We start from the raw sequence: 57671 nt of genomic DNA, 5'->3' as shown, positions 1-57671 counted from the left end.
GCTGGATGAGCTGGAAGAATGGATTCGCCATATGGAGGACGAGTACTGTCTAGCAGAACCCTATGCGTAATGGAACATTCCATCTATGATGGTTACGAATTTGAGCCGCTGAGCATTCAGCGGCTTTTGTTTTTCTCTTAGAGGACTAGAAGGGGAATCGAGCGTTATGGAGAATGTCAGTGATAGAACGATACATCTTGTCATGTTCATCCGTAGCGGTTCATACACGTTATGAGAGTTCGTAACCTGGGTTACTGGGTTGGGGAGGGAGTTATGTGATGAGGAACAGGCGGGATACGTTTGTTCAAGAAATGGAGAGCGGACGTAACCTAAAGGTAATGACATTCAATATCTGGAGAGGCAGTACTTCGATTGTTCAGGTTGCGGAAGCCATTCGAACCGCAGAAGCGGATGTGATCGGCATACAAGAAGCAGATGGACAGCTTCCTGCGCTCGCTCGCAAGCTGAACTTTTACTATGATGAGGGGCACAGTATTTTGAGCCGGTATCCACTTCATCAATCGGCGCATAAGGAGTTCATTTGGGTAGAGGTTGCGCCGGACGAGGTGGCTGCCATGAGCAATGTTCACCTGTGCCACGAGCCGTATGGACCCTATGACATACGGGATGGGCTGAATGCTGCAGCTGCGGTGGCGAACGAGAACCGAATTCATATGCAGGAGATGAACAGTCGGTTCCATCTGCTCGGACAATTGGCAAGTCAAGGCGTTCCCGTGTTTCTCACAGGCGATTTCAATGCTCCATCCCATCTGGATTGGACAGATGAAGCGAAGAGCATGCACTTTGGCGTAGCTGTCGAATGGTCGGTATCCATACGATTGGAGCAGCTACAGTTTCGAGATTCCTATCGGGAAGTGCACTCGGATCCGCTCACGAAGCCGGCCGTGACTTGGACGCCAGGAGGGAATGGACATATTGAACCGGATGAAGTCCATGATCGAATTGATTTTGTCTATGCGGGAGGGCCGTCTGCTACGATTGACAGCTGTATTGTAGGCGAGAGAGGTCCCTATACTGATATTGCGATTACGCCATGGCCGTCTGATCATCGGGCAGTTGTCTCTACCTTCGAACTCATTCCTGCAAGGATTTCGATGGATCTTGGATCATCCATTCAAGTGAGCCATGAACGGATAGTCCAAGGTAAAGGGACAATTGAAGCGAGCCGGAATATTGAATAAGGAATAGGGGCATAGGGATACGGTACTCCGTGGGGTACCGTATTTTGCTGTTGATCAAGTGCAGGGGGAAGCGGAGGTTAGGCCATTATTTGACTGAGTGCAAATCTTTCATTCTAGTAAATCAAAATCATCCTGACCATTGTTGTGCAATGAAAGCGAGTTAGGAGGCTTGCCTTTGTCGGGCAACGAGCATGCTGCATAACATATAGTCAGGGTCTGCGAGTGCTTCGTCAATACTCTAGCAGAGGCATTGAAAGTGCTAGATACAGGCCAAAGTGTATACGACTGCAGAGGAGGGCAAGCATGGACCGATTCAATCTTCTACTCAAAACGGGTGCTGCAGCTGTTGGAGGGACGTTTTCGTTTGTATTTGGAGGATGGCCTGCGTTAGTTCAGGTTCTGTTAACGATGGTAATATTAGATTATGTGACAGGGATGTTAGCTTCCGCTGTTGAAGGGAAATTGTTGAGCCGGGTCGGTCTTATCGGGATAGCGCGCAAAGTATTCATTTTCTTCATTATTGCACTCGCTCATCAGATCGATATCGCGTTTGACAGCAAAGAGATGATTCGAGATGCGACAACCTATTTTTATATGGCTAATGAAGTGCTTTCGATTGTTGAGAATGGAGGCCGACTCGGTGTGCCAGTCCCAAATGTAATCAAAAAGGCGATTTTTGTATTGAAGGATAAAAGTAACGATCGAGACGACAGTCAGAAGGGGGATAAGCGAGACAATCAGCAGGAGAAAGATGACAACTTCCCTCAAATCTAAACCGTTGTTCAAAAAGGACGAGCCTTGAACGCGATTTCGCGGTGGAAGGAGTGGCCTCAGATAGCTAGTATATTTGATACTGGTCAATGAGCGGATGATGGTTATCAAGTTGCTTGTTTTCCAGCCGTATACTGCGGGACACGATGACGAAGGGCTGTTTCAGAGCGTTGTTAGTTGGCTCTTGGGCAGCCTTTTTTGCGGATTTAATTATGGAATGTACATATGCCCCAAGCAGGCTAAAAGGATATGAATATCATAGACATTATCAAAGCACGACATAAATTTATGTAAGGGGACAGGTGGGCATATGAACGGAGAACATGTGATTCGCATAACGACCAAACCTTGGAGTAATAAGCTGAAATTCGAATACGCCCAGGCGAGCAGGCTGGCGTCCGGAAGCATATGGCCACCCTCTGGGTGCGCGCTAATATTTCCTGCTCCGCCGGTACCGCCGACTCCACCGGAGACGGGCAAGGTGCTGAAGGTAGAAACGTTCCAATTCATTACAAGAGGCGACGGGGTAAAATTCACGTACACGAACGAGGATGCGTTGCCGCAATACGGAAGCTCGGACATACTGGATCCGGCAACTGTATCCTACACGAACTTGTTCATCAACGGCGTTCTTCAACCGCTTATTGTATACAAGGTGTCGGCTGGGGTATTAACAATTGATGAGGTACCAGTGGACGGCGTTCCTATAACGCTTCAGTTCATACGAATTTTTCATGCGGAAATGGGATGAATCGGATCAGGAAGCGAACAAACTTAAGAAAGCGGGGAACCAATCATGAGGGGCCTATTAGCAGCACGCTTCCTATACTCGAAACGTAATCTCGATCAGCAATCTTTCAGCAGGAGGTGAAAAAATAGGATACATATATTACCTTGAGTTAGTCTTTTGACTAAAGAAGGCACATTTCTCTTTCTTTCTCTAAGATTGCTGGAGGAGGGTGCTTTTTTCTGGCGTTTTCATTTAGTTCTATGGCATTCTGCTCATTATTGAAAAAGGATCCAATATTCAACCGACCTGAGCGTTCACCGTGTCATGTACACAATCAGTTCCGCTAGAATCAGCATTAAATAAGGTATCCCAAAAGAGGAGTGAAATAAATGGCAATTATTAAACCGTTTCTGGCAGGCAGGAAATTCAGTTCGACCATCGGAGCAGGCACGGGAACAGGTGCTGCGTTTACGATTGCGGTCACAGCATTTACAAATGATACTGGTGCTGCAGCAACTTCATTTCCAGCCTCATTTACCTACTATGACCTTTATATCAATGGGGTTCTCCAAATGGGAGATACGTCTACAGTCACCACAACAACAATAACAATCCCTGGCGGGGATGCGCTTGATCCTGCCACGCCGCTCGTGGTTGAGTTTATTGTGAATTAACCAAGATCGATTGTTTCATATGCTGATCATAGACTGTTCTGGTTATATTCCAGGACAGTTTTTTTTGTTGGGTTCTAAATGTGTTTTTTCTTCAAGACAACTGCAAGGTACAATACTTGTCCAACTTGCATCTAATATAGCATCCCTTAAGAAAAGGAGGAGAAAAGAATGCCTATTACTCAGCCATTTATAGCAAGTCGGAAATTTGCAGCTACGACTGGAGTCGGGACTGGCACAGGCGCCACATTCGCGGTTGCCGCAACAGCTTTTACGAATGACGCTGGTGCTGCAGCAACAGCATTCCCAGGTTTATTCTCTTATTATATTCTCTATATTAATGGCGTCATTCAGACAGCAGATACGTCGACAGTCACGACAACAACGATAACGATTCCTGGAGGAGATGCGCTTGACCCTGCTACCCCAATCCTCGTCGAATTTGTCGTAACGTAATGCCGATATATAAATAGTGTTTGTGTTTAAATATCAAGTTGATCCAAGGCAAGCCTTGGATCAACTTTTTTTCAAGACGCATCATAAGTTCCATACATAAGGGTTTCTGACAAATTAAAACGGGTGCCTATTGCTAGGACACCTTCATGGGAGATGTGGAAATGGATAAACGGTATTAAACGGTCATGATGGATAAACACTTATAGAATAAGGGAAGCGCACTGTTGGTAATGGACTAAAAAAGACGAAAAAATGTAATGATTAGTACAATTAGTCCCCAAATTTCAAGTTTAGTCCCCATCGCCACTGAATAATACATCATCAAAAATGGAAGTTGTCTTTCGATCCACTGATTCGAAAATATGCCCATAGACGTCCATGGTTGTTCCTATTTTAGAATGGCCCGATCGATTAGATATCGTTTTAGCATGAGCACCTTCTCCGATCGATGAATAAGAGTGGGAGCTGATCGGCAGCAGGCTGCAGGAATCTATGCAGGAGCAAACTGTTTTAACTATGGAGATCTACGACCCATTCGAGAGTTGTATGCTTACAGGTATTGTGTTAAGTGTAGACTCACTTGGTAAACGCGTTAGGTTGCTAACTCGATGGGGAAAGGCAATGGGTGAGTGTGGACGACATTTTAAATGTTCAATAACTTAGGTGAATCCCCAAGCTAGTCGAATTCCTTTCATGTAGGTTTTTCATTGGGTATACTGGATAAAAAGGAAGGTGGTCAAATGAAGGTGCTTGGGATTCCAGTAGATGGTGTAAAGACCGGCGAGAATGATCCTTATGTCGAACTCGATGTAAAAGATAATGATTGATCAAAGCTCTAGGTCATCTAGGGCTTTTTTTGTTGGTTCATAATGTCAATTAACATTACCATACTCTCAGATACTGTCTTATAATAGTCTTATATAACTATAAAAGGGTGGTGCAAAGTGAGTCAGTCTTTAACTTACATATTATTTAGTACCCTCGATGCTGCAGTTGTTAATGCTTTGATCCTAAAGATATATAAGCAGCCTTTATTAAGGTACAAGTATAAAATACTTGTTTTATCCGTAGCATTAGTAATATGTTCATTTTTAATGAGGACTGTAATTAATTTACCTGCTTTGGATTTGCCCTTGCAATATATCATATTTGTAATGTTTTACTATTCCGTGTTGGAATACAGGCTGCATTATGCAGCATTTATCATCGGATCAGGATTATCGGCATACATATCGATCCAAATGATTGTATACTACTGTTTGGCCACCATAGGGATAGCTGATAAATCAGTAATATTTGCATATACGGGGTTCTCTGTCAACGCTATTCAATTATGTTCTATTGTTGTTGGTGTGGCCATTGCCTTATTCCTATGGATGACGGGAAGAGGATTTTCATTCATCATCGTGCCGCCTCATGATACATTCAGAATTAAGTATTCGGAGTATAGTCATCGAATTGTTGTTATTTCGGGAATAATATCGGCAGTAACGATATTCCTGACTTTAATAATAATCCTATCTCAAAATTACATATTGCTCATGATACTTTCATTAGCAAGCTTTGGCATTGCTTACTATTACTCGGATCGGGGAGATTACGAAAGTGTTAGAAGCGATATCGAGAAACATTGCAATAAAATTGAAGAAGAACAACCCTGAGAGTGATGTTGATATAGAGGTTTTAGAATATGGAATTGCAATGAAATTAAATAAATATGGAGTAATCTTGATTACAGTTACTTTAGGGACTATCTTCGGATATCTATATGAATCTATACTAGCATTAGTGGCGTTAGCTGCTATTAGAAGGTTTTCTGGAGGGGCACATTTTTCTTCACTAACTGCGTGTATGATCATATCCTCATTATTTTGTGTGATAACGCCTATGATACTCCTATCGAAAACGACTGCTGTTGTTTTGACTTTGGTATCCGTTTGTATCTATTATTTTCGAGCCCCAAATTGGTTTGAGGAACTTACTGTCCAGAAAAATGATATACTGTATAAGTACATAGCAATGTTGATAGCAAGTGGTAACTTAATCCTGCAATCTAGTGTTATAGCGATTGTTCTCTTTGTACAAGCCTTAACATTATTACCGAAAGGAGGTGTCAAGGATGAAAAAGAACATTGAAATGTTTCTAATGAAACAATTAGAGAAAAGTGCCGAAAAGGAAGCGAAAAAAGCAAAGATCGTTTTCGGTGCTAAGAAACTCCCAACAGCTTTGAAGAACGTAAAGCATGAGAATTAAAATGGTACTCTGAAAAGTTCATCATATCCAGCAATATAATGCTTTAGCAGCCGTATACATCACTTCAGTGAAATTAGTGAGCGGTTAAGAGCATAGTTGGATATTGCTTGGACAGAGTATCCCGCTTTTGGCTAAGTCCCCATTAAGTCCTCACACCAAGATAATCTCGCTGAATAAATCAACATGTAAAGAACGTTTGAAATCTTAATGTAATAAGGGTTTGGAGTAAATTAAAACGGGTGCCCTATTGCTAGGACACCCTCATGGGAGAGGAGAAACCGGACGAAGAGCTTATGGGGAAACGTAAGTCTTCTCCGCGGTTGTCTACGACATTCGATGATGTCGATACTTTAATGATTGCCCGATTGGGCAGAAATATACATGTCGAAAAAAAATTGTAGGGCTCGATAAATGATGCCGCTTTCTCACATCCTATAACCAAAATGGACATGCCCGGCTGTATAAGCAGGGTTGATGGTCACATAGGTAGGAGGAGATCGAGTTGAGGCATCTGATTATATACGCACATCCCAATCCGAACAGCTTCAATCATGCCATTATGGAAATGGTACAAGCTGAATTGGAGGATCAGGGACATGCCGCATTGGTTCGCAACTTGTATGAAATGGAGTTCAATCCGGTGCTGTCGGCTAAAGACTTCGAATTGTTCGGACAGCATGAGCTGCCCCCTGATATTGAGGAGGAGCAGGGTCATATTACGTGGGCAGATCATATCATCATGATTTATCCAATCTGGTGGGCAAGTATGCCTGCCATTATGAAGGGGTACATCGACCGTGTGTTTTCGTATGGCTTCGCCTACAAATATGGTGCTGACGGCATAGAGAAGCTGCTGTTAGGGAAGTCGGCGCTGCTCTTGTCCACACATGGCAACACACATGAGCAATATGAGCAGAGCGGCATGTATGAGGCCATGCAGAAGACGACAGATAGCGGCATTTTTGAATTTGTCGGCATGAAAGTGCTTGTACATCGGTTCTTTGCCTCCGTGACGACAATTGACGATGAAGCGCGCAAGCAGATGCTTGTTAGTGTGAAGGAACTGCTGCAGAAGCTGCATCGCTAAGTTGACGTTGATAGATAAGGCTTCTTATCGGGAACCCTAATTTCCGGATAAGGAGCTTTTCTTTTTATAGAGGGATTGTGTGATGAAGAAGCTAACTCTGAATGAGGACACGTTTTCCTTTTTCAAATTAGGAGAAAATGTGATACGATAAACGTCGAAATACATGAAGTTTACCGTTACATACCATCATGATTATACGGATAAGCTGCGCTGAGGCGCATAAGAATGGGTGGAGTGAATTGAGAGTTATTTCAGGAACAGCAAGAGGTCGCTCGTTGAAGCCGGTACCCGGCATGGGGACGCGGCCGACGACAGATAAAGTCAAGGAAGCCTTGTTCAGCATGATCGGGCCGTATTTTGACGGCGGCTGTGTGCTGGATCTGTTCGCAGGAACAGGTGGACTTGGCATCGAGGCGCTAAGCCGTGGTGCGGAACAAGCGATATTCGTGGACAAGGATCCCAAGGCTGTCGAAGTTGTGAAGCACAACGTTCAGGCGGCAGGGGTCGCGGAGCAGAGTGAAGTATACCGCAATGATGCCAAGCGGGCGATTAAGGCATTAACGAAGCGTGATATTTCATTTGAACTTATTTTTCTTGATCCGCCATATCGATTGAAGGATGCGGACGAACTGCTGGAAGGCATGTGGAATGACGGGTTAATCTCGGAGGATGCGACGATTGTCGTTGAGCATGACTCGAAGCATGAATATCCCGAAGAGATCGGTCCTCTCTACGTATGGAAGAAAACAGAGTACGGAGAAATTGGAATTACGGTATATCGGGTCAAGGAACAGACAGAGAAGGAAGCTGAGCTTGAACAGAACGCATAAGCTTCTAACCATATGAGGAAATGAAACGCGCAGAAGAATTTAATCTGCTGTAGGGCATAAGGAGGATCCATTGTCATGACGGAACATACAGAGCAAGTGCATGAGCCGCGCATTGCGGTGTATCCGGGAAGCTTCGATCCGGTTACACTTGGGCATCTTGATATTATACAACGAGCGGCTAAGCAATTTGATAAGCTCATCGTAGCGGTGTTGAACAATTTGTCGAAGCAGCCAACGTTCAGTGTAGAGGAACGGAAGGAGCTTCTTGGGCAGATTACTCAGCATATCCCGAATGTGGAAATTGACAGTTTCCGTGATTTGCTGGTCAATTATATGGAGCAGAAGCAGGGCCATGTGATCGTGCGCGGAATTCGCTCTGTCACCGACTTCGAATATGAGCTGCAGATGGCTTCCACGAATCAGAAGCTTAACCCACGAGTGGAGACGATATTCATGATGACGAATCCGAAATATTCCTATCTGAGCTCAAGCATGGTCAAGGAAATTGCGAAATTCAATGGTGACGTCAGCGAATTGGTGGCACCTGAAGTAGAATTGGCACTGCGTGATAAATACAAAGATACGAAGTAAGCAGCAGGTCCATGTCGCCAGTATGAATCAACGGTCGATATGGACTTTTTTGTTTAGCCTCGGGTGAACAGCCGTCCAACGGTTTGTGCCAGTATGAATAAAGTGAATAGGAATAGACAGGCTACGGGAATGAGCATGGAAGCTTGAGCCCATATTGGCAAATGACTAATGAAAGTCAATAACGGAAGCAGGCTGCTTGATTCCGCGATCACAGGCGCATCATAGGCATTGGATGGGTTGGTTGCTAGCGTACATAATGCTGACATTGCTGAATCTGATGATTGGAGCAGGGAATGAAGTGGCGACCATAGCATATAAGTAAGCAGAAATGCACATAAGGCATGAAGCAGACGGGATAGTATAAAATGGCCGAAGCGTAGATCCGTCGTCTTCATAATGCTGTGAACTTGAAGAAGAGCACTGATGCCGCTCCAGGCAATAACGGAACTGAGCAGCGCTGCTTGAAATACAGGAGATGAGAACGCTGCTGAACCGAGCGTATATGCCGCTAAATTTACTTCAAGCAATCCGTTCAAGATATATTTGCCAAGCTCCTGCGGAATTGCGATGCGCAGCACTTGAATGATAACGGAGAATATCATCATATAGCCGCCGACCATCATTAAGGTTTGGACAGCTGAAGTAACGGACTCGCCCAGCATTCTGCCGAAGGGACGGCCATCCTGACGATGGGCGCCCTCCATCTGCCCAATGATCCGTTGGTAGAATTTCTGGTGAGATTTCGATAGTGAAGCAGATGTGCGTAATGGTTGCGACTCAGGGCGCATGCGGTGAATGAACCGCATTAGAAGTGTAGTTAGGATAGAGGAAGCCCAGTGAATAATGGCGATGATTAGCCCAAGCTCAGGCTTCTGCATAAACCCAACACCTACGACTGCTATAATAAAAAGGGGACTGCTCGTATGGGACAGACAGAGCAGCCGCTCAGCTTCCTGACGAGATAGAACCTGTTGATTGCGCAGTTGGGCAACAGCCTTGGCTCCTGCTGGATAGCCGGCCGTCCAGCCGACCGCCCACGCCCAGCCGCCAACTCCAGGCAGACGGAACAACAAACGCATAAGGGGGTCCAACAAGGAACCAAGTCCATGGACGAATCCATAAGCATAGAGCATTTCAGACAATACTAAGAACGGCAGCAATGCCGGGAATATAATGTTCCACCATATTTTCAAGCCTTGAAGTGATGCTTGGAATGCTTGATCCGGATACGATACAATGCAAATAACGAGAAGAACTGCCATACTTCCCATCAACAGCGTCGTTAACGGGTGTTGGGATAGCGGCGTTCGAAATGAAAACATGATGTTCACCTCTTGCAACAGTATTGGAAGTAGGGTACTTCCACATATGTACGTACCAAAGACAGGCTTTAGACCAGTTTGTACAACGAAGCAGGGGCGAGCGGAAGCAGCAGGAGGGAATGCAATAATGGAAGAAGAAGCAGTACGTGACAGCCAAGGCTCGAAGCGTTGGCGATTAGGCAGTTGGAAATGGTTCTTTGCAGCACTCTTGTTCTTGTATGTGATGGTGTATATGCCAACACCATATGTGATATATACGCCGGGCAGTGCCGAGCAGGTGAAGCCAATGGTAAGTGTCCAAGCTGGAGACGACACAGAAGAAGGGACATTTATGCTTACCACGGTGCGCCGCACATATGCGAACCTTGCATTGCTATTATGGAAATCATTTGACCCGCATGCCGAGTTTGGGAAGAAGGCGGATTCCCTACAAGGAAGAAGCGAACAGGAATATGTGACTGAGCAATTGTTCAACATGAGTGATTCCCAGCTAGGCGCGGTACTGGCTGCCTATAACCAGTTGAAGATCCCGTACCAATTGAAATCCGAAGGCGTGTATGTTATTTACAACTACCCGAACCTTGCGCACAATGAGTTCGAGACCAATGATCGGATCATCGAAGTCGATGGTAAGCCGGTTAATGATTTCGAAGCATTACAAGCAGTTATGAAGGGCCGCAAAGCTGGAGAAACGGTGCAGGTCAAGGTTGAGCGTGACAAGAAAGAGAAGCTTGTAAAGGCGACATTGGTGGAACTGACGGATCCAAATAAGAAAGAGGAGAAGCGAGTTGGCTTTGGTCTTCGGTACGGACAACGCAAGGAAGCTATACCTGAGGATAAAGGAAAAACCATAACCTTCAAAGACAGTGACATTGGCGGTCCATCCGCTGGGCTTATGTTTACCTTGGAGCTGATAAACCGCTTAACCCCAGGAGACTTAACTGAAGGCTATCGGATAGCAGGAACAGGAACGATTGAACCTGGCGGGAATGTAGGTGTGATTGGTGGCATTCAATTTAAGGTTGTGGCTGCTGATCGTGAGAAGACGGCGCTATTCCTTGCTCCAGAAGGCAATTATGCGGAAGCGAAGGCGAAGCTCGAAACGATGAATACGAAAATGAAGCTGGTATCGGTACGTACAGTGGGCGATGCACTGAACGCAATTCAGAAGTTTGGCGCCGAGCAGAAGACTGCTCAGTAAACGTATAGAGTAAAGCGAAGGGCTCGTGGAATAAGTAGCGGCGAGCTTTAATAGCATGAAGCAAAGCTTGTCTGATCATGGAGTGGGCAACTATCGTGATGCAGATATGAGGGAATACAGGCTGATATATCTTCTCAATATGAAATAAGGGCTAGATAGACAAAAGATCGAGGTGGGGGACGAATGCTCCCATGCTCGATCTTTTGTGCTTATTCTTCCCTCAGTTTGATTGATGTCGCCGAGGTGACTCGTAATAGTCCCGATAAGCATCACGAGCATTCCAACGCTCAAAGGCGTTCGCATACAGCGATGTTGCTCGGATATCAGCTTCCAGACCGCAATAACCTCCGAGATTGAAGTTATCGCGATTCACGCTTAACACAATCGGCAGTTCTGCGCTTTGCTTCATTCGCTTCAGCAGGGCGCGTCCTGTGTCCGTGAACCCAAGAACTCTAATGTACCAGGGCCCTTTCTTCAAGCCATCGGATCCAAAATGGAATTTGTCATGGTGAAGCAAAATATGCGCGAGCATCCGCTGCAGCTTCGTTCGGGTATAGCGCTTCGTCTTGAGCTGCTCAAGCAGGGATTCCACGCGTTGTGCTGTCATTTGGCCGAGTGCCTGTTTCACCCGATACTCGAGCCCTTCCGTAACCTCTAGATGACGCGCAATGGATTCAGGGGACAACTGATGTAGTCGATATATCAGCTCACGCGTATAACAATCCCAGCTCATTGGTGCTCTGCCGAAGCGATGCTCCTGCTCAAGAATACGCAGTGTGCTTGACGGCAAATATTGTGCGCATGTCTCGAGAGTGCCTTCTTCCGTCCATAATCGTCTAATGGCGGTTGCGCTCGCGATTGAGCCTTCTGGTGCTTCCGTATCATGGTAGCCGGCCTGAGTGCGAGCAATCGTGTGCGGTTTGATTGCGCTATTCAATCGGCGGAGCGCCATTACATAGTGCAGGCCAAGGGAATTGTTGGGCTGCGCCATCCAGTCTGCAGCCTCGGATGAAGAAGGGCTGGTGCGGCTTGCCGTCATTGCTTGTCCCGCTGCTGCGGCATAAGCAGCAGGGTAGGTTAAACCTGCCTTCAGATGCTCCTGCAGCTGATCTGTGAAGCCCGAAGGCTCGTTAACGAGGATATCTGCTGCACGTAAGAACGGTTCAACATCACCAAGCTCGCTGCCGAAGCAGAGAGCGTCAACTACGCCTGTCGCTTGCAGGGTGGCAACAGCGCCGTAGGCGAACCATTCCGCAGGCTGAACAGCGTAGGCCACAGGCAATTCGAGGACAAGGTCGACGCCATTTGCAAGTGCCATATCCGTTCGCGACCATTTATCGGTCAAGGCTGGTTCGCCACGCTGTAGGAAATGTCCGCTCATGACAGCGACCACTGCGTCGCAATTTGAAACTTTTTTCGATTGCTGGAGATGATATACATGACCGTTATGCATCGGATTGTATTCAACAACGATTCCGAGCGTTCTCATTCACGTCTCTTCCTTTCAGGCGCTGAATGCGGTAATATGGTATCTCAATAGTATCTATAGTAGATGCATTGAATGCTTATTGACGGATCTCTTTCCCAGACAATCCACGGGTATTGATAATCAAATCATACCATGATTGAATGGTTTTCCATAGGAAGGGGAATCGCGCTCCGGCTCTGGCAAACTGTCAAACGAATTTGGTTGACAAAGCATGACGTTAATCGCTATAATTAATTTTGTTTGTTTGGAGTGATAGTATGGAATTTCGATTTCGAGACATAGTTGCTGGTAGAGGGGAAACGCAGATTGATACGGCATTTCGTGCCGATGAGGTAGCGCGTGAGCGCTCTGATGTTGCCATTTCTGAACCGGTTCATGTCGAACTGTCGGTAAAGGCGGAAGGTGATGGGTTCGCTCGAGCTCATGGCAAGCTGACTGCTAAGATGGAACTGCAATGCTCGCGTTGTTTAACATCGTTTACCGAGACGTACGTTATTCCGTTTGATGAGCAGTTCAAGCTGAAGGACTCTACTGATCTTCCCGCTGAAGGAGATGAGGAGGACGTCATTACGGTGGCGGACGACCTTGTCGACTTGAAGCCTTACGTGGAAGAGGCGCTCTTAATGAACTTGCCGTATGCGCCGCTATGCGACGAGGCGTGCAAGGGTTTGTGCCCGACTTGCGGCACGAACCGCAACGAACATCCATGCGGATGCTCGACTGAGCGAATCGACCCGAGACTGGCGGGGTTACAAGATTTCTTTAAGAAATAGAAAGCTGACAGTAGAAATAACACGTAACTTGGGTAAGGAGGTGTAAACATGGCAGTACCTCAAAGAAGAACGTCGAAAACACGTCGTGACAAGCGCCGTACGCACTTCAAATTGTCCGTGCCGGGCATGGTAAAATGCGAACAATGCGGTGAGTTGAAATTGGCGCACCATGTATGCAAAGTGTGCGGAACATACAAAGCTAGAGAGATTATCAAACAATAATCGGATATCTATGCAGGAAAAGTAGTACTTCGTGATCTCACGGGTGCTACTTTTTTTGTTCTCTCACCCTGGATAATATTAGGAGGGAAAGAGGGGGTATAAAAACTGGTGCTTTCCTTTAGACCCATTTTTATATATACTACTCTTAGTACCAGGTTCTAAATACCTTTTTTCAAATCGATGAAAATGATCTATGATATACATAAGGGTTGGACAGTCAGCTTATGCGGCAAGCCAAGCCTTTAGCATATTGGGCAAAGAGCAAAGGTGGTGCGGGACATCGAGCGTTTACCTAAGAGACAGCGTCAGCAGCAGCTGGCCGCAATCATTGAAGAGAATCCATTCGTGACTGATCAGGAATTAACCCGCAAGTTGAAGGTGAGTATCCAGACGATTCGGCTTGACCGGATGGAGCTCGGGATTCCTGAATTAAGGGAACGATTGAAGCTAATGGCAGAGCAATCCTACGATCAAGTAAGATCCTTGCCGCTACATGAAGTTATTGGTGATATTGTTGACCTGCAGCTGGATCGCAGCGGGATATCGATATTTGAAATCCGTGATGAACACGTCTTCTCAAGAACACATATCGCACGCGGTCATCATCTGTTCGCGCAAGCGAACTCGCTTGCGGTTGCGGTCATTAATGACGAGATTGCATTAACGTCATCAGCGGATATTCGCTTTCTTCGTTCCGTGAAGCTGGGAGAGAAGTGTATCGCGAAAGCGTATGTACGCTCAATTTCAGGCGAACGAAGCAAGGCGAAGGTGGAAGTGTTTAGTTATGTGGGAGAAGAAATGGTGTTCCAAGGGAACTTTGTCATTTATCGTTCGGCAGGAACGGTGATTAGCAGCGAAGGAGGAGAACTGCATGAGAATCGCCATTGATGCGATGGGTGGAGATCATGCGCCGAAGAGCAATGTAGAAGGTGCATTGGCGGCAGCCAAGGAATGGTCGGATGTTGAACTGCTGCTTGTGGGAGACGAAGCAAAGCTCACTCCGTATATGACCACTTCCCCATCGAATGTGCGCATCATTCATGCGCCAGATACAATTGAAGCGGATGACGAACCGGTTAAGGCAGTTCGTCGCAAGAAGGAAGCCTCGATGGTTGTTGCGGGACGTATGGTTCGTGAAGGTGAAGCGGATTGCATGATATCGGCAGGCAATACGGGAGCGTTGATGACGACAGGCCTTCTCATTGTAGGCCGTATGAATGGTGTGGAGCGGCCTGCACTGGCTCCAATGATCCCGACGATGGATGGCAGAGGCGTGCTAGCGCTGGACTTGGGTGCGAACATGGATGCCAAGCCTGAGCATCTTGCGCAGTATTCCTTGATGGGCAGTATTTATCGCGAGAAGGTACATGGCATGGCGAAGCCGCGCGTCGGACTGCTGAACGTAGGTACAGAGGCGATGAAGGGCAATGAATTGACGAAGCAGGTCTATCCGCTGCTCGCGGAGCTGCCGATTCAATTCGTAGGCAATGTCGAAGCCAGAGACGTATTGGAGAGTACTTGTGACGTACTCGTGTGCGATGGATTTGCTGGCAATGTCATGTTGAAGTCGCTGGAAGGAACGGCAAGCTCATTATTTGGCGTGTTGAAGCGGGAGTTCACGCGTACATGGTATACGAAGCTTGCGGCAGCGATGTTGATGCCAGCACTTAAGGGCTTGCGCAAGACGATGGATTACAAGGAACATGGCGGAGCTCCGCTGTTAGGCTTGAACGGACTTGTAATTAAGGCGCACGGCTCTTCAGATGCGCGAGCCGTTCATAATGCAGTTCGGCAAGCACGTTTAGCGCTGCAAAATGATTTGATTGAGACGATTTCTATGGGAGTCGGCGGAACTAACAGTGGGAAGTGAGTGATGCGTGATGAGCTTACGGTCAGTAGGAATTATTGGGACAGGTAAGTACGTACCCGAACGTGTGTTGACAAATGCGGACATGGAGAAAATGGTCGATACAAACGATGAGTGGATTGTATCACGAACGGGAATTAAGGAGCGCCGGATCGCGGCAGAGCATGAGGCAACCTCTGACTTGGCTTTTTATGCAGCGGAGAAGGCACTGGAAGCGGCGGGCATCTCAGCAGAAGAATTGGACTTGATTGTCGTAGCTACTGTTACACCAGATATGTCATTCCCGTCCACCGCTTGTCTTGTTCAGAAGCGGCTTGGGGCGACGAAAGCGGCAGCATTCGATTTGTCAGCAGCATGCTCTGGATTTGTATATGGACTTGCTAATGCAAGCAACTTTATTGCAATGGGCACATACAAGTACGCACTTGTAATCGGTGCAGAATGCTTGTCGCGCATTACGGATTACACGGATCGCAATACTTGCATCCTGTTCGGAGATGGTGCGGGTGCAGCGGTGCTTGGTCCAGTACCGGAAGGCCGAGGATTCCAATCCTTCGTGCTTGGCGCAGACGGCAATGGCGGTGAACTTCTGAAAATTGAAGCCGGTGGTTCGCGTATGCCTGCGTCGGCGGAGACGGTTGAAAACAAGCGCCATTATCTTTATATGAACGGTCGCGAAGTATTCAAGTTCGCTGTTCGCATTATGGGAAATGCGGCAGAAGAAGCGCTTGAGAAGGCAGGGAAGAAAAAGGAAGATGTTAGCTTGATGGTTCCACACCAGGCGAATACGCGGATTATCCATGCAGCTCTGGAGCGGCTGAACCTGTCGGAGGACAAATGCGTTATTAATTTGCCTTACTATGCGAATACGTCGGCAGCTTCCATCCCGCTTGCACTTGCAGAGGCTGCAGAGCAAGGCCGCATTCAAGAGGGAGACACGATCCTGCTCGTTGGCTTCGGCGGCGGCTTGACATGGGGAGCTTCGGTTATCGTTTGGTAGAGGGATGTCCTTCTCCGTGATTAAGGAAAGCACAGTTCTGATTTATACTCATTCATGGATAAATTAAGGAGTGGACAATCTTGGGTAAAATTGCATTCGTTTTTCCTGGACAAGGTGCTCAAGCGGTTGGTATGGGCAAGGACGTCTATGAGGCCGTTCCTGCTGCACAGGAGGCTTTCGATACAGCAGAGCAGGTACTTGGATTCCCTCTGAAGGAGCTCGTATTCAATGGGCCAGAGGAAGACTTGAAGCAGACAGCAAACACGCAGCCAGCGCTTCTTGTTACGAGCTATGCACTGTATCGCGCGTTTGAAGCGTCTGGTGTTCGTCCAGACTTCGTCGCAGGACACAGCTTGGGTGAATATAGTGCGCTTGTTGTAGCGGGGGTTCTATCCTTCGAGGATGCAGTCGCAATTGTGCGGCAGCGCGGACAATTCATGGAGCAGGCTGTTCCGCATGGACAAGGTGCCATGGCGGCTGTATTAGGTGCAGAGCGCGAGCAGTTGGGAGCGCTGTGTGATGATATTAGCCGAACAACAGGTTCAGTAGAGATGGCGAACGTAAACTGTCCTGGCCAAATCGTTGTATCAGGTACAGCGGAGGGTGTAGCGGCGGTTGCCGAACGTGGGAAAGAGGCTGGCGCTAAACGTGTAAAACAACTGGAGGTTAGCGGGCCATTCCATTCACTGTTAATGAAGCCAGCAGCAGAACGACTGGGCGAAGTCTTGAAGACCGTTACCTTCCAAGATGCATCTGTACCGGTTGTGGCCAATGTATCTGCACGTCCAGAGGAAGCGGGCGAGCTACTTCGTGAGCTGCTCGTAGAGCAAGTGTTCTCGCCAGTATTGTGGGAAGACAGTGTGCGCTATATGATCGAGCAGGGCGTTGATACATTCATTGAGCTGGGTTCAGGCTCCGTTCTTGCTGGACTGATTAAGAAGATAGACCGTTCGGTGAAGATTGTATCGATCAATAGCCTAGCAGCCATAGAAGCGTATCTTGCAGAATAATAGCAATAGTTAGCAGTTATTCATACAATCGATATTCTATATCTATCTTATGTCTGCAATTATCATTCTAGTGATGCTGGGCGTAACCCGCTGCGGTATACGCCCGGGCAAGTATAAGGGAGGAACATGACCATGTCGAGCTTAGAAGGCAAAGTGGCGGTTGTCACAGGCGCTTCTCGCGGCATAGGACGAGCAATTGCGCTAAGTCTGGCTGAGGCTGGTGCAGATGTTGTTGTGAACTATGCAGGCAGCGAAGCGGCAGCTAAGGATACTGCAGCTGCGATCGAGGCAATGGGACGCAGAGCCATCACCGTTCAAGCAAATGTGGGCAAGACAGAAGAGGCGGATCTTCTTGTAAAGTCAGCGTTGGATCAATTTGGCCGTATTGACATATTGGTGAATAATGCCGGAATTACAAGAGATAATTTAATTATGCGGATGAAGGAAGAAGAGTTTGATCAAGTCATTGAGACGAATTTGAAGGGTGTATTCAATTGCGTAAAGGCAGTGACTCGCCCGATGATGAAACAGCGCTCTGGCCGCATTATTAATATCTCGTCCGTCGTAGGTGTAATTGGCAATCCGGGTCAAGCCAACTATGTAGCAGCTAAGGCTGGTGTAATCGGCCTTACTAAGGCGTCTGCGCGCGAGCTTGCATCCCGTGGCATTACCGTCAACTGTGTGGCGCCAGGCTTTATTGAGACAGATATGACAGATGCACTGTCTGAAGAGATGAAGGGGCAGCTGCTTAGTCAGATCCCGCTTAATCGTCTAGGTCAGCCAGAGCATATTGCGAAGGCAGTTCGCTTCTTGGCATCTGATGATGCGGAATATATGACAGGCCAGACGATCCATGTGGATGGCGGCATGTACATGTAGGAGGCTTCTCCGTTCATGGCAGCATGAACGTTAAGCGATATAATGGGTGGGTGTGCATAAGTGTTGAGCGATCAGCAATAATGCATCTTTTACCTAATAAGTGGAAACGACTGTGAGAGATCAGGTCGTTTCTACCAGCAAGCCGTTTTGATATGGCAATTTACAATGTTTTTTCGTATAATACCAAAGAGGAGGTGAACCGGATGTCAGCAGAAGTGTTGGAGCGTGTAAAGCGCATCATCGTTGAACGCCTTGGCGTTGATGAGGCAGAAGTAACGCTTGAAGCATCTTTCAAGGAGGATCTTGGCGCTGATTCCCTCGATGTTGTGGAATTGGTGATGGAATTGGAAGATGAGTTTGATATGGAAATCTCTGATGAAGACGCGGAGAAAATTACTTCGGTTGGAGAAGTAGTGAATTACATACAATCTCATACCTAAGTTACTGAGTCCCGTTCTTCGTTAACGGGACTTCTCCTCATTATTGCAATATCTGAATGCGGCGGTATGCCGCATTCTCCATCATATAGAAGCTTGAACTGCAGAAGTAGAGGTGATTCTGATTGAAGCACAGGGTTGTAGTGACCGGCATGGGTGTCGTGACCGCTCTCGGCTCGGATATTGAGACATTCTGGAATAACCTGTTGGAAGGGAAGTCTGGAGTATCTCACATAGAAGCATTTGATGTTACCGATTATCCGACGCAAATTGCCGCTTCCGTGAAGGATTTCAATCCAGAAGATTTCATGGATAAAAAAGAAACAAGGCGTATGGATCGATTTGTTCAATTCGCAGTAGCTGCAAGTAAGAACGCCTTGGAAGACGCGAAGCTGGACGTAAGAGAACAGACGAATCCAGATCGTGTTGGCGTTATCGTCGGATCCGGTATTGGTGGTCTTGGCACATGGGAAGATCAGCATACGATATTGATGGAGAAAGGCGTTAAGCGCGTTAGTCCATTCTTCATTCCGATGATGATTGCGAACATGGCATCTGGCCAAGTCTCCATCACTGTTGGAGCTCGCGGACCGAATACAGCAGCTGTATCCGCATGTGCGACGGGGACGCATTCCATTGGCGACGCATACAAGATTATTCAGCGCGGCGACGCGGATGTAATGATCTGTGGCGGAGCAGAAGCGACGATCCGTCCGATCGGTATGGCAGGCTTCTGCGCGATGCGTGCGATGTCGACTCGCAACGATGAGCCAGAGCGCGCTAGCCGCCCATTCGATGTAGACCGTGACGGTTTCGTTATGGGCGAAGGAGCAGGCGTACTTGTTCTGGAGTCGCTGGAGCATGCTCTAGCACGCGGCGCTCGTATCTATGGGGAAGTGGCTGGCTATGGGATGAGCGGTGACGCTCACCATATGACAGAGCCTGACCCGACAGGAGCAGCATTGTGCATGACTCGTGCGCTGGCGGATGGCGAATTGGCACCAGAGCAGATTGATTACATCAACGCACATGGTACCTCAACTCCAGTAGGAGATCGTTCGGAGACGAAAGCGATTAAGTCAGCGCTAGGCGACCATGCTTATAAGACAGCAGTGAGTTCAACGAAATCCATGACAGGGCATCTTCTCGGTGCAGCAGGCGGCGTAGAGGCAGTCATTTGCAGCTTGGTACTGCAGCATGGCATGATTCCACCGACGATCAACCTGGAAAATCAGGATCCGGAATGTGACCTCGATTACGTTCCGAACGTAGCTCGTAAAGCTGATGTACAAGTAGCGATGTCCAACTCATTTGGCTTCGGCGGACATAACGCTACAATTGTCTTGAAGAAATACGAAGCATAAGGAGTCAGACAGTTGAGTGTAGAATTGAAGCAGTTACAACAGAAACTGAACATTCATTTTCGGAACAGACAGCTGTTGAAACAAGCGTTCACCCATGCTTCCTATGTGAACGAACACCGCTTCGGCCAGCACCAAGACAACGAACGCCTTGAATTTTTGGGCGATGCTGTGTTGGAGCTGACGGTGTCAGAATTTTTGTATCACCGATGTCCGACACGGCCCGAAGGGGAGTTGACCAAGATGCGTGCTTCCATCGTCTGTGAGCCATCTCTTGTCAAATTTGCTAACCAGCTTGGTTTCGGCAAGTATGTTCTGTTAGGCAAGGGAGAGGAGCTGACGGGAGGACGTACGCGTCCCGCATTGTTGGCGGATGTTTTTGAATCGTTCATCGGCGCGCTCTATTTGGATCAAGGCTTAGAGGTGGTGCGGGATTTTCTGCGTGAGCATATCTTCCCGCAAATCACGCTTGACGGCAAGCTGCAGACGAATGATTACAAGACACAGCTGCAGGAATTGACGCAGCATCACAATTTGGGTTCGCTTGAATATCGAATTATCGAAGAGCGCGGCCCAGCACATGAACGTGAATTCGTATCTGAAGTATGTATGGGTGACGAATGTTTAGGTCGCGGAGTTGGCCGCTCGAAGAAAGAAGCGGAACAACAAGCCGCGGCACAGGCGCTCGAGCAATTAGTCATTCCGAAATCATAACGTACTGTAAGGCCGGCGCGTGCGTCGGCCAGTTTCGCAGAAAGAGCAAAGAACAGCGCGCGAAGCGAGCGGAATTGGAGCTGCTTACAGGCTGGTTTTTGCTCTTTCTTTGTCCGAAGCTACGTTACCGCGCGGAAATTTGACAGCATGTCCATGCGACGATTCGGATTCGCGATATGGTACAATAATCGTTGAGGTGATCGTAGAACGATGTTCTTAAAAAGGTTAGAACTGGCGGGCTTTAAATCGTTCGCGGATCGGACGGAATTAGAGTTCGTCCAGGGAATCACCGGCGTTGTCGGCCCAAACGGCAGCGGAAAGAGTAATATCTCTGACGCAATCCGTTGGGTGCTCGGGGAACAGAGCGCCAAGTCACTTCGCGGCGGCAAGATGGAAGACATTATCTTTGCAGGCAGTGATGCGCGCAAAGCAGTGAACTATGGAGAAGTGTCCTTAACGCTCGATAACAGCGATGAGACACTTCCGCTTGATTTCAATGAAGTGACGGTGACACGTCGTGTGCATCGAAGCGGCGACAGTGAATATTTTATTAATAAGCAAGCTTGTCGATTGAAGGATATCACCGAACTGTTCATGGACACAGGAATCGGGAAAGAAGCATATTCCATTATCGGACAAGGCCGAATTGAAGAAATCCTCAGTACTCGTTCAGAAGATCGTCGTGGGATATTCGAAGAGGCGTCTGGGATTGTGAAATACAAGTCTCGGAAGCGAGACGCGAAGAAGAAGCTGGATGAGACCGAGCAGAACTTGCTCCGCATTCACGATCTTGTGGTGGAATTAGAGGATCAGATCGGGCCGCTTAAGGAGCAGTCTGAGAAGGCTAGACACTATAAGCAGCTTCGTGAATGGTTGAAGAACAAAGAAATTGCAGTTTACGTTCATCAAATAGAGGAGCTTCACATCACTTGGCAACAGGCGAACGAGAAGCTAGGACAGTTGAAGGAACGTGAATTGTCCTTGTCAACGGTAGTAAGCGAGCATGATGCCAAGTTGGAAGTGCACCGCATTGAGCTTCGCAAGCTGGAAGAGGAGCTCGAGAAGCTCCAGGCAACGCTTCTTCATTACAGTGAGGAGTATGAGAAGTGCGAAGGACAAGGCGAGGTTCTGAGGGAGCGCAAGCGGAATCTGACGTCCAATGAGCAGCAGATGAAGACAACGCTGACGACGACTTCGGAACGAATGCGTGCGAAGCAGTTGGAAGTGCAATCTGTTCGCGAGAAGCTGTTGGCCTTGCAGACTGAACTGGCTGAAATTCGCGGACTTATTGTTGCCGAAGAGACACGGCTTGCTGGCGTAGCTGGCGGGACAAGCTCAGACGCGGAAGAGAGCTTGAAGGGTCAGCTGCTCGAAGTAATGAATCAAATGGCGCAGCAGCGCAATGATATTCGCTACTATGACCAGCAGAAGGAATCCCTGCAAAAGCGTCTTGATAAAATGAATACAGCACGCAACAAGCGCGAGCAGGAGCAGAAGGATCTTCAGAAGAAGGTCGAAGATGCCAAGCGCCGCAGTGAAACGCTAACAGGAGATTTGGCGTACATTCGTAATCGTTATCTTACAGAGAGTGAGCAGTTGAAGCAGGATGAGTCGCTTCTCTCCGAGACGGAGCAGGCTGTGCGCAAATGGCAGCAAAAAGCCGATGCAATGGTGTCTCGTCGTGATACGATGCAGGAGCTGCAAAATGACTTTGACGGCTTCATGCTCGGCGTACGGGAAGTGCTTAAGGCTGCACGTCGACCGAATGGATTGCAGGGCGTACATGGTGCGGTTGCGGAATTGATCCGTGTGCCAGAGCAATTGGAGACGGCGATTGAGACTGCACTTGGCGCAGCCTTACAGCATATCGTTATGGAGAATGAGTCGGTATCGCGGAATGCCATCATGTTCCTGAAGCAGCGTCAATTAGGACGTGCGACATTCTTGCCGCTGGATGTTATTCGACCACGCTCCTTACATGAGACAGATCGTCGTATTGTGAATGGTACGGAAGGCTTTGTAGGTGTAGCGGCGGATTTGGTAAAGTCGGACGACATGTATGCAAGTATTGTCGGCAGCTTGCTCGGCAATGTGGTCATTGCGAAATCGCTGGAAGATGCGAACCGAATTGCGGCGAAGCTGCAGTACCGTTATCGTGTCGTGACGCTTGAAGGCGATGTTGTCAATGCCGGCGGCTCAATGACAGGCGGAAGCTTGAATAAGAAGAGCGCGAACCTGCTCGGACGCCAGCGTCAATTGGAACAGCTGGAAGCAGATATTAAGGAAGCTGATAAGCAGCTTGCCAAGCTCACGGAGACGTATACGGAGCTGAAGCAGCGCACAACGACAGGACTGAAGCGGCTCGATGACCTTCGCGAGCAAGGCGAAACGAAGCGCATCAATGAACAGCAGCTGACGAGCGAGATTGCGCAGCTGGAGAAGGAAGAACGCCAGTTGGCAGAAGCGCTCGAGGTGGAGCAGCAGGAGCTTACACACGCTGCGGAGGAGATGTCCACGCTGGACGCTGGGCGTCGTACCGCGGAGGCTCGGCTTGACGAGCTGAAGATTGATGAGGATCGTCTGCATGTCTCGATAGAGACTGCTGAATCTGCACGCAAGGCGAACGAGTCAGAGAAGGAAGTGCTGCAATCGCAGCTTACGGACTTGAAGGTTCGTCAAGGGAAGCTCGATCAGGAATCTTTCTCGCTGCAGGAGCAGTTGACACGCTCTGAGCAGGAAGCCAAGGCGTACGAACATGAGTATACGCAGTTGACGCAAGGGTTGATTCAGGTACAGATTGATCTGGAGACCGCTGAGCGTGAGACGATGAAGCAGACTGAAGACTTGAACCATTTCCATGTGAAGAAACAAGAAACGGGCAAGCAGATTGAGTTCAAACGTGCGGATCGTGCGCAATGTGTGGCAAGACTGGAGCTTGCAGAAAGCGATACGAAGGAGCAGCGTACGGAGCTGAAGCAAGTGGAGGAGTCGATGCGTCAGACGGAGATTCAAGCGAATCGCCTTGACGTTGAACTGGATAACTTGCTGCGCAAGCTCAGTGAAGAGTACGAGATTAGCTTTGAACTGGCGAAGCATCGATACGTAGTACCTGAGAACATTGAGGAAGCGAAGCTGGAAGTGCGCGATCTGAAGAAACAGATTGCAGCACTTGGCGAAGTAAACCTTGGTGCGATCGATGAGTTTGAACGTGTGAATGAGCGCTATCAGTTCCTCAGTGAACAGAAAAATGATCTGATTGAAGCGAAGACGACGCTCTATCAAGTTATCCGCGAGATGGATGACGAGATGTCGAAGCGGTTCAAAGCAACATTCGATGCGATCCGCAAACAGTTCGTAGTCGTGTTCTCCAAGCTGTTCGGCGGTGGACGGGCTGATCTCGTTCTGATTGATCCGGAACATATACTGGAAACGGGGATTGACATTGTGGCGCAGCCACCAGGCAAGAAGCTGCAAAATTTACAGCTGTTGTCCGGCGGTGAGCGTGCCTTGACAGCAATGGCGCTGCTATTTGCTATTTTGCACGTGAAGCCAGTGCCGTTCTGCGTGCTTGATGAGGTTGAAGCGGCACTCGATGAAGCGAACGTTACACGCTTCGCCCAATATTTGCGTGAATTCTCCGAGCAGACTCAGTTTATCGTCGTCACGCATCGCAAAGGGACGATGGAAGAAGCTGATGTACTGTACGGTGTCACGATGGAAGAGGGCGGCGTATCGAAGCTCGTATCCGTGAAGTTGGAAGATGACGAAGCAATCATTGCATAAGGGGCGGGGAAGGACATGAGTTTTTTTAAGAAGCTGAAGGAAAGCATCGCGGCAAAGACCGAGTCCGTAACGAATATTTTCAAGGAAGGCTTGGAGAAAACTCGCAAAGGGCTCGTGGAGAAAGTAACAGAGCTTATTACGCGGCGCAAAAAGATTGATGAAGCTTTCTATGAAGAACTTGAAGAAATCTTAATCGGTGCCGATGTTGGCGTGACAACGGTTATGAACTTGATTGACGAACTTCGCGATGAGGTGAAGAAGCGTAAAATCGAGGAAGCAGCTGAGCTGCAGCCGGTATTGTCCGAGAAGCTTGTCGGGCTTCTGCGCGGCGATGATACAAGCAAGCTGAATATGAATCCGAATGGCATGACGGTTATTTTGTTCGTTGGTGTCAACGGTGTCGGCAAGACGACTACGATCGGAAAATTGGCACATCGGTTCAAGCAGGAAGGTAAATCTGTCCTTCTCGCTGCCGGAGACACATTCCGTGCCGGGGCAATTGAGCAATTGGAAGTATGGGGCCAGCGTGCAGGAGTCGATGTCATTAAGCAACAGGCAGGCTCTGATCCTGCTGCGGTGATGTTCGATGCGGTGCAGGCTGCGAAGCAGCGCAATGTTGATGTGCTGCTCTGCGATACGGCGGGTCGGTTGCAGAACAAGTCGAACCTGATGGAAGAGCTGAACAAGATCTTCCGTGTCATTCAGCGTGAAGTACCTGACGCTCCACATGAGGTGTTGATGGTGCTTGATGCAACCACAGGGCAGAATGCTCTCAATCAAGCGAAGCTGTTCGGCGAGAAGAGTGGGGTTACCGGTTTGGTGCTCACGAAGCTTGACGGTACAGCGAAGGGCGGTATCGTCATAGCAATCCGTCAAGAATTGAACTTGCCTGTGAAGCTGGTCGGACTCGGCGAGAAGATGGGGGATTTGCAGGAATTCGATTCCGAGCAGTTCGTCCATGCCTTGTTCGCAGGATTGATTGCAGAAGCAGAACAAGCAGAAGATGAGCAAGCGGATGATCAGCAAGCTTAAATCGAATCTGAATACGGATAGAAGGCGTCCCATTTTGGGACGCCTTTTTTTGCAAGATGATGCTGGTTGAGAAGAAGGAATGGTTTCTCTTACCTCTTGTTATCACAGGTATTTTGAAGCTTGTGTATAGCGATATCAAATTTGTAGAGTGCTGCGCTGCGAAAGCGGCTGATTTGACAGTTCAGGCAGAGTCTGAACATTTGATAATTGCCTGCATTCCCGAAAAGCAAAATGCGTACAGCCCTGACATTGAACGTTAACAATACGAGTCAGTGCATAATCTATGGCAATTCCAGTACGTTGGAAGAAATGTTCAGTCCCGATCATCGCTGCCAGACCCGTTTTGTTCATGATCCCTTCAGGTTGGGGAGCAATGCCGGTTATCAGCACGATTCCTCCATGCTGGCGGATGCGACTAACGAATGTAGATAGATGCGCAGCGGCTGTTGTATCCATATATGGCACGCGACCCATTCGCAAGATTAGTACACGAGGAGTTTCCTCGAATTGTGAGGACAGTGATTGCTCCAGTGTATGAGCAGCACCAAAAAACAGCGTTCCTTCGATGCTTACGATACTAATTTGCGGACATTTTCGTCCATCATTTACGACTCTTGCAGATACTTTGGCTTTTTGATCCTGCGGATCAGGAAGAACTTTATTCACCTTCACTTCTTCACTCATTCGTTTGATGAACAAAATAATGGACACCGCGAGACCTGCTTGAACGGCGACTGTCAGGTTCGTGAACACAGTGAGCAAAAAAGTAATACATAAAATAAGTGAATCTGCCGTTTTGGTACGTGCAATCTTCGCAAATATTTTACGCTCGCTCATGTTCCAGGCAACCATCATCAATATCGGTGCCATTGCAGCCAGTGGGATTGCCGAAGCATAAGGAGCAAGGAACAGCAGCACGAGCAGTACGACGATGGCATGCACCATCCCGGAAATCGGAGAAGCAGCCCCGCTGCGTATATTGGTTGCCGTACGAGCAATTGCACCGGTTGCAGGAATACCCCCGAACAATGGTGCGATCATATTCGCAATGCCTTGCCCGATCAGCTCGCGATTGCTGTTGTGTCTTTCACCTGTCATGCTGTCGGCAACAAGTGCGGATAGCAGAGATTCCACTCCGCCGAGCAGTGCAATGACGAATGCAGGCTGAAGCAGCAGAATGATACGATCCCAGCTTAGCGCTGGCCAGTGGAAAGCTGGAATGCCGCTAGGTATCGCCCCGAACGTCGTTCCAATCGTAGCAACCTGACCAGGGTACAACCAAGCTGCTGCCAAACTGGCTAAGAGGAGACCGACTAGAGAAGCCGGGATCTTTGGCATATACTTCGGCACGAGCAGGAGGGCAGCAAGACAAATACAGGATGTTAGAACACTGTAGATGTTGAACGCTGGGATATGAATGATCAGCTCGCGCATATTGGCGATGAAGCTGTCCTGCTTCTCTAAGTGAAGCCCTAAAAAATCGGCAATTTGACCTGTAAAAATAATGACGGCAATCCCTGAGGTAAAACCGATGGTTACAGGCCGCGGGATGAAGCGTATCACGGCTCCTAAGCGCAGCAATCCCATCAATACAAGCATAATACCTGCAAGGAAGCCAGCGATTAGCAGGTTCTCAAATCCATATTGCATGACAATGGCGAACAAAATCGGAATAAATGCGCCGGTAGGGCCTCCGATTTGAAACTTGGATCCACCAAGCAACGAGATAAAAAATCCGGCGATAATCGTCGTATATAAGCCATATTCAGGCTTGACGCCGGAGGCTATGGCAAATGCCATGCCTAATGGAATGGCAACCACACCGACGATTAAGCCTGCAATCATATCTTTCTTGAATGATTGGAAGCTATAGTTGGCATAGCGTCCGCACCACAACGGTTTCATGTATAATACCCACCATTTCTAAATATTTGATTATTTGAATATTTAAAATGATAAAGGTGTTTCGCATACCTGTCAAAGCGTATAGGAAGGGGTGTGGCATGCTTTTATACAAAAAAGAGAGGAAACAGGAGTCACGGACTCATATTCCTCTCTTTTTTAGGATGATTCTTGGTTTTTCATGTTTTTCAACATGGATATGGAATTGACTAAGTGATTGTTAAATATTTGCTTCGCGACTTCAAGTAAATCCTTGATCATTGGGTCACGCAAGGAATAAATGACAGAGGTTCCATCCTTAACGCCGTATACTACGTTTTTATTGCGCAGAACAGCCAACTGCTGCGATACAGAAGATCCCTCCGTGCCAAGTATGGCTTGTATCTCGTTAACCGTTTTATCCCCTTCACATAAGATCTCAAGTATCTTAATTCGAAGAGGATGCGCTAAAGCTTTGAAAAACTCCGCCTTAAAATGCTGAATATCCGGATACATGATGGCTTTCTCCCTTATTCTCAATAAAAGATTCAAAATAGGTTAGTGTTAGTTTACCACAAAACGAACGTTCACGAAAAAGGGAATGCAAAATCAAGTTCGAATGAAGGTGCATTGGAGACAGAAATATAAGCGAGATTTATACTACCATAAAATACTATAACTTATATTTTCAGATTATATTGACAGTTAGATCAAATCTCAATATGATGTACAAGTGATAATGATTCTCAGTAATAATGAGAAGTGTATTTAGCTTTATGTTGGACACCAGGGGGTAGTAACTTTTGAAAAAGAAATATCAAGCAATACTAGCGATTTTATTCACAGTACTTCTTATTGCGGGATGCGGCTCTCAAGCAAGTGAGGGCGGCCAAGCTGGCGGAAATCAACCAGCCGCTAAGGAAACAGAAGCCGTGCGAGAAATTAAGCATGAGCTTGGTACAACAGAAGTGAAAGGATCGCCCAAGCGGGTCGTTGTGCTCGAATATTCCTTTGTTGATGCACTTGCATCACTTAATTTGAAGCCTGTCGGCATTGCCGATGACGGAAATAAAGATCGAATTTTGAAGAGTCTGGCGGATAAGATTGGAGATTATACGTCAGTTGGGACTCGCAAGCAGCCAAGCCTGGAAGTAATAAGCTCGCTGCAGCCGGATTTGATTATCGCGGATTGGAAACGTCATAAAGCGATTTATGAAGATTTGAAGCAAATTGCTCCTACAATCGTGCTGAAGAGTCTAGAAGCAAGCTATGAAGACAATTTGGCTTCCTTCCAGACGATAGCGGATGCCTTGAACATGAGTGAGGAAGGGAAAAAGCGGTTGGAGCAGCATAAGGATAAAATCAATGCTTTGAAGGCTCAAGTGCCGCCATCAGACGAGAAGCAGACCGTCATGTCGGCTGCTTTGCGCAAAGAAAGCTTCAAGGCACATACATCTTCCTCCTATGACGGAGCCGTATTGGAAAAGGTCAGTCTGATGAATGCGATACAGGATCCGAAGGAACCCTATGCGGAGCTAACTTTGGAGCAGTTGCTGAATATCAATCCCGATATTTTGTTCCTGATGAAGACAGACGGAGAGCAAACGATCGTGGACGAGTGGTCCGTAAGTCCGTTGTGGCAGGAGCTCAAGGCCGTGAAGAACCAAAAGGTCATTGAAGTGGATCGCAATTTATGGACACGCTGGCGTGGCATCGTTGCTGGGGAATTAATGATGGAAGAAGCAATTTCGAAACTGTACGGCAGCGGGAAAGCGGAGAAATAATTTGTGCGACAGGAAGCGGGCGAGGTAGGCGTTACTTGTTAACGCCTATTTTTTGTCTGCCTAGGAACGAGAAAGAAGGAGGCATTGTAACGCATGACGGGATTACATCGCGGCGGAAGGCGCAAGGCGTTCGGACTGTCACTGCTGCTTGGCTTCGCATTATTATCGGCAGGGGTCATGATTAATGTGTCACTGGGCTCTTCCTCGATTTCATTTCCAACTTTGCTGAAGGCCTTGTTCTTCGCGGACAGAACGAAGGAGATGCTTATCGTGCAGGAGATCCGATTGCCCCGTGCGCTAATCGCGATTCTGATCGGTGCGAGTTTGGCAGTTGCGGGTACGATTATGCAGGCGATGACGCGCAACCCGCTTGCTAATCCACAGGTGTTCGGCGTCAATGCGGGCGCTTCGCTCGTAGTCGTAGCATCAACGGTATTCCTGCCGGAGCTGACGCAGCAGCAGCTTGTTTATTCCGCATTTGCGGGAGCGGCCTTAAGCGGCTTTATCGTGTATTTCATCAGCGCAGGTGGGGATTTGAAGCCGGCTCGGCTCGCCATTGTCGGAATGACCATCCATTTTTTTCTTTCGTCCATAACACAAGGATTGATCTTGTTCCATGAGAACACGACGGATAGCATTCTCTATTGGCTGGTCGGCGCGATAGGTAATCGGAATTGGCACCATGTCGGCGTGCTTCTTCCGTGGGCAAGCATCGGCTTGCTGGGCGCCTTGGCTCTGTCGAAGCCGTTAACGATGCTGAGTATGGGGGATGATGTGGCAAGGGGGCTCGGGGCAAGAATCGAGGCAACACGGTTAGTCGGCGGTCTGCTCGTCATTATTTTGGCGGGAGGCTCGGTGTCCGTTGCTGGCCCGATTGGCTTCGTAGGTCTACTGGTACCGCATATCGTCCGGCTGATGGTCGGTGTTGATCTGCGTTATGTACTGCCTTGCTCCGCCCTGTATGGATCAGTTCTGTTGGTGTATGCGGATATTGTTTCGCGCTATATATCGTATCCGTATGAGGCGCCAATCGGGATTGTTACTGCCATGCTGGGGACACCATTCTTCTTGTACTTGGCATATGCAGGAGGGAAGCACAATGAATAAATCTGCAAATATGGCGCGCCGCCATCGGCTCGTCGTGCTCGCATTAGTTGCGCTGCTTCTCATCGTGGGTCTGATCAGTCTTGGAGTGGGGGCGGTCTATATAACGCCAAACCAAGTGATAGAGACAATGTTGGGGCATAGCAAGGAACATGCGTTCATCCTTGGCAAATACCGTTCGCCCAGAATCGTCTTGTCCGTTCTTGTGGGTGCCGGACTTGCTATATCAGGAGCTGTCCTGCAGGGCGTACTGCGGAATCCGCTGGCCTCTCCGGATGTGATCGGAATTACGAAGGGGGCAGGCCTGGCGGCTTGTGCAACCATTATTTTATTTCCCGGGTCATCGGCAGTCGCGCTGCCTTTATCCGCGTTTGCAGGAGCGGCTTTGGTAGCCCTGCTTCTATTTGCATTCGTATACAGGCGCGGAGCTCGTCCCACGACGCTGGCACTGACGGGTATAGCGCTTGGAGCGATGTGTGATGCAGGCATCCAGTACTTCATGTTCAAATATCCGGTTAGCGTCAATGCAGCACTTATTTGGCTTACCGGAAGCATATGGGGCAGAGGCTGGGACGAGGTGATGGGTGTGCTGCCGTGGATGCTGACACTCATCCCGCTTGCGCTGCTGCTGTCTTCGAGGCTGGATGTACTGAGTCTGGGGGATGATGTAGCGACAGGCCTGGGAGAACGGGTGAAGCGTCTTCGTCTTGCGCTGGTAGCTGTTTCGGTCGCCTTGGCAGGAGCATCGGTGGCGGTTGTCGGCGCGATTGGCTTCGTGGGCTTGATCGCTCCGCATATGGCGCGTCGGCTTGTTGGTGCTAAACATGGCATTCTCTTGCCCGTATCAGGCTTGTTAGGCGCTATCTTGGTGTTGACGGCCGACACGATTGGACGCGCTATCGTTCCGCCAATCGAATTCCCGGCGGGGTTAGTGACTGCCGTAATCGGTGCTCCGTATTTCCTTTACTTATTGCGCAGAGAACGCAAGATTCGTTCCTAGCTCGCGCCCAACTCTCATAGGTGAATGTTGAATCTAATGATATAATAATAAGCATATCGTTCCAGTATGGATGGTGAGCCTGTGGATTACGCGAGATTTAGTAAAGAGGTTTCTTACGCGCTTCGTCATGCGCCATGGGAGTATGAGTTGGAGATGGATGAAGAGGGCTGGGTGGGGATTGAACAACTTTCCCATGCACTTCATTTCAGCCATCCAGAGCGAAGTTTGCTAGAGACAGACTTTGTAAGAATGATTGAGCTGTCAGACAAGAAAAGGTTCGAGGTGCTGGATGGAAGGATTCGGGCAATGTATGGCCATTCGATACCGCACAAAATAAAGAAAAGCGCAGCTCATCCGCCAGACCTGCTGTATCACGGAACGTCTCGGCGCATCGTAGACCAAATACGCAGAGAAGGACTGCGCCCCATGGCAAGACAGTATGTTCACCTGTCAGCGGATCAAGAGACGGCCATGGTTGTAGGAAGACGAAAGGACAATAGCCCTGTAATGCTTGTCATTGATGCGGCGAGAGCCGCGCATGAAGGAACTTTGTTCTATCACGGCAATCATACGATCTGGTTAGCTGATTTCATTGCACCGCAATATATAAGTGAATAAATGTGGACGACGCAAAGACGGGGAGCCTGAAGTGGCTCTCCGTCTTCTTCATTATTGACAGCATTTTTATGCGAGTCAGGTGGAGTAAGGGGGACTGTCCTCCGAGATTGAAGCTCCTTGCTTGCGCCGCAATAAAAATCCTGTAACGGAAGACAGCAGATACATCGTGCCGCCAACGATATATACGGCCTGGGCTCCCCAAATATCGGAGATTGTTCCGGCGAACAGTACGGAAACTCCGAACAATATGTATGAGATGGTGCTCTGAGCGGCAAATACATGCGGCTGCTCTTCAAGTGGGGTGATGTGCTGCACATAGGTACGCTGGGCAATATCTCGCAGCTGATAAAATGGACCCATCAGAACTACGATAGCTAAAGCGACAAATGCTTGCGTATTCCATGCATATCCGTATACGAGTAAGCTAACTCCAAATGATCCGATCAGAATTGTGCCGACTAGATGTTTATGAATGCGTGCAGACAGTTTCAGTGTAAGGAGTCCGCCGAGAATCGTTCCCGCATAATAGGCAGCATTAATATATCCCCACCAGGCTTCATCTTTATGAAGCACCTCTTGCGCGAAGACGAGTGTCACACCGCCAATCCATATTCCGCCTGCAACTCCCTCCAAGATGTCCATCCACGTAATAACGCGCAGCTTCGGATGTGTGAACAGGTACGTCCAGCCGGCCATAATGGAATGAGATTTCTTATCTGCGCCTACACTTGATTCTTGATTGTGCGACAATCGCAAGATACAGAGACAACCAAGAAAGAGAAGGCCTGCGGACAATTGAAGAACAAGGGAATGTCCAAGCTTAGCGACGAGAATTCCCCCCATAGTCCATCCAAGCAGAGACAGCATTTGCATGCTGGTCGAAACAAGGCTATTGGCGTGAACTCTCTTATCCTCTTCAACTAGGCGCGGATATAAGGCGTTTGCCGCTGCAGAAGCACAGCCTTCTACGTATCCGATACCAACTATGGCACAGAAAGAATAGGCGAGAAACTGTGTTGTCGATAACATTGATGCAAGTGGCGATATAGAGAATGCGACAACGGCTGATAATGCGAATTGCAAAAGCAAAAACAATCGCGTAACATGAGCGATACTCATGCGGCGGTACCAGATTGGCAGCATGAAGCTGCTCGCCAGTATCGCCATTGAACGGACAAAGGACACGGCTCCGGCAAAGGCAGCTGAATCCGTCATTTGGTAGACTGCTGCAATCAATGTCATCATGTACAGAGATCCTGCGAGATTAGCGAAGGATCTGCTGGATAGAAGCGAGTAGAACGAACGATTCAATGCGTCTCACATCCTATGCAATTTCATAATTTTAACATTATAGCATGGATGATCTTTCTTTTTAATAACTATTTTAAAAAGATAATAATACTAGACTGGGTGAATTGAAGCTCTCATCATTTGTTTCTCTTAATCCAGTCGTGCTTCAATTTTGGATAAATGCTCGAGCATGCGGTGAGACGCGAGTTTGTCATCCTGCGCGTCAATTGCCTCGTAGATTTGCCGATGCTCTTCCAGAAGCTGAGTGGTGGAGGAACGCTCTCCGAACAACCACATGCGTCTAGTCTCGCCCATATGCTCAGCACATTTCTGATGGAACATTTGCAGCATCGGAATAAGCACTTCATTGTGACTGGCCTCAGCCAGCAGAACATGGAACAGGAAGTCATCATGCTGACTAGCTTCTTCATCCTCCAGATGCTTCTCCATACGATGCAGACACGCAGCCATAGCCTGCAAATCAGCGGATGTACGTCTTTTGGCTGCGAGTCCGGCTGATCCAACCTCTATCATTTTACGAACCTCGATCAGTGACTTCACAGACTCCACATCGGTTAGCCATCCTTGGAACTGCTCAGATGGTGTTTGCTCATACTTACGTACAAAGGTTCCGCCGCCGTGACGGATATCAAGCCAGCCCATTGCCTTAAGTGCGCTGAGGGCCTCACGTATGGTAGAACGACCTACTGCATATTGTTGAGCAAGTGCTTCGACAGAAGGCAGCTTGTCGCCGGGCATATATATTCCTCCACGCAGCTGCTCTAGTAAATGTTCTTGAATGAGCTCCGAGCCTTTTTTTAATCGAAATTCGGTCATGTTGCTGTAAACCTCTCTTTCTGAAATATTAAATCAAAAATAATAAATATTATAAAATTATTTTTCGAAATCGAGTGACATTTGTCTCAATCATACGTTATAATATGCCAAAAGTCATCAGATGACCTGAACAATTCAGCAGATGTGGAGGAGAGTGTTGAATCGTTCACTTCAGATGTTGACTTGGATCCAAGACACCAAGGAGGAGTTCATTCATGATAACGATTGAAGCACGCGAGCTACTGCTCAAGCTGCTTGGGCCAGAGCGGTATCGCGATGATAAGGAGAGCTTGGTCACGCATTCTTATGATGCTACACCGATGATGCAGTCTCTGCCTGATGCTGTTGTATATCCGGAATCGACAGCAGATGTGCAGGAGATCTTGCGCACTGCGAACGAATACCGTATTCCCATTGTTCCTAGGGGCGCTGCAAGCAACCTGTGCGGCGGAACTGTCCCTGTAGCAGGGGGAATCGTCGTAGCCATGACTCGTATGAATAAGCTCATTGAAATGGACACCGAGAACCTTACAGCAACCTTCCAGCCTGGCTTGAATACGAAGACGTTCCATCGGGAAGTGGAGAAGCGTGGACTGTTCTATCCGCCTGATCCAAGCAGCATGTCTATCTCAACCTTGGGCGGCAATATCATGGAAGGGGCCGGCGGCCTGCGCGGTTTGAAATACGGCACGACGAAGGATTATGTGATTGCACTCGAGGCGGTACTGCCGAATGGCGAAGTGATCCGCACGGGAGGCAAGTTGTACAAGGATGTAGCAGGCTACGATTTAACGAAACTGTTAGTAGGCTCCGAAGGAACGCTTGCGTTGATTACAGAGGCAACGGTTAAGCTGCTGCCCGCACCGGGTATCCGCAAGACAATGCTCGTATCCTATAAAGATATTTATGCTGCTGCCCGCAGCGTGTCACGTATTGTAGGCGCAGGCATCATCCCAGCAACACTTGAATTCATGGATCAGCCGACGATTCGCGTAGTTGAGGAGTATAATCATATCGGGCTTCCAACAGACATGCAGGCAGTTCTGCTTATTGAACAGGACGGTCAAGATGAGAACGTTGTCATGCGCGATATGGAAGCGATTGCGAAGATATGCAGTGAGGAAGGTGCAGATCGCGTTCAGACTGCGAAGGATGAAATTGAGGCTGAACAGCTGATGAAGGCACGCCGCAGCGCATTGTCCACATTGGCTCGTATTCGTCCAACGACAATTTTAGAGGATGCGACCGTACCGCGCTCGAAGATTGCGGAAATGGTACTGGCCATCAATCGTATTGCAGAGCAATATGGGGTGAATATTTGTACGTTCGGGCATGCAGGAGACGGCAATCTTCATCCGACCTGTCCGACAGATGCGCGGAATGAGGATGAGATTCACCGTGTTGAGCAAGCGTTCGCGGACATTTTCGAGGAAGCGATTCGCTTGGGCGGCACGATTACCGGTGAGCACGGAGTTGGAACGGTAAAGGCTCCATATCTTGAATGGAAGGTTGGACCTACAGGCATCGACGTGATGAAAGGCATTAAGCAAGTGTTCGATCCGAATGGAATTATGAATCCAGGCAAGATATTTGCTAAGGCTGCTCGCAAAAGGCTGGTGGTTTCCCGATGAGTCAACAACAACTAGAGAAGACAAACAATCCCCTGCAGAAAGAACTCGTGAAGACGCTCGATTATGAGCAGCTGATGAACTGTATGCGCTGTGGATTTTGTCAGCCGACTTGCCCGACTTATCAAGAGACTGGATTGGAAGCTGCTTCCCCTCGTGGACGAATTGCACTCATGAAGGCAGTAGCAGATGGCATTATGGAACCGGATGAATCTTTCCAGAAACAGATGAACTTGTGCTTGGGCTGTAGGGCCTGCGAGCCTGTATGTCCGTCGGATGTGAAATACGGTCAGCTGCTTGAGCAGACGAAAGAAGCCATGCATGCGCACAATAAGCCGCCGGTTGCGGTTAAGGGATTGAATCGCATCGCGCGCCCTGTATTTATGAAGCACAATCGTCTGTTGCGGATGAGTAAGCTTCTCCAAACGTATCAGCGTTCGGGATTGCAGGGTTTTGCACGGAAGAAGAACTTGCTGCGCTGGCTTCCTCCACAGATGCAAATGATGGAGCGCATCCTGCCTGAAGCGGATAGCCAAGGTGTAGTGAAGCGGGCTGGTGGCCGTCACTTCCTGGCCAAAGGCGAAAAGCTCGGCACAGTAGGGTTATTCCGTGGGTGTATTATGGACGTCTTGTTCACTGAAACGAATGTGAATACAATCCGATTGCTAACCGAATCCGGCTATGATGTCATCATTCCGGAATCCCAAGGCTGCTGTGGAGCTTTGTTCGCTCATGGCGGAAGTGATACGGCTACAGCTAGGGATTTGGCGAAGCAAAATATTGAGGCGTTCCGTGATGCGGGTGTTGATTATATTGCCTCAAATGCAGGCGGATGTGGAGCGTTGCTTGTAGAGTATGATCATTTGCTGAAAGAAGAGTCGGAATGGGTGGAGCCGGCTAAGAAATTCGCAAAGCAAGTGAAGGATATCAGTGATTTGCTTATGCGTTCACAGCGTTGGAGCAATCTTCCGGTAATGCCGCAAGGCAACTGTGGGACTGCTGAATCATCCGAACCATCTGAAACGGTAACCTATCAGGATTCCTGCCATTTGCGGAACGTTATGCGGGCTTCGAGTGGGCCAAGACAGCTTATTCGCCGCATTCCTGGCATCCGATACAAAGAGCTGGAAGGCGCGGATGTATGCTGTGGATCCGCTGGTATTTACAACATTGTACAGCCAGACATGGCTAACTCGATTGTTGATCGGAAGATGGATGCTGTTCGCGAGACACAGGCTTCGATTATCCTGACAAGCAACCCGGGCTGCTTAATGCAAATGAAAGTAGGCGTAGAACGGGATGGCGTAGCCGAGCAAGTGAAGGTCATGCACGTCGTAGACTATTTTGCGGAAAAGATGTTGAAGTAATATTTCAGATTACCTATAATAATCTTGTAATTATATTTTAATAACATACTAACAGACATCCATGTAGTCAATTGGCGGGGACGATTGACTTCATCGTAGGAGGGGTTAAATGTGAACGTCATTCCACTTAATGAAGCATGGGCGGAGCCGATGTGCGAGTTGTGGAACCGTGAACTGGGCGACCTGTTCCCAATGAGACAACAGCTGTTCGTACAAAATAGTTTTCGAGATGTAAACGTTTACTTGCCTGGCTCCTGGATCGCCCAAGATTCAGATGGCAGACTTCTAGGATTTATCATCGCGAAGAAATGGCAGGAAACAGAGCGCGAGATGAAGCTAGGAGAAGGAGGAGGCTGGATTCAGGCACTTGTCGTTCGTTCCGAAGCAAGGGGGAAGGGGATAGGTTCTGAATTGCTCGGACGGGCTGAAGAGGCATTGCGTGAAGCTGGCGCATCTCAAGTATTCATCGGACGTGATCCGTGGCATTATGTTCCGGGCCTCCCGAAAGCGTTGTCAATGCACCGTCAATGGCTGGAGAAGAGAGGATTCAAGCAGCTCTATGAGGTTAGCGACATGCTGTCCTCAGATGAGACCGATCTGATCGTGACTCCAGAATTTGCAGATGGAGCGAACGTGAAGTTGCTCACGCCTGAGGACAAGGAAGAAATGTTGACATTTTTCCGTCACTGCTTTCCGGGCAGATGGCTGTATGAGGCACAATGCTATTGGGAACGCGGAGGACAGGGAAGAGAATTCATAGGATTGTTCCAAGGCAGTGAAATGATCGGCTTCTGCCGGGTCAATGACGAGCATTCTCCGCTGATTGCGCAGAATACGTATTGGGCGCCATTGTTCGAAGAGCCGCTTGGCGGTATTGGGCCGCTTGGTGTTGATGATCAGTACCGCGGCAAGGGATACGGTCTTGGTCTGGTCAAGGCGGGAATCGCTGAATTGCAGCAGCGCGGCATGCGCCAGCTAGTCATTGACTGGACGGAACTGGTCGACTTCTATGCGAAGCTTGGATTCCATACGTGGAAGAGCTATGACCTTATGAGCAAGACCCTGTAAATAAATTGCGAGTTCAAACGACGAACCAAATAATAGTGCGGTGAACAATGAAACGCGTGGAAGACGGATTGAAAGATATGGATAAGAATCTTTGATCCTTGAGCCTCCACTAGATCAACTTTGCTCAGAACGAGGTTGAGTAAGTCTTTGGAACAACGATAAGGAACCCCGGCAGAACCATACGTGCTGGGGTTTTTGTCTATAATGGGATGATAAATGTGACATATTACGTAATCCTTGCGGGCTCTTCTCCCTTTCTCACTCTTTATTTCTAGCCAATTCCAAGCAGGCAGGGCAGCTTCTTCTTCGCGGCTTGTGCAGCTGCACATTATTGACGTATTGTTCATTTATGTGGCGTCCAATCCATATGATGCGGCCGTTCAGTATTTAAATGATACAAGAGAAAGCATTCGATTTATGAAGAGTCAGTGCAAATAAAATAGGTAAACTCGCTTAAGTCCTTCCTTCTCACCGACACTATCTGATGTGCATATAATGTGATCCGCCGTGAAATATGGGCGTATGCACAGCAGGCAGCTAGGATTGCCGCGGGGAGGGATGACTATGAAGTGGAGCCGTAATATATCCAGTGAGGAGCGGGCAAGCGTAATTACCCACGCAGTTGGATTATTGTTCAGTGTGTGGGCATTAGGCGTGCTTATCAGTGCCGCGTGGGAGCGCGGGACGTCGGCGCATATGATCGGAGCTTCAGTATATGGGATTACCTTGATTATGATGTTTACAACCTCGACGATTATGCACGGCTTGCCGGAGGGGAGATCGAAGTACCGATTTACGATCCTTGATCATATGGCAATTTACTTATTTATTGCGGGAACGTACACTCCCTTCCTGCTCGTCGTGCTGCATGATGAGTTCAGCCAGCAGCTGCTAGGTTTAATATGGGGGACTGCGATTGCAGGGATTATATACAAGGCATTCTATACAGGACGTCATATGTGGTTCTCTACGATTGCCTATGCAATTATGGGGTGGCTGATGATAACGGTATGGGACAGCTTGGTGCAGGCGATTCCTTTTGAAGGTGTTATGCTGCTGGTGATTGGGGGAGTATGCTATACGGCAGGCATCCCATTCTTTGTGTGGCACCGGCTTCCTTATCATCATGCGATTTGGCATCTGTTCGTATTAGCCGGCTCTGTCCTGCACTTTGTATGTATCTACCGCTATGTAATCTAGTTAGAAGGCAGGAAGAAACACTGAGATCTGGGTCTCAAAAAAATAATTCCACCATGTTAAGGTTCAACCCTTGACATGGAGTTGTGATTTAGGTATGATAAGAAACGTCGATGGGCTGTAAAGTGTTTTTCCTTTACGAAAGGAGTGGCCCGTATGAACGAGGAACAGGTACTGGCTAAGACGAACCGAATTAATATGCTGTTCGACTTCTATGAACCACTGCTTACAGAGAAGCAGCAGACGTTCCTGAAATGTTACTTTCAAGATGATTTTTCACTAGGCGAGATTGCAGCCGAATTCGGTATCAGCCGCCAAGCGGTGTATGAACATATTAAGCGGGCGGAGCAGACGCTCGAATCTTATGAGAGCAAGCTCGGCTTGCTGTCGAAGTTCGAACGTCGGACAGAGATCGTAATGGCGCTGCAACGTGCAATGGACGATATGGATAGCATACCCGACCCGCAGCGCGCGGAACTGCAGACGATTGTCCGTGAACTGCAGGCGTTGGATTAAGGGAACGGGGTGAGATAATATGGCATTTGAAGGATTAACGAACCGATTACAGAATGTATTCAGCAAGCTGCGCGGCAAAGGCAAGGTTGGTGAAGATGACGTCAACGAAGCGATGCGCGAGGTACGCCTGGCGCTGCTCGAAGCGGATGTTAACTTCAAGGTCGTTAAGGAATTCATTGGCAAGGTGAAAGAGAAGGCCGTTGGTCAGGAAGTGATGAATAGCTTCACACCGGGCATGGTCATTATCGACATCGTCAATAAGGAATTGACGGAATTGATGGGTGGTACAGCTGCGAAGCTGGCCAAGGCTAACAAGCCGCCAACTGTCATTATGATGGTCGGTCTCCAAGGTGCTGGTAAGACGACTACTTCAGGCAAGCTTGCGAAGATGCTGCAGAAGCAGAATCATAAGCCGCTTCTTGTCGCTGCCGATATTTATCGACCAGCTGCGATTAAGCAGCTTCAAGTGGTTGGCGAGCAGATTAAGGTTCCGGTATTTGCACTTGGTGACCAAGTGAGTCCGGTAGAAATCGCTCGTCGCGGATTGGAGCATGCGAAGGAGAATAACCTTGATTATGTCATTATCGATACTGCAGGTCGCCTGCATATCGATGAAGCATTGATGGAAGAGCTGAAGCAAGTTCATGCTACAGCGAAGCCAGATGAAGTGCTGCTCGTCGTTGACGCGATGACTGGTCAAGATGCGGTCAACGTTGCAGAGAGCTTCAACCAACAGCTTGAGCTTACAGGTGTTGTGCTGACCAAGCTCGATGGCGATACACGTGGTGGTGCAGCCTTGTCTGTTAAGGCAGTTACGGGTTGCCCAATCAAATTCGCTACACTCGGTGAGAAGATGGACGCGCTTGAACCGTTCCATCCAGAGCGGATGGCATCACGGATTCTCGGCATGGGGGACATGCTCTCCTTGATCGAGAAGGCGCAAATGAACATCGACACAGAGAAAGCCAAGGAAATGGAAATGAAGATGCGCAACGCAGCCTTCACATTCGATGATTTCCTTGAGCAGATGCAACAAGTAAAGAAGCTCGGTCCTATCGATCAGATTCTGGATATGATTCCAGGGATGAATAAGGTGAAGCAAAATGCGAACCTGAAGGTGGATGAGCGTCAAATGGGTCGAATCGAAGCGATTGTCCGTTCGATGACGAATGAAGAACGCCAAGATCCAGATCTAATTAATCACAGCCGTCGTAAGAGGATTGCAGCGGGCAGCGGAACTCAGTTGGCTGATGTGAACCGTCTTATCAAGCAATTTGATGAGATGCGCCGGATGATGAAACAGTTCTCCGACATGATGGGTCCGAAAGGCCCTAAGATGATGAAGAACTTGAAGAGTAAAGCAGGCAAGGCTGGTAAAGGAATGAGATTTCCTTTCCGTTAATGCATAGACGAGCGCAGTTTTTATACTCGCTCGATTGATTATTCGAATTCCGTTAAGGAGGTGAATTTCGTGGCAGTACGTATCCGTTTGAAACGCATGGGTGCTCATAAAGCACCATTCTATCGTGTAGTTGTATCCGATTCCCGTTCCCCGCGTGACGGTCGTTTTATCGAGGAAATCGGTCATTACAATCCGGTAGCTCAACCAGCAGTCGTTAACATCGACGAGGAAAAAGCTTTGAAATGGTTGCAAACTGGTGCTCAAGCATCTGACACGGTTCGCAACTTGCTCAGCCAAGCTGGCGTAATGAAAAAGTTCCATGAACTGAAACACCAGAAATAATCTAACCGTTCGGAGGGTCGCGAATGGAAGAGTTAGTGTCAGTAATTGCACGCGCTTTGGTCGATCATCCGGAGGAGGTCCGTGTGGACGTCGTGGAGAAGGACCATGTCATCGTGTATGAGCTTCACGTTCATCCTGACGATGTCGGAATGGTTATCGGGAAGCAAGGTCGTATCGCTAAGGCGCTTCGCACGGTCGTCACGTCGGCAGCTGTTAAAGTTCCAAAACGAGTTGCCGTGGACATTATTTCATAATTGCACGCAAGAGGGTTAGGATGAAATCCTAGCCCTTTTTCGTATGCATGAGGCTGAATGTGTTACACTAGAAAGAAGATATTCGCAGGTTGGGCCTCCGAATATTTACGATAGATTGAATGAATGGTGATTACCAACGGCAGGAGGATAAGTCATGGCTCAAAGAATGTTTAATGTCGGCAAATTGGTCAATACGCACGGCATTCGGGGTGAAGTGAAAATTATCCCGACAACAGATTTCCCGGAGGAACGCTTCGCTCAAAAGAGCGAGTTAGTTCTGCAGCAACCGAACTCCAATAACAGTGTATCCGTTACCGTTGAGCGGTCGCGTTTACATAAAAATATGTACATCATTAAATTTGTGCAATTCGACAATATCAATGAGGTTGAGAAATATAAAGGTTGGATGCTGAAAGTTAGCGAAGAGCAGCTGGACGAGCTCGATGAAGATGAATATTACTACCATGAGATTATTGGTTGTAAAGTCGTGACAGACGAAGGCGAAGAGCTTGGGATCATTGATGAGATATTGTCTCCAGGTGCAAATGATGTCTGGGTTGTGAAGCCTGCGAAAGGAAAATCAATCTTGATTCCGGTCATTGATGACGTTGTGCTTACGGTTGATGTGCAGGAGAAGGTCGTAACGGTTCATATTATGGAAGGACTTATTTAATATGCGTATCGATGTGTTGACCCTTTTCCCAGAGATGTGCGAAGGGGTATTCGGATCCAGTATATTAGGGAAAGCGCGTGAGAATGGACATGTTGTTATTAACACGGTCAACTTCCGCGATTATTCTGATAATAAGCATCAAACTGTTGACGATTATCCGTATGGCGGTGGCGGTGGTATGGTGCTAAAACCGCAGCCGATCTTTGCGGCGGTCGAAGACTTAATGGTGAAGGCAGGCGAAGAGAGGGCTTCAAGAATAGCAGAACCGATGGGTAGTCACGATAAAGCTGCGAAACCACGCGTTATTTTAATGTGCCCGCAAGGAGAGCGTTTCACGCAGAAGAAAGCAGAGGAGCTTTCACAGGAGTCCCATTTAATATTCGTGTGCGGCCATTATGAAGGATATGATGAGCGCATTCGTGAGCACTTGGTGACGGATGAACTATCTATAGGGGACTATGTATTGACAGGCGGTGAATTGCCCGCAATGACCGTGGTTGATTCTGTTGTTCGTCTGCTTCCTGGCGTGCTGGGCAATGAGATGTCTGCTGTAACGGATTCGTTCAGTACAGGACTGCTTGAATATCCGCATTATACCCGTCCTGCACAGTTCCGCGATTGGAAGGTTCCTGATGTACTCATCAGTGGCCATCATGCCAATATAGAGATATGGAGACGCGAACAGGCTCTGAAGCGGACGCTGGAACGGCGTCCTGATTTGCTGGAGCATGTGGAGCTGAGTAAGGACGACCTGAAAATAGTACAACGCTTGAAAAGTGATGCCGAGCGAAGCAACGCTTAATGAGAGCTAACCGGTTCAATGAGTGGATTGGTGAATAGACTGCTCCACCATAAATGACTGAGATTCTATGTACGATGGACATAAAATCTCAGTCTTTTTTTATTGGATTCATTCGTTACGCGTATAAGCCAAATTGCATAACCGTTGTTTACGAAAATAATAAATAATGGGGACAATATTGTTCATAGGTCGCATGTAACATGGGACATCATGAATTCCAATGAAATGAGGCAAAGTTATGAGTAAAAATGAGATCCGTAAGAATGGATTGCGGTTGTTTATTGCGATGCCACTGCCGAAGTCTGCTGTTCAAGTATTGGAAGATTGGTGCACAGCAGGGAAGCAGCGCTGGCAATTTGCAAAATGGGTACACCCGCAGGATCTTCATATTACGCTCCAATTCCTTGGGGCGGTAGATGAGCATGTTATTGAGCGGATTGTACATGTATTGAAGGAGGTGTCCAGAGGGGGCGCTCCAATTGATCTGCAATTCGATGGCGTGGGAAGCTTTGGGACAAAAGAAGCCCCACGTGTGCTATGGGCTGGTCTAGGAGGAGCAATCGACAAACTGCGACAATTGCACCATAGCGTTACAGCCGCTACTTCGCCTTTAGGATTCGAACCGGAGGAACGCCCTTATCGCCCGCATATTACGCTGGCCCGCAAGTATCGCGGAGGGGAAGGTCAGCCCTTCACCATGAACAGCGAACCACTTCCTCCGAATCAATGGACGGGTGAAGAGATCGTGCTGTTCCAGACACATATGAATCAAAGTCCTATGTATGAGCGTTTGCATACTTTTACTCTGGGTCAAGGATAGTCTAATGTACATGTGCTGCAATCATTGGGTCAGGCCTCGTTAATACGACGTCTTGAAAAACAGGTCTATCCTCACGTATATTTTCCAATCTTACACATTTATAATGGAGTCACCATTTTGAGCATGTCGAAAATGGTTGAAAAAGCAATATAAATTGTGAATGGAGGGATATCGTGGAGAGATATGCTTCGCGTATCGGAACGCTGCTGCTTCTGATTACGACCATGTTTTTGGTCGGTTTTTCAAAGCCGGATGATACGCGAAAGGCGACGTGGATATGGCAGGCGGAGAGAATAGAGACAGAATCGGAGCAACTGATTGATTTTTCCAAAAAGAATCGCATTAATGTAATGTATCTGCATATGGATATGACGATTCCAGAAGCATCATATCGGCGCTTTCTGAAGCAGGCAGGTCAAGCAGGAGTTGAAGTGCATGGCTTGGCAGGGCATCCCTTATGGGCTTTGCGTGAATATCGGGACAAGATGATGAAGTTGACAGAGTGGGTTAGCGCTTATAATCAGCATTCTGCTGCGGATGAGCGTTTCAAGGGGCTGCATTTGGATGTTGAGCCCTACGTGCTTCCAGATTGGGGAGATGATCAGCCATCGATCATTCGCTCTTGGACGGCAAATATGAGCGATTGGCTGAATGCTGTCAAGAGCCGCAGCGATTTAGAGCTCAGCGTCGACATGCCGGTATGGTTTGACTCGATCACGGTTCCAGATGCACAAGAGACATCGTTGTCGGAATGGATCATTCGCCGTTTCGATCATGTAACGTTAATGGCGTACCGTCAGCAGATAGAAGGCGGGAACGGAATTTTGGAGCTTGTCCAGAATGAAATAGAGATCGCAGACCGCGTCGGGACACCGATATGGATTGGGGTCAACACGAAGCCAATGAAGGAAGCTCACACTACCTTCTATGATGCGGGTGTGCAGGCAATGGAGTCGGTGTTGAATCAGGTTCAGGAGCGGCTGCGGCATCATACCTCCTTCACAGGAGTTGCCATCCATGATTATCGTTATTGGAATCATATGCTGGAGAGAGATGGCGAACCAGGGGATCCCCCAGGGCCAGAGCCTGACCCAGTTCCAGATCCAAAACCAGATCCAAAACCAGATCCGAATCCTAATCCAGGGGAGATTACTGTCCCGCTGCCGCCTCCAATTGATCGTACAGGAACCATCATTGGAACCTATGTATGGCAAGCAGAGTTAGCGATAAATCAGCCTGATGACATCATTGCATTTGCAAAGGAAAAGGGAATCAACTTTTTGTATGTTCGCTTGGATCTTCAGCAACCGTTTGAAGCGTACCGTGAATTTGTCAAGAAAGCGCATGATGCTGGAATTGAGATGCATGCTATGGGTGGACATCCTGGTTGGGCATTAACAGAGAATCGGCAGCGGATATCGAAGCTCGTTGATTATGTCAAACGCTACAATCGCGCTGTCGCGCCTGAAGAGCGCTTCTATGGCATTCATTTGGATGTAGAGCCTTATGTACTTCCGCAATGGCGCAGTGATAAGGACGAGGTCATTTTACAGTGGGTAGACAATATGGCGTTTTTTGTCGAATCGACCAAGTCTGATTCTCAGCTTGAGACGAGTGTCGATCTCGCAGTGTGGCTGGATCGAACCTTTATTCCGGGGAAGTCGGAACTGTCGGTTAGTGAATGGATGATAGGGCGTATGGATTATGTGACATTGATGGCGTTCCGTAATATGGCTGGGGGCAGCAATGGAATTGTTGCTGTGGTGAAGCAGGAGATGCAGATGGCGGATCGGTTAGGCAAACGTCTCGTAGTTACTGTGGAAATGAAGGAGAGTTTTGAAGGCGCGCATGTTTCTTTTTATGAGAAGGGTGCTGAAGAAATGCTGAAGCAGTTGGACAAGCTTCCAGAGATGCTTGCAGATCACCATTCTTATACCGGTTATGCAGTGCATGCCTATGATTATTGGAAAGAAGCCAAGCCTTGAAAAGGCGCTTGTGTTCTATTCGTTCATATGCTACAATTAATTTCGTTGTTTGGAATACGGTGGTCCTCTGCATACGATGAGGCGAATGCACTAGGCATGCTGAGATGCAAGAACACCTGTGTGGAAGGAGGGAGTCCTAGATGAATATCGTACAAGCGATTACGCAAGAACAGCTTCGCAAGGATATTCCAAGCTTTCGTCCCGGCGATACTTTGAAGGTTTATGTTAAAGTTATCGAGGGATCTCGCGAGCGTATCCAGTTGTTCGAAGGTGTTGTTATTAAGCGTCGTGGTGGCGGAATCAGTGAAACGTTTACTGTTCGTAAAATTTCCTACGGTGTAGGTGTTGAGCGTACGTTCCCGCTTCATACTCCGAAAATCGATAAAATCGAAGTGGCTCGCCGTGGTAAAGTGCGTCGTGCGAAGCTGTACTATCTTCGCAATCTTCGCGGTAAAGCAGCGAGAATCAAAGAAATCCGTTAAGGAACAACCGGGGGGCTTGCTTGACTGCAAGCTCCCTTTTGCTATTTGTATGGATTGGAGTGCGCAATGCGCATGACGTGAACTTCAAATACGCATCCTAGGAGAAAGCGGGGCACAGCGAATGGATCAAAACGACCAATTGATGGAACCGAATACGCCGGAAGAAACGGCTGAAAAGCCGGCCAGCCCGAAGAAAAACGAATTGTTGGAATGGATTAAAGCGATTGCGATAGCTGTTGTCCTTGTCGTTGTCGTAAGATGGTTGCTGTTCGCTCCGTTTATAGTTGATGGTCCTTCGATGGAACCTAACTTCTGGACGGGTGAGAGGCTCATCGTGAATAAGATCTTGTATGAGTTCAGACAGCCTAAGACAGGAGAAGTTGTTGTATTTCACGTTCCACAAGAGAACCGCGATTTAATTAAGCGTGTAATTGGTGTTGCCGGTGATACGATCGAATATCGCGGTGATGATTTGTACGTTAATGGCAAGAAGGTAGAAGAGACGTACATACAAGAAGCAATAGATCAAGCTCATAAAAATGATATGTTATATAATGACCGTAATTTCCCAAGTGATTCGACTCAGCCGAACAAAGTTCCAGAAGGACATATCTTCGTCATGGGTGACCATCGGAGCAACAGTACCGATAGCCGCATGCTCGGATTTATTCCGTTGAAAGATGTCATTGGACGCGCAGACGTCATCTTCTGGCCAATCTCGCATGTTAAGTTGATTCAACATCATTAGTTGAGTTACGGCTGCCAAGGAGGTGGATAGCGATGTCAATCCAATGGTTTCCGGGTCATATGACGCGAGCGCGACGTCAGATCCAGGAGAAGTTAAAACTGATAGATGTAGCGATCGAACTGTTGGACGCGCGCCTGCCTGTGTCGAGCCGCAATCCAATGATTAACGATATACTCAGCAATAAGCCGCGCCTTATTATTCTGAACAAAAGCGATCTTGCAGATCCAGACGTAACGGCGAAGTGGATGAAATATTTCCGCAATGAAGGTCACGCTGTAATTGCTGTCGATGCGTCAACAGGAAGCAATGTATCGCAGATTCCTGAGGCAGCGCGCAAGTTGCTCGAAGAGAAGTTCCAGAAACAAATTGCAAAGGGAATGAAGCCGCGTCCAGTACGTGCATTGATTGTTGGAATTCCAAACGTAGGGAAGTCTACACTCATTAACAAGCTGGCTGGTAGATCGGTAGCTGCAACTGGCGATCGTCCTGGCGTTACTAAGGGTCAGCAATGGATTCGTGTAGGCTCCGAAATGGAACTGCTCGATACACCAGGGATTTTGTGGCCTAAGTTCGAGGATCAGGAAGTAGGTTACCGATTGGCGACAACCGGAGCAATTCGCGAAGAAATATTGAATGTGGAAGATATCGCGTTTTACGCGCTGAAATATGTTGCATCCCATTACTGGGATCGACTGTCTGAGCGGTTCGGCATGACGGACGAAGTCATAGATGTGGACAATCCAGATGAAGTTGTGCGTTTGATGGAGGACATTGGACGCAAGCGCGGGTGCTTAATGGGTGGCGGAAGAGTCGACTTAGAGAAGGCATCTGGCATTATTTTGCGAGAGCTGCGCTCTGGCAAGTTGGGGCGTCTTACGTTCGAAGAGCCTTATTCATTTATGGTGAAATAGCTGTTCGGTAGATATAGGTAGGATGTTTGGAGTATGAGGATAGCGCCGTTAACGCCGGAGTGGTGTACGGCGCTATTTCTTTAGGTACAGCCGTTACTAATATGGCAGTGAAGTAAAGACAGGTTGGGGAGGATCATGTTCGCATGGGGAGAAAGAAGCAGGAGGCAACAGCAGAGCCCGTTGACTTATTAGCTTGGGAACGAGAATATTGGGAACGCAGCGTTCAGCATATTGCAGGTATTGATGAGGTCGGCCGCGGCTGTCTATTTGGTGATGTTGTTGCAGCAGCTGTCATATTGCCGCAAGGTCTTATTATTGATGGGATCAATGATTCGAAGAAGCTGTCGGAGAAGAAGCGGAATGAGCTGTATGACATTATTATAGCAGAAGCGATAGCATGGTCAGTTGCACATGTAGATGCCGCTACTATCGATCAGATTAATATTAAGCAGGCAGCTCGTCGTGCTATGAAAGAAGCAGTTGAAGGGTTGGTGACTCAGCCTGAAGTGCTGTTGGTCGATGCAGAGAAGATAGATTTGCCATATGCACAAGAGGCGATTATTAAAGGTGATGCCAATAGTCAATCGATCGCAGCTGCTTCGATCGTCGCTAAGGTAACGCGTGACCGTCTATGCATTGGCGAATGGAATGACCGCTATCCAGAGTATGGCATAGCCGTTCATAAAGGGTATGGAACGAAGCTGCATCGGGAACAGCTGCTCCTTCATGGGCCAACGCCGATGCATCGCAAGAGCTTCTTGTCCTCCTTATTTCCTGAAGAGGAGCAGTTGACGCTGTTCTAGCACCATCTGATAAACGGTAAGTAATTATCTATTATTCTGTTCTAGTGAACGATGGCTGCGGATAAATACTCATTATTCGTCTGCTCTATGCCGATATATAAGATAGCTATTTGCAGAGGACGTGGGATGGACATGAATATATCACAATTGGTACGAAGTTTGGCTGGGGAGGCGAGACCCGGCGAGCAGCGTTCATTGGAACTAAAAACGGGTCAGGTCGTTCGTGCGACTGTAACGGAAGTGTCTGAAAACGGGCGCGAGGCCGTCGTATCAGTAAATGGTGTTCCTGTACGTGCAGTGCTGGATGCGCCGATGCAGCCAGGGCAAACGACGTGGATGCAGGTACAGGGGCAGCAGTCGGATGGATTGGTTATATTGAAACAGACGGAGGGCCCTTCTGTCGGCACATTGCCATCAATGGAAGAAGCACTCAAGCAATCTGGATTGCCGGATGAAGCATGGGCACGCCGCTTGCTGCAAGATTTACAGCGGGCTGGTTTGCCGCTAACGAAGGAGCTTGCAGCTAAGCTAAGCCAAGCGATGGCCTCGAAACCTCCTGGAGTGGCAGCATCGGAATGGATGCAAGCAGCAGGTCTTGCGCTTCGTCGGCAATTGCCGCTCACAGCAGATACATTAAGCGGTCTGCGGCAAGCACTGTTCGGCAAGCCGCTGACGGATATGCTTGCAGGATTTATGCGCGCTGGGGATGAGTCTCTGGTCTTGGGCAGCGGCTCTCTTGGCAGCAGCGGAGCCAATACTGGCAATGCAGGTACACTGTGGACACAACCGCTGCGCGAGGCACAAACACTCATACGTGCACTGCTTGCAGAGGGACTGCAAACATCAGGTCAGCAGGCTAACGGAGGAGCGGGGGCGGCTGCAATTGCGAATGGTGGCGCCACAAGTGCTCCTAGTGGTCAGTCTTCTGCCTCTCCTATGCCTGAGACACTTAATAGGAGTACTAGCGGCACGAGTATGGATCCGACATCAGCTGTGGGCAGAGGTGTCCAAAATGGAGAACAAGTACGATCTATCTCCCTTCAGAACGGCAATTTGGGCGGAAACGGTGCTTCAGGGACTGCTGGAGCTTCTGGAACATCATCTTCTCCTCAACCGATGGTTCAGAGTGGTGCATGGATTGGTAAAGTCCTTCAATTGCTCGGCGTGTCGCATGAACAGCAGGCTCATCGAGCTGCAGTCATGGAGCTGACTTCACAGCAGCCGCAGCAGACAGTGGGTGAAAATGGACAGCCGGCTGTTGGCGGCGGTGGTAGCACTGCTGCGGCATCAGGCAACTCAAGTGCATCAGGAAGTAGTGGACTAATGGGAAGCGGCAGTGGAAACACAGCACCGCAATTCGGGACTCCCGCACAGTCTGCAGCGGCAACTGTGCATGCTTCAGCATTGGCTGCGGATGATGCAGCAGCGGACAAAGCATCTGTTATGAATGGAGGAACGGGGCGCAGTGCAGCTTCTCAAGAAGTGATGTCTAGCGGGGCAGCAGCGAAGGCAGGGACGGCAGCGGCACCAGTTGTATCAGGGATGGCACAGCTGGATATGAACCACCTGACAGCCAGTGCAACACAGCAGGGAGCGGCAGTTGGAGAGTCGCTGAAGAGTGCCCTCCTTCAATTGCTGCAAGCGGATGGAGTCCCGCATGCACTCCGTGAGGCAGCCCAACAGCTTGTACAGCATGTCACCGGCCAACAGCTGCTGCTCGCGTCTGATCGCCAAGCTCCATTCTCCCATATTACATTGTTTGTCCCGCTTGTAACGCCGGAAGGCAAGCAAACTGCGGCCGTTCACATTCAATCCCGTCAGAGCAAGCGAGGAGAGCTTGATGCGGGCAATTGCCGACTCTGGTTCGATTTGAATATGAAGGTGCTCGGGCGTACGCTCGTAGATGTTCAAGTTGTAGATAATGCGGTTGCATTGCATATCCATCATGCTGATGAACGGCTTGGTGAATGGATGGATGGGTTGCGTGATGAAGCGGAAGAAGCACTGGAGCAAATCGGTTACCAGCTGTCCGCTTTCCGAACACTACCGCTTCCTGAGAAGCGTTCTGATGCAGGGTCAGTGCAATCTCCAGAAATCAGCATGGATGATTATGCCGCGAAGCCTTACAAGGGGGTGGACATGAAGATATGAATAACAAACCGTCTATCCCTCGACCAGCTTCCGTTGAGCCTGTACAGCCACCACCTAACTCGGGAACGAGTTATTGGAATCAGCAAGAAGCACGTCACGGTGTTAGAGAAGAGACGCATGCGTCTGCGAAGGCAGGTGGCGCCACACCACGCAAAAAGGCAGTTGCGCTTACTTATAATCCCGAACAAGGGGAAGCCCCAGTTGTTGTAGCTAAGGGACATGGTCAAATAGCTGATCGCATTCTCGAAAAGGCGAAGGAGAGCGGAGTCCCTATTCAAGAGGACGCTTCCTTAGTTGAAGTATTGTCTAAACTAGATATCGATCAGCAAATCCCACCAGCCCTTTATCAATTGGTTGCAGAGGTGCTCTCCTTTGTATATAAAGCGGATCAGCGAGCGGATAAGGGGTGGATCAATCGTGGAACGTAATCATCATGGGAAGGCATCACATAGGAACAATCAACAGATGTCATCAGCTGATGCGGGTAATCCACCTCATATGTCAGGTAGCCGGAAGAGCAGTGTGCCGATGAAGCTTAATCGTCGTGAGCGGGGAACTGAGGCAGAGCAGCTTGCGATTGTTTATTTAGAACGTAGAGGCTACCGCATTATTGATGTGAATTGGCGTTGTAAGTTAGGTGAGATTGATATTGTTGCGAACGATGGCGATGTGTGGGTGTTTGTCGAGGTTAGAAGCCGCACCGCGGGATTGCGTTATGGCGGTGCGGCAGAGGCAATCGATTGGCGCAAGCAGCGCAAGGTGCGAGCAGTGGCAACGGCATATATGCATCGACATCGCTTAGATGAGGTTCATATACGCTTCGATGCAGTAGCGATTACCTACTCGACGGATCATAGAACTCCACCCGACATTGAACTATTTCAGGGAGCATTCTAATCCGTTCATTCAAGCATGATTCCGCTTGTCCAATGTACGGTACTGGATCGCTTCCGCTACGTGTGCAACCTCGATAACTTCACTTCCTTCGATATCCGCGATCGTTCGGGATAGCTTCAAGAGGCGATCATGTGCTCGTGCACTCATGCCTAGCTGATCATAAGCCTGCTGCAGCATATTCTTCGCGTTATCCGACAAGCAGCAGTATGTCTTCAAATAAGAGCCTGAGAGCTCGCTGTTGAATTGGATATTCAGTCCTTCATAGCGCTGAGCTTGTACCCGTTGTGCTCGCATAACCTGCTTGCGCATCTCCTCGGAGCTTAGATTGTTGCTGGACCAATCGGAAATAGGGGAACGAGGTACTTCAACCTGAACATCAATCCGATCGAGCAGGGGGCCTGACAGCTTGTTTCGATATTGCTCAAGTCGTCCATGTGAACAACGACATTCTTCTGTACGGGAACCGGCATATCCACAAGGACATGGATTCATGGAGGCTGCCAGCATGAAGTGAGCAGGGAAACGGAAGACGGCGCGTGCTCTGCCGATGGTAACGCTTCGTTCTTCGAGTGGTTGGCGGAGCACTTCAAGCACTTGGCGCGGGAACTCGGGCAGCTCATCCAAAAAGAGGACGCCACGGTGAGCCAAGCTGATTTCACCTGGTTTCGGGATCGCACCTCCACCAATAAGTCCAGCAGCAGAGATGGAATGATGGGGGGAGCGGAAGGGGCGTGTCATCATTAGACCTATACCATAGTGGCTCCATTTCCCCGATACACTATAGATCTTGGATACCTCGAGCGCTTCAGCTTCATTCAGAAGCGGTAAGATTGTAGGAAGTCTCTTGATAAGCATTGTCTTGCCGGTGCCCGGAGGGCCGCTCAGCAGTACATTATGCATCCCTGCTGCTGCAACGATTAACGCACGTTTGACATGCAGTTGACCGTTTACGTCGGCGTAATCCTCCAAATTCCTTGCTACCGTTTCCTCCTTTTTCATTTCACTACTATCTCTGTCTCTCGCTTCTCGTGAAGCAATCGGCAAGTCATCTACACTGTGGATTTCCCGCAGCTCACTTAGATGGCGGAGCGGGAATACTTGGATTCCTTCTACCAGTAATGCTTCAGCAACATTGTCTGCAGGAACCATAACACGGGTGAACTTTCTTCGGCGCGCTTCGTCAACAAGAGACAGCACACCTGGAACCGCACGGGTAGAACCATCGAGTGCCAGCTCTCCAATGAGGAGCATATCCTCAAATGGCTGGTTTGGAATCTGTCCGCTCGTACATAACAGTCCTATCGCCATGGCGATGTCGAATGATGTCCCTTCCTTGCGCAGATCAGCAGGTGCCAAATTAATCGTGATCCGCTCTAGTGGGAACTTCCAGCCGCAATTGCGAACAGCGGCTCGCACTCGTTCAATGGATTCGCGAATGGCGGCATCGGGGAGGCCAACAATCGTCACCTGAGGTAGCCCGGGCGAAATATCAATTTCCACATGAATGAGTCTTCCTTCTACGCCGTACACAGAAGCACCCCATAAATTTCCGTACACAAAAAAACACCTCTCAATCGTTATTCTCAGCCGAAAACTGGAATACGAGGGAAAGGTGCTTCCTTATCTACACTCGTTATATAACTATAGCGTCTACGATAGCATTTATCAAAAAATCCGTAATTGCAATCTCCTCAATCTACTAATCTCCTTAATCTACCTAATATATTGGAACAGGCTTCTTGCAAGCAGATTAGGCGCAGGTAATAATTATTATAGCTGTAGGCAGTACTTGCGTCAATTTCGGCGGCGATTTCGAAGAGTTGTTCCCTATTAATCTCAAAATGAGATGATATCAATATCAAAAAAATGTACGTTCTTGACGAAAATGAGAGGAAAGCGTTTTAAAATCATGATACAATGTGTTCGGATTGTATATATTTTCCGTTATTGTGAGTAGCGGTGGCGAAGCGGCGGAAGCGGTTCCCCAATTTCACGGACGCGCCGCGAGGTGTAGTAACAGGAGCTAACTCATTATGCTTCTGCCCTACAACCTCGGCTTCGAATCGGAATAAGCCCATGAGGCTAACGATCGGATAGGGGGATGCACGATGAATATTCATGAGTATCAAGGCAAAAGTGTATTGAAGCAATATGGCGTTGCTGTTCCAGAAGGGAAGGTTGCTTTTACGGTGGATGAAGCCGTCCAGGCAGCTGAAGAATTGGGCACTCCCATTGTTGTCGTCAAGGCGCAAATTCATGCAGGCGGCCGTGGTAAAGCGGGCGGAGTGAAGATAGCGAAGAGCTTAGATGACGTGCGTACATATGCGACGGAATTGCTTGGCAAAGTGCTCGTGACGCATCAAACAGGTCCGGATGGCAAGGAAGTAAAGCGTCTGTTGATTGAACAGGGCTGCGACATTAAGAAGGAATATTACATTGGTGTAGTTGTTGATCGTGGTACAGGTCGCGTCGTGATGATGGCGTCTGAAGAAGGCGGCACGGAAATTGAAGAGGTTGCTGCAGCAACACCGGAGAAGATCGTGAAGGAAGTAATCGATCCTGCGGTCGGTCTGCAAGTCTTCCAAGCGCGCAAGCTCGCATATGCAATCAATATTCCTGCTGAACTGGTCAACAAGGCTGTTAAATTTATGGTTGCCCTGTACCAAGCATTCGTTGAGAAGGATTGCTCGATTGCAGAAATCAACCCACTCGTTATAACAGGTGAAGGCGAAGTTATGGCTTTGGATGCGAAGCTGAACTTTGACTCTAATGCACTGTATCGCCATAAGGACATTCAAGCACTGCGCGATTTGGATGAAGAAGACGAGAAGGAAATCGAAGCATCCAAGTTCGATTTGAGCTATATCGCCCTCGACGGCAACATCGGTTGTATGGTTAACGGTGCAGGTCTTGCGATGTCCACGATGGATATCATTAAATATTACGGTGGAGAGCCGGCTAACTTCCTAGATGTAGGGGGCGGCGCTACAACGGAGAAAGTAACAGAAGCATTCAAGATCATTTTGTCGGATGAAAATGTAAAAGGCATATTTGTAAACATCTTCGGCGGTATTATGCGTTGTGATGTCATTGCAAACGGTGTTGTTGAAGCTGCGAAGCAAATTGGTCTTGATCGGCCGCTCGTCGTCCGTCTGGAAGGTACGAACGTGGAGATCGGCAAGCGCATTCTGAATGAATCCGGATTGAATATTGTTGCAGCCGATTCGATGGCAGACGGTGCGCAGAAAATTGTCGCTTTGGTTCAATAATTCACGGACGAGAGGATGAGAGTCAATGAGTATCTTAATTGATAAACATACCAAGATTATTACACAAAATATGACGGGTGCTACAGGCATGTTCCATACAAAGGGCGGGCTTGAGTATGGCTCACAGATGGTAGCAGGCGCTGTCCCTGGCAAAGGCGGAACTACGGTTGACATTACGCTTGATAACGGTGAAGTGGTTACACTTCCTGTTTACAATACGGTAGTGGAAGCCAAGAATGCAACAGACGCAACAGCGAGTGTTATTTATGTGCCGCCAGCATTTGCAGCAGATGCGATTATGGAAGCAGTAGATGCCGATCTAGATCTGGTTATCTGTATTACAGAGGGTATTCCTGTATTGGATATGGTCAAGGTTAAGCGCTACATGGAAGGCAAGCGCACACGTCTTATCGGTCCGAACTGCCCGGGTGTCATCACACCAGGACAATGCAAGATCGGTATTATGCCGGGATATATTCATGCACCAGGTCATGTAGGCGTCGTATCCCGAAGTGGAACACTCACATATGAGGCTGTTCATCAATTAACAACGCGCGGCATCGGCCAATCTACTGCAGTTGGCATTGGTGGTGACCCGGTCAAAGGCTCTGAATTCATTGATATCTTGCATCTGTTCAATGAAGATCCAGATACACATGCTGTTATCATGATCGGTGAGATCGGTGGTACAGCTGAAGAAGAAGCAGCAGAGTGGATTCGTGATAACATGAAGAAGCCGGTAGTAGGTTTCATCGGCGGAGCGACAGCACCTGCAGGCAAGCGTATGGGTCACGCAGGCGCCATTATTTCAGGAGGCAAGGGAACTGCTGCTGAGAAGATTGCTACGCTGGAGGCTTGTGGTGTAAGAGTTGCGCCTACTCCTTCGGAAATGGGCAGCACGCTTGTTGCTGTACTTGAAGAGCGTGGAATGCTTGAGTCCTGCACGACGCATGTTGTGAATTCCTAATATTCAAAAGGTAAGCAACCTTTATTGCACGGAAACGTGTATAAAGGTTGCTTTTTTTTATTTTGTTAGCAAATTAAAGTTCTATGAATTTCAAAAACAATGGGTTGACACTTGCAATCTGTTAATATCTCAAGCAAAATAAGGGAAGCGGATTCGCGCTTCTCTAATGAAGGGAAAGAATGCGATGAGCAGATGGACTGAACGTCACATTTTATTTGCACTACATGAAGCAGAAGGAATTGGATGGCACACTATTCGTGACTTAATGGATAGAATAGGGCTATTGGGGCTGCCATGCTGGTTGGATCGATCTTCCTCGCAGTGGCAGGAATCTGGATTGAAGCCGAATGTGGCTGACAAGCTAGCTGCACAGTTTCGTTCCGACCGTCTCGAGCAGCGACTTGAGCTCACGAAGCGCAGCGGCATTGAATGGATAACGGCGCTTGATGAACAGTACCCATTATTATTGAAGGAAATCCCTCAATATCCTTGGGTGTTATATGGTAGAGGAGATTGGAAATGCCTCGGGGAAGCTTCCGTTAGTATCGTAGGTACACGAATGCCTACGTCATATGGCAAGAAGGTCGCAGCTACACTAGGGGAGCAGCTAGGACATATAGGGCTGCATGTGGTTAGCGGGCTAGCGAGAGGGATAGATGCATCCAGTCATGAAGGCGCTCTCAAGTATGGCAGAACGGTTGCAGTCATGGGGACGTCATTTGACCGAGTGTATCCACCCGAGAATCGAAGCTTGGCAGGAAGAATTGTAGAGAACGGAATTGTCATTACCGAGTATCCGCTCGGCATGAAGACGCACCCGGGAATGTTCCCACTTCGGAATCGAATTATTGCGGGGTTGTCTCTGGGAACAGTTGTTGTAGAGGCCAATTTGCGCAGTGGCGCCTTAATTACGGCGGACATGGCGTTAGAGTCGAATCGCGAAGTATTTGCCGTTCCTGGTCCGATTACATCTCCGAAGTCGGCAGGGACGTTGAAATTGCTGTACGAAGGCTCGGCTAAATTAGTTCGTTCGGCTAGTGATATTGTGGAAGAATTCAAAGGTTGGTTGACAACAATCCCTTCGTCGTACAATAATGAAACGGTCGACGCTATTGGGGAACAACCCCTAACTGATGAAGAGAAGCGCATTTATAAGCTCATTTGTGATCAAGACAGTACAATCGATGACTTAA

Annotated in this window: 57 protein-coding genes and 1 pseudogene (2 of these 58 cut by a window edge); 51 read left to right on the top strand and 7 right to left on the bottom strand. The window is 48.4% G+C overall.

All coding sequences use genetic code 11. The features are described 5' to 3' along the window. From BLS15_RS09575 to coaD, 12 genes are all read left to right on the top strand, one after another. On the top strand, nucleotides 1-70 hold the end of the coding sequence (locus tag BLS15_RS09575; RefSeq protein ID WP_021256618.1) for a hypothetical protein. The gene continues 173 nt to the left of window position 1, outside the view; the window shows 70 of its 243 coding nt (coding positions 174-243); the start codon falls outside the window, past its left edge; its stop codon occupies nucleotides 68-70. A 208-nt stretch (nucleotides 71-278) separates the two neighbouring features. Beyond that, nucleotides 279-1202: an endonuclease/exonuclease/phosphatase family protein gene (locus tag BLS15_RS09570; RefSeq protein WP_021256617.1), complete on the top strand. Its 924-nt coding sequence runs from the start codon at nucleotides 279-281 to the stop codon at nucleotides 1200-1202. A 303-nt stretch (nucleotides 1203-1505) separates the two neighbouring features. After that, a complete protein-coding gene (locus tag BLS15_RS09565) occupies nucleotides 1506-1976 on the top strand; it encodes a phage holin family protein (RefSeq protein ID WP_090511299.1) in 471 nt (156 codons plus the stop codon). A gap of 307 nt (nucleotides 1977-2283) precedes the next feature. Beyond that, nucleotides 2284-2724 (top strand): DUF4183 domain-containing protein, encoded by a 441-nt coding sequence (locus BLS15_RS09560; protein ID WP_090511296.1) that lies wholly within the window; start codon nucleotides 2284-2286, stop codon nucleotides 2722-2724. Nucleotides 2725-3092: 368 nt separating this feature from the next. Continuing rightward, nucleotides 3093-3377 (top strand): DUF4183 domain-containing protein, encoded by a 285-nt coding sequence (locus tag BLS15_RS09555; protein ID WP_090511292.1) that lies wholly within the window; start codon nucleotides 3093-3095, stop codon nucleotides 3375-3377. A 168-nt stretch (nucleotides 3378-3545) separates the two neighbouring features. Next, nucleotides 3546-3830 carry a DUF4183 domain-containing protein gene (locus tag BLS15_RS09550; protein WP_090511288.1) on the top strand — a complete coding sequence of 95 codons (285 nt, stop codon included), beginning with the start codon at nucleotides 3546-3548 and terminating at the stop codon, nucleotides 3828-3830. Between the two features lie 944 nt (nucleotides 3831-4774). Then, nucleotides 4775-5491: a hypothetical protein gene (locus tag BLS15_RS28515; RefSeq protein WP_139170653.1), complete on the top strand. Its 717-nt coding sequence runs from the start codon at nucleotides 4775-4777 to the stop codon at nucleotides 5489-5491. Continuing rightward, complete coding sequence (locus BLS15_RS09545) at nucleotides 5436-5966, top strand: accessory gene regulator ArgB-like protein (RefSeq protein ID WP_175460747.1); 531 nt, start codon at nucleotides 5436-5438, stop codon at nucleotides 5964-5966. Before BLS15_RS28515 ends, BLS15_RS09545 begins: the two co-directional genes overlap by 56 nt. Continuing rightward, on the top strand, nucleotides 5950-6084 hold the full coding sequence (locus tag BLS15_RS29800) for a hypothetical protein (RefSeq protein WP_265332081.1): 135 nt from the start codon (nucleotides 5950-5952) through the stop codon (nucleotides 6082-6084). The genes BLS15_RS09545 and BLS15_RS29800 overlap by 17 nt, the downstream gene beginning before the upstream one ends. A 502-nt stretch (nucleotides 6085-6586) precedes the next feature. Beyond that, a complete protein-coding gene (locus BLS15_RS09540; protein WP_021256609.1) occupies nucleotides 6587-7171 on the top strand; it encodes an NAD(P)H-dependent oxidoreductase in 585 nt (194 codons plus the stop codon). A 239-nt stretch (nucleotides 7172-7410) separates the two neighbouring features. Further along, nucleotides 7411-8001, top strand: a complete 591-nt coding sequence (gene rsmD, locus BLS15_RS09535; RefSeq protein ID WP_028531219.1) for a 16S rRNA (guanine(966)-N(2))-methyltransferase RsmD — start codon at nucleotides 7411-7413, stop codon at nucleotides 7999-8001. 75 nt (nucleotides 8002-8076) lie between these two features. Beyond that, nucleotides 8077-8592: a pantetheine-phosphate adenylyltransferase gene (coaD, locus tag BLS15_RS09530; RefSeq protein WP_021256607.1), complete on the top strand. Its 516-nt coding sequence runs from the start codon at nucleotides 8077-8079 to the stop codon at nucleotides 8590-8592. Nucleotides 8593-8645: 53 nt separating this feature from the next. On the opposite strand, the gene BLS15_RS09525 is transcribed toward coaD, so the two are convergent. Continuing rightward, nucleotides 8646-9914, bottom strand: a complete 1269-nt coding sequence (locus BLS15_RS09525; protein ID WP_021256606.1) for a nucleoside recognition domain-containing protein — start codon at nucleotides 9912-9914, stop codon at nucleotides 8646-8648. Between the two features lie 127 nt (nucleotides 9915-10041). Between BLS15_RS09525 and BLS15_RS09520 the strand changes: the two genes are divergently transcribed. Then, nucleotides 10042-11115 carry a YlbL family protein gene (locus BLS15_RS09520; RefSeq protein WP_021256605.1) on the top strand — a complete coding sequence of 358 codons (1074 nt, stop codon included), beginning with the start codon at nucleotides 10042-10044 and terminating at the stop codon, nucleotides 11113-11115. 220 nt (nucleotides 11116-11335) lie between these two features. Here the strand turns inward: BLS15_RS09520 and BLS15_RS09515 are convergent, their stop codons facing one another. After that, nucleotides 11336-12604, bottom strand: coding sequence for a nucleotidyltransferase (locus tag BLS15_RS09515; protein ID WP_021256604.1), 1269 nt, complete (start codon nucleotides 12602-12604; stop codon nucleotides 11336-11338). Between the two features lie 257 nt (nucleotides 12605-12861). Between BLS15_RS09515 and BLS15_RS09510 the strand changes: the two genes are divergently transcribed. The 12 genes from BLS15_RS09510 (at nucleotide 12862) to ftsY (ending at nucleotide 25682) form a co-directional block, all read left to right on the top strand. Continuing rightward, nucleotides 12862-13377, top strand: coding sequence for a YceD family protein (locus BLS15_RS09510; protein WP_021256603.1), 516 nt, complete (start codon nucleotides 12862-12864; stop codon nucleotides 13375-13377). 48 nt (nucleotides 13378-13425) lie between these two features. Then, nucleotides 13426-13599, top strand: a complete 174-nt coding sequence (rpmF, locus tag BLS15_RS09505) for a 50S ribosomal protein L32 (protein ID WP_019424932.1) — start codon at nucleotides 13426-13428, stop codon at nucleotides 13597-13599. A 267-nt stretch (nucleotides 13600-13866) separates the two neighbouring features. Next, nucleotides 13867-14487 carry a transcription factor FapR gene (gene fapR, locus BLS15_RS09500; protein WP_028531217.1) on the top strand — a complete coding sequence of 207 codons (621 nt, stop codon included), beginning with the start codon at nucleotides 13867-13869 and terminating at the stop codon, nucleotides 14485-14487. After that, nucleotides 14471-15469: a phosphate acyltransferase PlsX gene (plsX, locus tag BLS15_RS09495; RefSeq protein WP_021256601.1), complete on the top strand. Its 999-nt coding sequence runs from the start codon at nucleotides 14471-14473 to the stop codon at nucleotides 15467-15469. Before fapR ends, plsX begins: the two co-directional genes overlap by 17 nt. 10 nt (nucleotides 15470-15479) lie before the next feature. After that, nucleotides 15480-16466 carry a beta-ketoacyl-ACP synthase III gene (locus BLS15_RS09490; protein ID WP_021256600.1) on the top strand — a complete coding sequence of 329 codons (987 nt, stop codon included), beginning with the start codon at nucleotides 15480-15482 and terminating at the stop codon, nucleotides 16464-16466. Nucleotides 16467-16546: 80 nt separating this feature from the next. Further along, nucleotides 16547-17476: an ACP S-malonyltransferase gene (gene fabD, locus BLS15_RS09485; RefSeq protein WP_021256599.1), complete on the top strand. Its 930-nt coding sequence runs from the start codon at nucleotides 16547-16549 to the stop codon at nucleotides 17474-17476. 132 nt (nucleotides 17477-17608) lie between these two features. Further along, nucleotides 17609-18355 (top strand): 3-oxoacyl-[acyl-carrier-protein] reductase, encoded by a 747-nt coding sequence (gene fabG / locus BLS15_RS09480; protein WP_021256598.1) that lies wholly within the window; start codon nucleotides 17609-17611, stop codon nucleotides 18353-18355. A 203-nt stretch (nucleotides 18356-18558) separates the two neighbouring features. Next, nucleotides 18559-18795 (top strand): acyl carrier protein, encoded by a 237-nt coding sequence (acpP, locus tag BLS15_RS09475; protein ID WP_005551886.1) that lies wholly within the window; start codon nucleotides 18559-18561, stop codon nucleotides 18793-18795. A gap of 122 nt (nucleotides 18796-18917) precedes the next feature. After that, nucleotides 18918-20156, top strand: coding sequence for a beta-ketoacyl-ACP synthase II (gene fabF / locus BLS15_RS09470; protein ID WP_021256597.1), 1239 nt, complete (start codon nucleotides 18918-18920; stop codon nucleotides 20154-20156). A 12-nt stretch (nucleotides 20157-20168) separates the two neighbouring features. Further along, a complete protein-coding gene (gene rnc, locus BLS15_RS09465) occupies nucleotides 20169-20867 on the top strand; it encodes a ribonuclease III (RefSeq protein WP_021256596.1) in 699 nt (232 codons plus the stop codon). Between the two features lie 210 nt (nucleotides 20868-21077). Next, nucleotides 21078-24650: a chromosome segregation protein SMC gene (gene smc / locus BLS15_RS09460; protein WP_021256595.1), complete on the top strand. Its 3573-nt coding sequence runs from the start codon at nucleotides 21078-21080 to the stop codon at nucleotides 24648-24650. A 15-nt stretch (nucleotides 24651-24665) separates the two neighbouring features. After that, entirely contained in the window at nucleotides 24666-25682 is a 1017-nt protein-coding gene (ftsY, locus tag BLS15_RS09455; RefSeq protein WP_028531216.1) for a signal recognition particle-docking protein FtsY, read from the top strand. A 135-nt stretch (nucleotides 25683-25817) separates the two neighbouring features. On the opposite strand, the gene BLS15_RS09450 is transcribed toward ftsY, so the two are convergent. Continuing rightward, nucleotides 25818-27587: a SulP family inorganic anion transporter gene (locus BLS15_RS09450; RefSeq protein ID WP_021256593.1), complete on the bottom strand. Its 1770-nt coding sequence runs from the start codon at nucleotides 27585-27587 to the stop codon at nucleotides 25818-25820. Between the two features lie 156 nt (nucleotides 27588-27743). Next, nucleotides 27744-28079 (bottom strand): ArsR/SmtB family transcription factor, encoded by a 336-nt coding sequence (locus BLS15_RS09445; RefSeq protein ID WP_021256592.1) that lies wholly within the window; start codon nucleotides 28077-28079, stop codon nucleotides 27744-27746. Between the two features lie 287 nt (nucleotides 28080-28366). Here BLS15_RS09445 and BLS15_RS09440 point away from each other — a divergent pair, with 287 nt between their 5' ends. The 4 genes from BLS15_RS09440 to BLS15_RS09425 all read left to right on the top strand — a co-directional run bounded on the left by BLS15_RS09440 (nucleotide 28367) and on the right by BLS15_RS09425 (nucleotide 32069). Beyond that, nucleotides 28367-29347: an ABC transporter substrate-binding protein gene (locus tag BLS15_RS09440; RefSeq protein WP_021256591.1), complete on the top strand. Its 981-nt coding sequence runs from the start codon at nucleotides 28367-28369 to the stop codon at nucleotides 29345-29347. 93 nt (nucleotides 29348-29440) lie between these two features. Further along, a complete protein-coding gene (locus BLS15_RS09435; RefSeq protein ID WP_021256590.1) occupies nucleotides 29441-30454 on the top strand; it encodes a FecCD family ABC transporter permease in 1014 nt (337 codons plus the stop codon). Beyond that, entirely contained in the window at nucleotides 30447-31451 is a 1005-nt protein-coding gene (locus tag BLS15_RS09430; RefSeq protein WP_021256589.1) for a FecCD family ABC transporter permease, read from the top strand. The genes BLS15_RS09435 and BLS15_RS09430 overlap by 8 nt, the downstream gene beginning before the upstream one ends. Before the next feature lie 81 nt (nucleotides 31452-31532). Further along, entirely contained in the window at nucleotides 31533-32069 is a 537-nt protein-coding gene (locus tag BLS15_RS09425) for an RNA 2'-phosphotransferase (RefSeq protein WP_231515022.1), read from the top strand. A gap of 75 nt (nucleotides 32070-32144) precedes the next feature. Here BLS15_RS09425 and BLS15_RS09420 read toward each other — a convergent pair whose 3' ends face one another. Continuing rightward, nucleotides 32145-33380: an MFS transporter gene (locus BLS15_RS09420; protein ID WP_021256587.1), complete on the bottom strand. Its 1236-nt coding sequence runs from the start codon at nucleotides 33378-33380 to the stop codon at nucleotides 32145-32147. A 129-nt stretch (nucleotides 33381-33509) separates the two neighbouring features. Continuing rightward, nucleotides 33510-34196 carry a FadR/GntR family transcriptional regulator gene (locus BLS15_RS09415; RefSeq protein ID WP_021256586.1) on the bottom strand — a complete coding sequence of 229 codons (687 nt, stop codon included), beginning with the start codon at nucleotides 34194-34196 and terminating at the stop codon, nucleotides 33510-33512. Nucleotides 34197-34411: 215 nt separating this feature from the next. On the opposite strand from BLS15_RS09415, the gene BLS15_RS09410 reads away from it, so the two are divergent. The 19 genes and pseudogenes from BLS15_RS09410 (at nucleotide 34412) to BLS15_RS09320 (ending at nucleotide 52242) form a co-directional block, all read left to right on the top strand. Next, nucleotides 34412-35827, top strand: a complete 1416-nt coding sequence (locus tag BLS15_RS09410) for an FAD-binding oxidoreductase (protein ID WP_021256585.1) — start codon at nucleotides 34412-34414, stop codon at nucleotides 35825-35827. Beyond that, nucleotides 35824-37191 (top strand): (Fe-S)-binding protein, encoded by a 1368-nt coding sequence (locus tag BLS15_RS09405; RefSeq protein ID WP_021256584.1) that lies wholly within the window; start codon nucleotides 35824-35826, stop codon nucleotides 37189-37191. Before BLS15_RS09410 ends, BLS15_RS09405 begins: the two co-directional genes overlap by 4 nt. Nucleotides 37192-37302: 111 nt before the next feature. Further along, the gene (locus BLS15_RS09400) at nucleotides 37303-38259 is read left to right on the top strand and encodes a GNAT family N-acetyltransferase (RefSeq protein WP_090511279.1); all 957 of its coding nucleotides are present in this window, start codon (nucleotides 37303-37305) and stop codon (nucleotides 38257-38259) included. 564 nt (nucleotides 38260-38823) lie between these two features. After that, a complete protein-coding gene (locus tag BLS15_RS09395; protein ID WP_028531212.1) occupies nucleotides 38824-39459 on the top strand; it encodes a PAQR family membrane homeostasis protein TrhA in 636 nt (211 codons plus the stop codon). A gap of 153 nt (nucleotides 39460-39612) precedes the next feature. Continuing rightward, a complete protein-coding gene (locus BLS15_RS09390) occupies nucleotides 39613-39972 on the top strand; it encodes a putative DNA-binding protein (protein WP_021256580.1) in 360 nt (119 codons plus the stop codon). Between the two features lie 19 nt (nucleotides 39973-39991). Then, nucleotides 39992-41374 carry a signal recognition particle protein gene (gene ffh, locus BLS15_RS09385; protein ID WP_021256579.1) on the top strand — a complete coding sequence of 461 codons (1383 nt, stop codon included), beginning with the start codon at nucleotides 39992-39994 and terminating at the stop codon, nucleotides 41372-41374. A 69-nt stretch (nucleotides 41375-41443) separates the two neighbouring features. Beyond that, nucleotides 41444-41716 carry a 30S ribosomal protein S16 gene (gene rpsP / locus BLS15_RS09380; RefSeq protein WP_021256578.1) on the top strand — a complete coding sequence of 91 codons (273 nt, stop codon included), beginning with the start codon at nucleotides 41444-41446 and terminating at the stop codon, nucleotides 41714-41716. A 23-nt stretch (nucleotides 41717-41739) separates the two neighbouring features. Further along, nucleotides 41740-41970 (top strand): KH domain-containing protein, encoded by a 231-nt coding sequence (locus BLS15_RS09375; protein WP_005551913.1) that lies wholly within the window; start codon nucleotides 41740-41742, stop codon nucleotides 41968-41970. 154 nt (nucleotides 41971-42124) lie between these two features. Further along, complete coding sequence (rimM, locus tag BLS15_RS09370; protein WP_028531211.1) at nucleotides 42125-42643, top strand: ribosome maturation factor RimM; 519 nt, start codon at nucleotides 42125-42127, stop codon at nucleotides 42641-42643. Nucleotide 42644: 1 nt separating this feature from the next. Beyond that, nucleotides 42645-43445 carry a tRNA (guanosine(37)-N1)-methyltransferase TrmD gene (gene trmD, locus BLS15_RS09365; protein WP_021256576.1) on the top strand — a complete coding sequence of 267 codons (801 nt, stop codon included), beginning with the start codon at nucleotides 42645-42647 and terminating at the stop codon, nucleotides 43443-43445. A gap of 238 nt (nucleotides 43446-43683) precedes the next feature. Beyond that, nucleotides 43684-44265 (top strand): RNA 2',3'-cyclic phosphodiesterase, encoded by a 582-nt coding sequence (thpR, locus tag BLS15_RS09360; protein WP_021256575.1) that lies wholly within the window; start codon nucleotides 43684-43686, stop codon nucleotides 44263-44265. 173 nt (nucleotides 44266-44438) lie between these two features. Beyond that, nucleotides 44439-46250: a hypothetical protein gene (locus tag BLS15_RS09355; protein WP_090511275.1), complete on the top strand. Its 1812-nt coding sequence runs from the start codon at nucleotides 44439-44441 to the stop codon at nucleotides 46248-46250. Between the two features lie 140 nt (nucleotides 46251-46390). Further along, nucleotides 46391-46732 carry a 50S ribosomal protein L19 gene (gene rplS, locus BLS15_RS09350; RefSeq protein WP_005551919.1) on the top strand — a complete coding sequence of 114 codons (342 nt, stop codon included), beginning with the start codon at nucleotides 46391-46393 and terminating at the stop codon, nucleotides 46730-46732. A gap of 121 nt (nucleotides 46733-46853) precedes the next feature. Beyond that, the gene (gene lepB / locus BLS15_RS09345; protein ID WP_021256573.1) at nucleotides 46854-47480 is read left to right on the top strand and encodes a signal peptidase I; all 627 of its coding nucleotides are present in this window, start codon (nucleotides 46854-46856) and stop codon (nucleotides 47478-47480) included. 32 nt (nucleotides 47481-47512) lie between these two features. Beyond that, a complete protein-coding gene (gene ylqF, locus BLS15_RS09340) occupies nucleotides 47513-48391 on the top strand; it encodes a ribosome biogenesis GTPase YlqF (RefSeq protein WP_028531209.1) in 879 nt (292 codons plus the stop codon). Nucleotides 48392-48534: 143 nt separating this feature from the next. Next, nucleotides 48535-49194, top strand: a complete 660-nt coding sequence (locus BLS15_RS09335; protein WP_021256571.1) for a ribonuclease HII — start codon at nucleotides 48535-48537, stop codon at nucleotides 49192-49194. 132 nt (nucleotides 49195-49326) lie between these two features. After that, nucleotides 49327-51345, top strand: coding sequence for a hypothetical protein (locus BLS15_RS09330; protein WP_021256570.1), 2019 nt, complete (start codon nucleotides 49327-49329; stop codon nucleotides 51343-51345). A 152-nt stretch (nucleotides 51346-51497) separates the two neighbouring features. Beyond that, nucleotides 51498-51773: pseudogene (locus tag BLS15_RS29425) on the top strand (EscU/YscU/HrcU family type III secretion system export apparatus switch protein); the annotation flags it as partial. Then, nucleotides 51763-52242, top strand: a complete 480-nt coding sequence (locus BLS15_RS09320; RefSeq protein WP_021256568.1) for a YraN family protein — start codon at nucleotides 51763-51765, stop codon at nucleotides 52240-52242. The pseudogene BLS15_RS29425 and the gene BLS15_RS09320, both read left to right, overlap by 11 nt. Nucleotides 52243-52251: 9 nt before the next feature. Here BLS15_RS09320 and BLS15_RS09315 read toward each other — a convergent pair whose 3' ends face one another. Then, nucleotides 52252-53799, bottom strand: a complete 1548-nt coding sequence (locus tag BLS15_RS09315; protein ID WP_021256567.1) for a YifB family Mg chelatase-like AAA ATPase — start codon at nucleotides 53797-53799, stop codon at nucleotides 52252-52254. A 551-nt stretch (nucleotides 53800-54350) separates the two neighbouring features. On the opposite strand from BLS15_RS09315, the gene sucC reads away from it, so the two are divergent. The 3 genes from sucC to dprA all read left to right on the top strand — a co-directional run. Continuing rightward, nucleotides 54351-55511, top strand: coding sequence for an ADP-forming succinate--CoA ligase subunit beta (gene sucC, locus BLS15_RS09310; protein WP_028531206.1), 1161 nt, complete (start codon nucleotides 54351-54353; stop codon nucleotides 55509-55511). A gap of 25 nt (nucleotides 55512-55536) precedes the next feature. After that, a complete protein-coding gene (gene sucD, locus BLS15_RS09305; RefSeq protein ID WP_021256565.1) occupies nucleotides 55537-56478 on the top strand; it encodes a succinate--CoA ligase subunit alpha in 942 nt (313 codons plus the stop codon). 184 nt (nucleotides 56479-56662) lie between these two features. Next, a protein-coding gene (gene dprA / locus BLS15_RS09300) for a DNA-processing protein DprA (RefSeq protein WP_090511574.1) crosses the window boundary here: on the top strand, nucleotides 56663-57671 show its 5' portion. Its footprint extends 107 nt past the window's final position; 1009 of the gene's 1116 nt are visible here — the first part of the coding sequence; its start codon is at nucleotides 56663-56665; its stop codon lies beyond the right edge, outside the window.

The organism is Paenibacillus sp. cl6col (assembly GCF_900102125.1).
GTDB lineage: Bacteria > Bacillota > Bacilli > Paenibacillales > Paenibacillaceae > Paenibacillus_B > Paenibacillus_B suaedae.
The sequence above is the reverse complement of the archived record's forward strand: the minus strand, read 5'-3'. Positions and strand labels throughout refer to the sequence as shown.

Excerpts from the sequence above, each read along its gene's own strand:
- BLS15_RS09570 (WP_021256617.1), top strand. The coding sequence starts at position 279 with ATGAGGAACAGGCGGGATACGTTTGTTCAAGAAATGGAGAGCGGACGT.
- BLS15_RS09565 (WP_090511299.1), top strand. The coding sequence starts at position 1,506 with ATGGACCGATTCAATCTTCTACTCAAAACGGGTGCTGCAGCTGTTGGA.
- BLS15_RS09560 (WP_090511296.1), top strand. The coding sequence starts at position 2,284 with ATGAACGGAGAACATGTGATTCGCATAACGACCAAACCTTGGAGTAAT.
- BLS15_RS09555 (WP_090511292.1), top strand. The coding sequence starts at position 3,093 with ATGGCAATTATTAAACCGTTTCTGGCAGGCAGGAAATTCAGTTCGACC.
- BLS15_RS09550 (WP_090511288.1), top strand. The coding sequence starts at position 3,546 with ATGCCTATTACTCAGCCATTTATAGCAAGTCGGAAATTTGCAGCTACG.
- BLS15_RS29800 (WP_265332081.1), top strand. The coding sequence starts at position 5,950 with ATGAAAAAGAACATTGAAATGTTTCTAATGAAACAATTAGAGAAAAGT.
- coaD (WP_021256607.1), top strand. The coding sequence starts at position 8,077 with ATGACGGAACATACAGAGCAAGTGCATGAGCCGCGCATTGCGGTGTAT.
- BLS15_RS09525 (WP_021256606.1), bottom strand. The coding sequence starts at position 9,914 with ATGTTTTCATTTCGAACGCCGCTATCCCAACACCCGTTAACGACGCTG.
- BLS15_RS09520 (WP_021256605.1), top strand. The coding sequence starts at position 10,042 with ATGGAAGAAGAAGCAGTACGTGACAGCCAAGGCTCGAAGCGTTGGCGA.
- BLS15_RS09515 (WP_021256604.1), bottom strand. The coding sequence starts at position 12,604 with ATGAGAACGCTCGGAATCGTTGTTGAATACAATCCGATGCATAACGGT.
- BLS15_RS09510 (WP_021256603.1), top strand. The coding sequence starts at position 12,862 with ATGGAATTTCGATTTCGAGACATAGTTGCTGGTAGAGGGGAAACGCAG.
- rpmF (WP_019424932.1), top strand. The coding sequence starts at position 13,426 with ATGGCAGTACCTCAAAGAAGAACGTCGAAAACACGTCGTGACAAGCGC.
- plsX (WP_021256601.1), top strand. The coding sequence starts at position 14,471 with ATGAGAATCGCCATTGATGCGATGGGTGGAGATCATGCGCCGAAGAGC.
- BLS15_RS09490 (WP_021256600.1), top strand. The coding sequence starts at position 15,480 with ATGAGCTTACGGTCAGTAGGAATTATTGGGACAGGTAAGTACGTACCC.
- fabG (WP_021256598.1), top strand. The coding sequence starts at position 17,609 with ATGTCGAGCTTAGAAGGCAAAGTGGCGGTTGTCACAGGCGCTTCTCGC.
- acpP (WP_005551886.1), top strand. The coding sequence starts at position 18,559 with ATGTCAGCAGAAGTGTTGGAGCGTGTAAAGCGCATCATCGTTGAACGC.
- smc (WP_021256595.1), top strand. The coding sequence starts at position 21,078 with ATGTTCTTAAAAAGGTTAGAACTGGCGGGCTTTAAATCGTTCGCGGAT.
- ftsY (WP_028531216.1), top strand. The coding sequence starts at position 24,666 with ATGAGTTTTTTTAAGAAGCTGAAGGAAAGCATCGCGGCAAAGACCGAG.
- BLS15_RS09450 (WP_021256593.1), bottom strand. The coding sequence starts at position 27,587 with ATGAAACCGTTGTGGTGCGGACGCTATGCCAACTATAGCTTCCAATCA.
- BLS15_RS09445 (WP_021256592.1), bottom strand. The coding sequence starts at position 28,079 with ATGTATCCGGATATTCAGCATTTTAAGGCGGAGTTTTTCAAAGCTTTA.
- BLS15_RS09435 (WP_021256590.1), top strand. The coding sequence starts at position 29,441 with ATGACGGGATTACATCGCGGCGGAAGGCGCAAGGCGTTCGGACTGTCA.
- BLS15_RS09430 (WP_021256589.1), top strand. The coding sequence starts at position 30,447 with ATGAATAAATCTGCAAATATGGCGCGCCGCCATCGGCTCGTCGTGCTC.
- BLS15_RS09415 (WP_021256586.1), bottom strand. The coding sequence starts at position 34,196 with ATGACCGAATTTCGATTAAAAAAAGGCTCGGAGCTCATTCAAGAACAT.
- BLS15_RS09410 (WP_021256585.1), top strand. The coding sequence starts at position 34,412 with ATGATAACGATTGAAGCACGCGAGCTACTGCTCAAGCTGCTTGGGCCA.
- BLS15_RS09405 (WP_021256584.1), top strand. The coding sequence starts at position 35,824 with ATGAGTCAACAACAACTAGAGAAGACAAACAATCCCCTGCAGAAAGAA.
- BLS15_RS09395 (WP_028531212.1), top strand. The coding sequence starts at position 38,824 with ATGAAGTGGAGCCGTAATATATCCAGTGAGGAGCGGGCAAGCGTAATT.
- BLS15_RS09390 (WP_021256580.1), top strand. The coding sequence starts at position 39,613 with ATGAACGAGGAACAGGTACTGGCTAAGACGAACCGAATTAATATGCTG.
- ffh (WP_021256579.1), top strand. The coding sequence starts at position 39,992 with ATGGCATTTGAAGGATTAACGAACCGATTACAGAATGTATTCAGCAAG.
- BLS15_RS09375 (WP_005551913.1), top strand. The coding sequence starts at position 41,740 with ATGGAAGAGTTAGTGTCAGTAATTGCACGCGCTTTGGTCGATCATCCG.
- rimM (WP_028531211.1), top strand. The coding sequence starts at position 42,125 with ATGGCTCAAAGAATGTTTAATGTCGGCAAATTGGTCAATACGCACGGC.
- trmD (WP_021256576.1), top strand. The coding sequence starts at position 42,645 with ATGCGTATCGATGTGTTGACCCTTTTCCCAGAGATGTGCGAAGGGGTA.
- thpR (WP_021256575.1), top strand. The coding sequence starts at position 43,684 with ATGAGTAAAAATGAGATCCGTAAGAATGGATTGCGGTTGTTTATTGCG.
- rplS (WP_005551919.1), top strand. The coding sequence starts at position 46,391 with ATGAATATCGTACAAGCGATTACGCAAGAACAGCTTCGCAAGGATATT.
- lepB (WP_021256573.1), top strand. The coding sequence starts at position 46,854 with ATGGATCAAAACGACCAATTGATGGAACCGAATACGCCGGAAGAAACG.
- ylqF (WP_028531209.1), top strand. The coding sequence starts at position 47,513 with ATGTCAATCCAATGGTTTCCGGGTCATATGACGCGAGCGCGACGTCAG.
- BLS15_RS09335 (WP_021256571.1), top strand. The coding sequence starts at position 48,535 with ATGGGGAGAAAGAAGCAGGAGGCAACAGCAGAGCCCGTTGACTTATTA.
- BLS15_RS09330 (WP_021256570.1), top strand. The coding sequence starts at position 49,327 with ATGAATATATCACAATTGGTACGAAGTTTGGCTGGGGAGGCGAGACCC.
- sucC (WP_028531206.1), top strand. The coding sequence starts at position 54,351 with ATGAATATTCATGAGTATCAAGGCAAAAGTGTATTGAAGCAATATGGC.
- sucD (WP_021256565.1), top strand. The coding sequence starts at position 55,537 with ATGAGTATCTTAATTGATAAACATACCAAGATTATTACACAAAATATG.